Raw genomic sequence first — 57,671 nt, 5'->3', positions numbered from 1 at the left:
AAAATATCAATTGCCTCATTTCCTTCAGGTAAAGCTTCCAGAATCCAGAGTAAAGGTGCGCCATTACTCTTTTTAATTTCACATAATATAGGCAAAACCTGACCTTGATCTAGAGTACGCTCAGTAGGTTGAATAGGATATCCTAAAACAGCTAAAAATTGAGTCAACCATTGCTGTTGAATAGTCAGGCGTTCTGTAATATCTCGTTCTTTACTAAACTGACTGCGTAGGCGAAAATAATCTTTTGACAATTTTCCCAACTCTTCAGGTGGAGATTTCCCATCAACTTCAGCCGCCGCTTCTTTCCATCGTTGGGCAACATTCTTAATATCATCATTAAGTATTGCATCTAAATAATGATTAGAATAAAACTCATTTTCATTAGTAATTCCTGTTAATCTACTCATACTTTATGCCCCTGTAAAACAGCAATAATCTTGATATAAGGTACGGGTTCTGTGGTCATACTATCTTCCACCCATGACCAGTAATCTTTAAATATTTTATCAATACGTCGTTCTTCCTTCGATTTTCGTTCCTCTACTAATGGTGTACCATCACTAAACCTTAATACCAGTTGTTCATGATGTTGATTTTTGAGCTTTTCTAGGCGATTTAATTGTTCTTGCAATTCAACATCAATTCGTTTTTCAAATACCCTCCGTTCTTCCAACATTTTCTCTGTTGCTTGGTATACCGCTAACTCTCGTAAATTAAGTAGAGCTTCATCAATAGCTACCTTTCGATTAGGAATAGGCTCTTTACCCAATTCAGTCCGCTGTAAAGTTTCTTCAAATTCTTCAATATGTTTAAACTTTTGATTTTGAAAAATTACACTTACCCATTTATTTATCAAAGGTTGTCCGCGACGGTTAGGAATAATACCCCACATCACGAAAACTACCTCTCTCGATTGTAATTGATTTAATGCGATCGCAGGAGCTTGATGTCGTCCAAAAGCTGTGATTCCTCGATCGTTCAACCAACTAACCACCGGATGCAGTTCCCATAAATATTGTAAAGAAGACCAACTTTCCTCTGACTTACGTGCTTGTTCTAACTCTCGCATCACAACTTTTGGGTCTGCACCAAGGCGTAAGGGAGCATCTGGTGCAGGTTGAATTTCTCTAGGCAATCGCTCAAAACGTCGCCGCAATTCATGGGGCATTGTTAACTCAATTAATGATTCTTCTTTAACATGAGAAAATTGCAATGTATTTTCTTGGCTAACAGCTTCCAAAGCAGCTAATGTATAAGCAAAATCATCAGAGAATAAGCTAGGCATTCGGCACATAGCATCTTTCGCCTGCGGTTCTTTACTTACCTCTGGTTCTTCTTCAAACAAAGCAAAAAAATCAAACTCATCTTCATTATTAGATGTTGGCTGCAAACGCTCATCAAAACTTTCTGCGGTTTCCCCCTGTTCGATCGCTTCTATTGCTTTAGCAGTGACTTGCACTTCCTCATCAACATCAAACACCCCCATAAATACTGAAGGGTCGCCAATATTTTTTATAGCTTGTTCATCTTTATTAATCAAAACTCGAATAATGCGTTCTGCTTCATCCACATGAGGGTTAATTGAGCGAGTTAGTAAATAGCGAATCTGTGGTTGTCGTTCCTGCCCGTAACGGTCAATTCTACCATTCCGTTGTTGCAAAGCCATCAGCGACCAAGGAATATCAAAATGAATCAGACGATGAGACAGGAAATGCAAATTAATTCCTTCTGATGCTACATCAGTCGCAATTAACAAGCGAATCGGAGAACTTTCGTTACCAAATTGTTCGATAATTTCCATCAATTCAACATCTGGCATTCCCCCATCTAAAGTAGCGATCGCATTATCTTTAAGTTTCAAATCTTGTTTCAAATTTTCTTTAAGAAAACGCATTGTTTCCAGCCGCTCAGTGAAAATAACCATGCGGTCTTTTGGGTCATCTCCTCGCCAATTAAAACCACCATTCTCTGATTTACTAATTAATTTGAGCAATTGTTGATATTTAGAAAATGTGCTTGGGCTGATTTCTTCTAAAGCAGCTTCTAAATCTCTTAATTCAGCTAAATCAATGCTAAATCGCCCATCTTCTGCTTTTTCTACTCGCTTAATCCGGTTGCGAACAGTTTCCAAACAAGCCATTGGGCTTGATAACATAGCTTTCAGCAGAGTGGTTTTGAATAATTTCCCAGCCGATGTTTTGGCATCAATTTCAGACAGCGTTAAATTATCAAGAACTTCAAACGCTTTCTCTTCTTCAACTGAAGCATGACTCTCCACTGGTAAAATCAGCCGTTCTGGAAAATGTTTCGCTAGTTGTTCGATAACATCCTTTTTAAATCGGCGGACATATAAATCTCGAATATCTTCCTTCGTATAGTTTGACTCGTTTGCGATCGCTGTTGGGTCAAGCATATTCATCAAGCTAGCAAAGCTCTCAGGACGACCATCGTGGGGCGTTGCTGACAACATAATCAGCGCATCAGAACGAGTGGCGAGACGATCGGCTAACTTGGAACGTAATGAAGCCGTGCTACCGTGTCCCCGTTTGGCAACATTATGTGCCTCATCAATAACAATCACATCCCAGTAAGCTTGTTCGATGTAAGTCCGGTACTCGCGGTCTTGCTTGAGAGTATCAACTGAAATAATTGCCTTATCGTAATAGTGGAAAGGATTGTGGTTAGTCGGAATTCGAGAACGAATGCGCTGAATCCCCACCGAATCAAGACGGACTAGCGGAATAGTAAAGCGCATCCAAAGCTCTTTCTGAAACTGAGTCAACATACTCTTAGTAGTCACCACTAGAATCCGCTTCGCCCGTCCCCGGCGCATTAACTCAGCAATCAAAATGCCAGCCTCCAAGGTTTTTCCCAAACCAACGGCATCAGCAATTAACAAGCGCTGTCGCGGCATAGATAATGCCTTGAGAGTGGGATCTAGCTGGAAAGGCAATACATCCATCGCCGCCCGATGACCAATGTAGAGCTTGCTATCTGTCGGAGCAGTTTGCCGTAAGTGGGCTTCAATAAAAAGGAGCGATCGCTGATAACCAGAAGACTCATCCGGCACCAAGGTTGTATTCTTAGGGTCTAAAACCTGTAAATCTTCCTCTAACTCGTCAATAAACCGAGCCGCACGACCTTTGATAAAGTCACTAACACCCACAACTTCAATTACAGTTGCTCCATTCGGTGTTCGCGTGGTTGCTTGTACCAACCACTCTGCATCCCTTACAACAATTCTTGCTCCGGGAGCAAGTGTTCCTTTATCAGCCATTGCTCGTTGTTTTACTTTTATAATTTAGATTACCCTGAAACAGCTAGCCGATCGCTAATCCTTCCCTAAATTTTTAGTTTAGGAATTCAGTTTCTGGTATAATTACTCAGCACTTATAACCCTCTTTTATAACTACAGGGAAAATAAAAACTAGGCAGCCCCAAAACTGGGAACAGAAAAAGGTGTGATTAAAGAAGGGAAAGTATCCATTAGACATCTCCGAAAATCCCCAAATGCTCTCTATCGCTACTTTTTGAACCTCTAGCACTCCTGTGCCGGGTTCTCCCAAAGTAACGGATTCATAGGCTTTTTCAGTTACATTAATAATAATTAATGAATTTTATTTCTGATATTCAATCATTTTTCAAAAGTATTCTGGGCAATTCTTAGATGATAATACAATCGCTCCTATTCGCCATCTTATTAGTCCACATACTGTCAAGATTACTGCTTCATAATTTTGGCTCTTTAACCGAAATCTTTCGGAAGCAACTCGATAAATTTTTATCAGTCTTATTAAATGTTCGACTACAATCCTTTGTTTGGCTTTTAACCGATTTTCTTCTCGATGTTCAAGCGATATTTCTTGATTCCCCGGTTTCTTATATGGTGTATTAATTGCTGTTTCCCCTACATAAGCTTTATCCCCTCTGTATTTTTGATTATTCCCCAATTCCTCCCTTCTTTCTCTCCACAATTTTAGATCGCTTGTTGCTCCGGTATAACCCACAGCTACATCCACTATTTCTTTCCCGTTTGGCATGACAATGACTTGATTTTTAAAGGTATGTGTTTTTTTCTTTCCTGAGTAATATTTTTTTTGCTCTTCATTGTCTGTTGGTCTTTGCATGGGCTGTTCATAGCTATCTACTACTAACTCAAATTCCAGCAGAATTTTTTCTACCCACTCCCAATCACTCTCGTTTTTTTTTATTTGCTCAACTAAACTGGCTGGCAGTAATTCTCTCAAGATTTTTATCTTGTTATGGAAAATATCATTCGCTGTTGATTCACTCACTTCAAACTGTAACCCTAACATTTGAAATGTCGGCATCTGATGCAGATAAATTAGAGTTAGTAAGATTTGTTCCTCCACAGACAATTTCTGGTGACGACCCCCGCCTGCTTTAATCAACCTGATCTTAGCTTTTTCCTGTTCCTGCCGTCTTTCTTGCTCTAATAACTCCGCGGCTTGAATAAGTTTTATTAGCTGTTCGTATTCCATCCCTAATAGCCTTTTTGCTTGCTGGGGATTCTTGTCCAGATAGTCTCTTAATTTACTCATCTCTCCTTGGGGTAAAATTTAATTTTACCATCAAGTATCCCTCCCCATTTCTATTTTGGAGATGTCTATTAGCAGTCCTAGGTGTAACAGAGAGGGATTACTCCTTCTTCTATTAAATGCTCTGTTGCCTTCCCGATGAAAAAATTCTCGAATAAGTACAGCGACGCGCTCAAAAACCATAATCCATTCAAAATCATCGCTTTCATTACCTGTCCTGGGCTTACAGCTTCTTTTGTCCTTAATCCCACTTTTTTATTCACTTCTTCTACTAATTCCATCTCATCTATTACGCCTGCTACTATTCCTAAATGGTCTAAATTTACGATTTCTATTGCTTCTTGGGGTTTTTCGTCTTTTTATTGGTTCAGCTACTCCAATTATTATTTTAAATTAAAAATAGCCTAAATCATTACATGGCAATCATTTGGGCTATTTTATATTTCAATTTATTTGGAAATTCAATTGACTTAAATATCTGCGGAATGTGGGTTATTAATGTCACTACCAAGGTAAAAAGCTCGGATCGCTGCTTCAGGCATCACATTCTCTCTCGTTGTCAGCGTGCTCGCGTTTTTGTATGAGTAGTAGGTGCTTATTGCCTCCCCACCTACTACACACCTTCCAACCGCAGAAAATGAACTCGCCCTGAGCGCTCACCAGCAACGATTGTCACCCCATCCGGCGCAACGGCACAGGCTAGTAATGGACCATCGCAGCATAAACTAGCAATTACCTTACCACTTTTCAAATCCCAGACTTTGATAGTGTGGTCAGTGGAAGCTGAAACTACACGTTGACCATCGGAAGTTATAGCCACAGCGAGTACCGCATTGGTATGTCCACTGAGAGTCCGTAATTGTTTGCCTGTAGTCAAATCCCAAACTCTGAGAGTTTTATCATCTGAACCTGACACGACGTGTTGACCATCAGGAGTTATAGCGACGGTCAATACCGAGTTAGTATGCCCATTAAAAGTCAGCAGTTGTTCTCCTGTTTGTAAATTCCAAACTTTGAGAGTTTTATCCTGTGATGCTGAAACTGCCTGTTGACCATTAGGAGTTATAGCCACAGCTCGTACTGGGCTAAGATGCCCTATGAGAGTCCGCCCTTGCTTTCCTGTTTGTAAATCCCAGACTTTGAGAGTTTTATCCTGTGATGCTGAGACTACCTGTTGCCCATCGAGAGTAACAGCAACTGCCATTACCCAGTCAGTATGACCTTTGAAAGTCCGCAGTTGTTTTCCAGTGCGTAAATCCCAGAGTTTAAGAGTATTATCCTTTGAAGCTGAAATTGTGTATTTTCCATTATTACTGATGGCGACTGCCTGTACCCAGTGAGTATGTCCCTTGAGAATCCGCTGTAGTTTTCCGGTCTGTAAATTCCAGACTTTGAGCTTCTTATCCTTTGAAGCTGAAACTGCATGTTGACCATTAGGGGTGATAGCAACAGCTCGTACCCATTTAGTGTGTCCAGTGAAATTATTGAGTGCTTCTTCAGAATATAATCCCCAGAGTTTAAGAGTATTATCCTGTGAAGCTGAAACTACCTGTTGACCGTTGGGAGTAAGAGCAACGGCATGGACAAAGTTACTATGTCCAGTAAAAGTATTGATCACTTCTCCAGACTGTAAATCCCAGAGTTTAAGAGTGTAATCCTCTGAAGCTGAAACTGCCTGTTGACTGTTGGGAGTGATGGCTACTGCCTGAACTGATTTGGTATGACCTGTGAGAGTACGCAGCTCTTTTCCTGAGTGCAAATCCCAGAGTTTAAGAGTGCAATCCCATGAAGCAGAAACTATCTGTTGACCATCGGGAGTAATGGCGATGGAATTTACCGACCAACTATGCCCTGACAAACTCTTCACTTCCGACCCCGACCGCAAATCCCAGACTTTGAGAGTATGATCCTTTGAAGCAGAAACTACTTGTTGTCCATCAGGAGTAACAGCAACCGCTTTTACCGACCAAATGTGTCCCGATAGCGTTTTCAGTTCCACCCCCGACTGCAAATCCCAAACTTTCAGGGTGTAATCTTCTGAAGCTGAAACTGCCTTTCTTCCATTAGGGGTGATGGCAACTGCCCGTACTGTTTTGGTGTGTCCTATGAGAGTTCTTAGCTCATTACCAGTCTCTAAATCCCAAACTTTAAGGGTGTAATCTTCTGAAGCTGAAACTGCCTGTTTTCCATTGGGAGTGATGGCAACTGCCCGTACTGTTTTGGTGTGTCCTGTGAGAGTTCTCAGATCCCTACCAGTCTCCAAATCCCAGACTTTGAGGGTGCTATCACTAGAAGCGGAAACTACCTGTTTGCCATTAGGAGTGATGGCGACTGCCCATACCCAGCCAAAATGACCTCTGAGAGTACGCAGCAAAGCGCCTCCAGGTAATATCAGGCTAGAAGTTAATGGGCTAAGCCAAGGTACACCCTTCAACTGATTTGCCTGTTCTAGAATTGCCTGAATTTCTGGCACTTCAAAAGGCAGCAAACGCCCCAACAATTGTCCTGCGAGTTGTGTTTTGTCCTGATTTAGAATGTGTGCTGACAACCGAAGTGCCCCTTGAATCAATCTCAGAGTGTCCGTTTTCTCCCCATTGAGCAAGACATCAGCATTGAAAGCCAAATCATAATCTTCAATAAGCGCCTGTACCCCCAAAGCAAAAACCTTAGTCTCGATAAAATCAAAATCAGTCAGCCATTGGTGCAATTGCTCGAAACGACCAGCCTCAACCATGTGATACGGTAAGTGCTTCAAGGCATAGTCTCTATCTTCAGGCACCAGGCTATCTAACTGTTTCCCGATCTCTTTGGTTTCCACACCCCCGCTAAACTTATCAACAATTCGAGCTTTAATTTTCTTCAGAAAAGTCATCGCCGTATGCCTGAACAATATCTTTGCAATATAGAAAATCACAGAAGCTTTGGTGATAAACGCTATAGCGACTTTCGCCATCAACCTGCACTTCGCGCAAAAACTGCTTCCACTCGTTAAGTACCTGCTGCACCGTCACAGCCTTCTCACCAGATAACTCAGCAAGCATCCGGCGTGACACTGGTTCGCGGAGTTCAGCTAGGAAATACACGATCGCAACCTTGTGCATTGGCAGGGGTTCAGTCATCATCCCCATGTGCCGCCAGTGGTCTTCATAGTAAGCCTGCAACCCTTGGGGCAAACTCTCAATACTAAGATCTTTGTACTTGCCGTTCTTGATATCCGGCAGTACATATTTGAGATACATGAAATTGTTCTCGCTCTTGTTAGCAAGCTGGGTGATAAACTCCTCTAGCGTCAGCCCTTTCTCATCAATCCACGCCGTAAGCCGAGATGATTTATTGACCTCGCCTCGAATGTAAGTCTGGATGTCTTGTAAACTTTGCTCTTGATGTTGCATCAAGTCGAATCGATGCGGTGGCGTGTTAACAGTTAAGGGTAGAGTGCCAGGTCGCTGCGTCATCACGAAGTAGACACCCTTGTCCAACCTAGTAGGCAGGTAGAGGAGATTTGCACCAGTGTGGTCAGTCCATTCTACCTCATCCAGTGCGTCAATTGCAATTACCAACCGATCGCCTGTTTTAAGTTTGGCACTAACTTCACCCAGCAGTTGAGCGAAAAATTGACCGTCTCGCGTGGCGTCGGATGGTAGCGAGGAGTAGGGCAAATTGTAGCGGGAGATCAGTTGGGTGCAGACATTCTTGAGGAATCGTTCAACGCTGGTGATGCCTTGGTAACGAACATTGAAATGAGCCACACACCCAGTCTGCTGAACGTACTTGGCGAGAATTGCACTTTTGCCGATACCGGGTTCGCCTTCAATGATAAAGTAGCCGTTGGGCTGGCTGGTCAGAAACTTCTCTATTGCCTCAAACACAAATTCACGCCCGACAAACCCCTCAATCTTCTCCTCAATAAGCTTCTGCTGTTCCTTGTCTTCAGCCTGACTCTTCCCTTGCAGTAACGGTACCACTTCCTGAATCAGCGCTTCCACCTTTTTTGCCGCCTCCTCAGTAGAGATAGCAGTAAGCAGCAAGCGAATACTGTCCAGCGCTCGGTAAGTATAGTTAGCATCAAATATTTTCAGATCTTTCCAGCTTCTCAGTTTTGGATGCGCCCACTTCCGGCGAACCTTTGCTAACTCAAACACTAAGCTGATATCGTCACCACTCAGGGCTGGCTGCTCAAACGCCTCTTGCCGTTGGTTGATAATTACCTGAATCAGCGCTTGGGAATCCTCCAGGTTGATGCGATCGCTCTCAATGTGAAAATCTTTATCCGCCAGACATTCCTTAGCAACCTCTTCCCAGTCATCGCCATGAAACTTTTCCATCTGACTCTCGACAAAGGGCTGGAGTCCTTGGGCAAGAAAAATCAGTCCTCTGCCAACCTGCTCGTGATTCTTTAGCAGAATCTCCTCTTGTGTCTTATCAACTCGTTGTGTCTTATCAACTCGCTTCGGAGCGCTCTTAGTCATTGTTCTGCTCTCCCTAATCCCACAGTGAGCTATTAGATTCCATTTTCCCATAATCAGTCATGCTTTGCGTCAGGTGAGCGATCACTACATCGACCTGGCAGACATTGACGGTAAAATCACGGTGTTTACTTATCTAAGTGTGGTGTATTGCTGAAGGTTAACTGGAAACCCTATTAAAATCGTTGCTCATCCGGTTTTAAGCTGTAGTCGATGTTTGAAAGCCTTTCCCAGTCCACTGTCTTACCGCTGCCAAACCATAAGACTGATAAACAATGGCTAAGTAGGGAGGCTAAATTAAACGTAAAATAGACGCAGCTCAAAAGCTTGCTAGACCTAGATCACATCTTGTGTTTATTTATGCCCACCTACTTATTGTCGTGCGCGAATTATTCGCCACTGCTCAATATAGCATCTTGATTGCCAGCTATGCCATTGATCGAGGTAAAAAAGCACAGAAATTATTTCAAATTCTCGCCGAGCGAATGGATGCCCACCCTCATTTGCAGGTCAAACTATTTTTGAATGTACAACGACCTTATAAAAGTCGTATTTCTGACACAGATTTACTGAAGGAATTTGCTCAGGAGTTTCGGAATAATATTTGGCCGGGGCTACGGTTGCCAGAGGTTTTTTATGATCCGCGATCGGTTTTTCCAACCCGTGAATCGAGAGCCTGTCTCCATGCCAAGTGTGTTGTTGTGGATGAAGAACGTTTGTTTATTACTTCTGCTAATTTTACAGAAGCGGCACACGAACGCAATATTGAAGCAGGAGTTCTTCTCGTTGATCGAGTGGCTGCAAAAGCGATGCAAAAACAATTTGAGAGGTTAGTTGAAAAGGGTTTCTTTCAAAAAATTACTATATAGAGAATGTAAAAACTGGAGATTCATAAATCAATAATTTACACATAATTTTTTATAAATAATTAATCTTGTAACCCCTTATTTATTAACAACTAAATTACACAAAACCGTAATTTTTTTAGAATCAATTTTTAATAAATTTGCACAAGTGATAATTTCACTATCAGTAGGCATTTCTTCCTCAATCAGTTTATTGATCAGTAGAGTAATCGGTTGAAGACGAACCTCATCAACTTCACTATCGCTTTGATACGGTTTAACTCCAGGGCGCGTCTCAATTAATCCCCTAGTTACTAAGGCTTCATCAACCAAGAGCCTAATTTGGGCACCTTTAGAACGACGGCCTTCATCAGCCATCTGTTCTATTAGCTCATAGATATCATCAACTTCAACCGTAATTCGTTTTTTTTGTGCTGCCACAGCATTGTTTAGACAATCTCCAGCTATTCAGTGTAACTCTGTGTGTCTTTTTTCCCAAGTTTCACAATAATCACATTATTCACATATATCTCTAAATGTGATATTATGCTAATATAAGCAGAAAACAACCAGCCGTCTTCAGCTTCTTCGTAACTGGGAAGGCAAAAATAAAAAGCCCTCCGACACTCGGAGAGCCCTTTCAAATAAAAAATCATCTTTAATTTATCATGACTACCCTATCAATTGCTACTCTGGGCTTTGAACCTCGATTCCACTACGGGGAAATCCCCGAAGCCCTGCAAAACGAAGCCGAATCCCTCGTTTCCAACATCCGGTTGTGTTTACGAAAATTCAATACTCAAGCCCTAGACCTCGCCCGTCGCATCAGCCATCTACGAGAACAATTCACCGCCAAACAATTTCGAGCATGGCTGAGTCACTACTTCCCCGATGCCGAAGAGCAAATCCGTAACTGGCTGAAAATCGTAGAACTGGCCGATCGTTTGCCCGAACTTGTAGACAATATGATGGGCTGGGCTACCAGTGCGATCGCCCTTCTTGCCCGTGGCAACGATGAACTAGTTAAAACTGTTCTAACCTCCGGTCAAAAACTCACCCTGAAAGCGATTGAAACTTTACTCAAGCCTCAAAAAACCCCAGACACCCCCCAACCTTCTCAACTTCCCAAGAATGACCTAAAAATACCCCAACAGCCTTCTGAAACCGCCCTTCGTCTAGCTCGCCTCACCCTGCATAAAGTCCAACTTGAACAAGAACTCTCTGAAGCTGTCACAGGGGATGCCGAAGCCCAATTAATCCATAACATCAAACAAACCGAACAAGAAATCAAACATCTGTGCGCTCACCTTGACCCCCAAGCCATTGTTATCCCGCCACAACCTCAAAGCACTCCCACAGACGACCTTGAAGCTGCATTAGCCACCGAACGTCAAAAAAACGCTGAATTGATGCAAAAACTTGAACACCTAGAGCAAAAACTTTCCCAAACCTATTTGCAACAACTCGAACAATTGCAAACCCAACTTCTGCAAAAAGACGAACTCATTGCTCAACTGCAACAACCCACTTCCTCCCCCGACCACGAACCCACCGTATTCAAACCCAAGTTCGTCCCAGTTCCCTTAAGTGAATTAAAAGTGGGCGATCGCATCCGAGTTTATTCCCCAGAACACAAAGGCGTTGTTGATGACTTCATCCTCGAATTAGACACCTACAACCGCCCCAAAACCAAATGGCTTGGCGTACTTGACCAAAACGATGTTAAAGCCGGATGGACGTTCGAGCGCATGAGTGGTGTTGAACAAGCTCAAAGCCAACTCAGTCTTCTCAAAAGCGAAAATCAACATCTCAAACAACAACTTGCTCAACAACAACAGCACTTAGAAACGTTACTCAGTGAGCCGGGTCACGTCCGACTTAAACAAACTTCCACAACCGAGCAATTAGAAGCCCAACTTGAAGAACTCCTGCAATGGCGCGAAAGCCTTAATCAACAAATCCAGCCCCACCTGCAACCAGGTGTTCAAGTGCGAGTCAACTTTGACCCCAAAAACATCTTCACCGGGATGCAAGGAACCATCCACAAAGCATATCAACAGCGTCCCGGTTATTGGTGGGTCAGCATCATCCATCCTGTTAGCGGACAAACCTACCAAGAACTGTTTGAACCTTGCCAACTCCAACCTCTGGTTTAAGAGTGCGGAGTTGGGGGATTGTTAGTGAGTACCTGTATATTTAAGGCTAAAGAACAAGAAAAAAGAAAGAGTTAAAACTTATTAAATCGGCTATGTGATTGATTGAAAAATTTAATATCTTTTCAAAATCTGGACTTTTTAAATTCTTTTTTTGCTGGATTTTATTTTAATTTCCCCTAAATTTAACTTTTATCTTTTCAGCCTTAAATAATATCTTTCTCACCTCTAATTCCTCAGTTCTAAGTAGGTAGGATCTATAAAACGCCACTATGTAAACGATTGTAAACCGCTCTAACGCTCTCTAATGGCCGATCGAGGTTCTTTACATATTGTTAGCTTAATCCCGCCTACCTACTTAACTCAATCATCGACCGTCTACTTCTTGCCCTCCGCACTCTTTATAAAAACTATGCAGCCCCAATACTTTCCTAACAAGTCCCCATCAATTAAAACTGAAAAATTACGGCAAATTCGCACAATTCGTCAGTTGTTATCCGTTCCTCTCCACCCCACAGAATATTGTGCGCGTTGGGTTCCAATTCTCCACAATATTCAACCTCAAGAATGGGGGTACACAGCCGCTTGTGTTCGAGAACTCTGTCAAATTACCGGACGCAAAGAACGAATGATTTACAGATGGGTTGAAACGGATTTTAAATCTTGCCCAGAAAGTGTTCAATTAATGCTTAGACAACAAGACTTACTCCTACAAATTATTTATCACGGCAGGATTGTTCAGACTGTTACACAACCTAAACCTGAATAACTAGGTTAACTCCAATTCCATTGATTTTCAACCTCAACGCTCTGTCTCCTTAAAGCTAAGGAGATTTTTTTATGCCAATCTCTAACTCAATCTCTTTAGGACGCCTTCAAGATTAATAGCCACAGAGAAGCTTAATCTGAAATTATAAACTTGTTTAGGCGATCGCTTGCTCCTTCCCCCCATCTCCAACAATTGTTTAAAATTCCCCAACTCCTCTTAAACCTTCCTAAATTCCTCCCCCTATTTCTAATCTGCTGACTCAGCACTCAGCACTCAGCAAAACCCCCAATTAACAAACAGCCTTTCACCTCCAAGAACAACTTCTTGCTGACTCAGCAAATCTCGCCTCAATTGAATTAGAAAAATACCGTATTCATGACAGCAATAAATTGACAGTTATCGGCTTTCTTTAATAGGATGTTCACCAAGACCAATGGAAATTAGTTTGAACGGGGTTCTTTCTGACCTTAAATTCAATTTCTAAGATTTGAGAAATTAGAATTGACTCAGATTCACCCCTAAACAAACTTAAATCAGTCGAATGAGTGAAACTATCGAAATCTGTTTAGAAATCAAAGAAGCTCAAATTATTGACCCCAGAGTTGTCTTTGTTAACAACAGAGCCTATTACCCCGAACAAGTCATTTATGAGTCGAGCCTGTGGAATGTTAATCGTCCCCAATTCCGTAAAGTGTATCGCCTCTTAAAAGCGGTCATGCCTCAACTCAATGAAGGGGAATACGGAACCTTAATTTCAGAAGAAGGCAAAAAAATTCTCGATGCGTTTCGGATTATGTCCCTAACCCTGGGAGAGAAAAAAGCCCTTGATGAAGTCAGGTGGGGTCGATTTAATCCTGATGAATGGCTCGCTTATAGCCCCAATTTATTAGACCGAGTTCGCAATTTATCTAAACGTCAAAATCGAGGTTAAATATGACAAACACAACTAATGGAACTTCAACGGATTACAGCCAATATGGCATTGATTTAGAACAGTTAGGTCAATCGGTGACCTCCAAAGGACAAGCCGTGGGGAGTAATGTAATTTGTTATATCCTCAGTGAGTTGTGCCAAAAGTTTCGGATGAATTTGGAATTAGTTAATTCTGAACAATTGACCATTTGGCTGAATCAAATTATTGCAATTCGTGATAGTCGCAGTGAAGGACGGAAACAACTCCGAATTGAAGAAGCCATTGGATTGTGGATTGAAGAATTACAAAGTCAAGTGAATGCCAATACTACAACTCATTCTGTGTATGATTCTTCTGGTGCGGGGTTGTATGAACGTTGGGAGCAGAAAACCTCCCAAATTGCTCAAACGGTGGCTCCCAAAATTCAAGAAATGCTTGATGACAAGATTCTTTTAGAGGTTTTTGGGTTTGGGTCTACTGATAAGGGCAATGCCAAACTTGAGGATACGGTGTCAAAGTTTGTAGCGGCTTTCAATACCGCCGCCCAACAAGGCAAACAAGAGCGCCGTAACTTAGAATCTCCCACACAGCAAGCTCAATTGGGAGGGCAAGTGCTCAACTGCTTTCGGGCGCTTAAAAGCGCATCTTGACGCGAGTGAACATACCGATGCAATTCAAACGTTGTTGGAGGAACTGTTAAGCCTCCAACACACCCAGCTTTCTCAGCAACAAGATTTGCTGGGTATAGTAGCTGAACTCAAAAATACCCTTTCTTCCTTGTCTACTTCTACTCCATCTCAGGATATGAAACACCTCAAAAACCTCCTCAATCAACTACAACATTATTGGTCTCAGCCGACTTCTGTATATCCTGTCAGTATGACCTCGGCGTTGATGTTTGGGTTGTCTTAATGAATGAATACACTCGAAAACGGCAACAACGCGGACAACAGCAAGTTCGACAACTTTCGATAGCCGTTACTTTGATAACAACGTTGATGATTTTGGTTTTTCATGATTACAAAGTGGCGATTTCAACTTCCTTAAAATTGTTGATTAACCCCATTCGCTTTATAGTTTCAACCCAATGGCTGTTGATTATTGCTGTTAGTGTCATGTCAGCCAGTATCGGTTACATCCTGGGGCGACGACAGATTCAAGTTCAAACAAATCGAGTCCAGATTGAGCTAATTTGTACTCGGGTTTGGATTCAATTTTTGAGGAGAGATCCCAATGGGAATTTTTAATCGAATTTTAGAGGCTTGGAGCCGAATAAGAAGTGGAAACAACTCGGGTTATGGCTCTCATCAAATTGATAAATCCCAGGTACTTCAACCAACAGATACCACTGTTTTCTCGCCCACTAATCCAGGTAATTTTGCTTCGATTCGTTCGGTTCCTGTTTTAGATTCACCTCGCTATTTTTCTAAAGAGGAGAAAGTGGTTCTCAAACAAGTAGCGAAACAGAGAAAAGAATCTGCCAAACATACTCAAGAATCTTATCAAGCCCTTAAGCAAATTGATGATGCGGATACAACGGTTCATTTAGCTCATTATGCTTATAAAGGTCAACTTGCAGGTAATGAAGTTAAAAAATTAGGGGCTAATTCCAATTATGCTCAGAAATTACATAGACTTCGACCTCAATATGCTCAAATGTCTCTCAATATTGATCAAGCTAACAAACAAGCCGTTAACAAAATTGCTCAGTATCGTCAGCAAATCCAAAAATCCTGGGAGAATGAATAAGAGCGATGAATTGGAAACGAGCTTCACTTCCTTGCCAACTTTTAATCGGAGCTAATTTATTCCTGATGGGTATTAGCTTAACATTAATATTAGCGATCGCCAGTGAATTAAATACAGCAGGGTTAGCGATCGCTGTTTTTTTTTAATTGCATTTATCCTAGCTCAAATAGTCGGTTGGGTTGGAGATGATGCTTGGGTTAAGATACTGAAAATCGAACTAATGGAACTTTATGGAATTCTTATCTTTACGGGTTTATCTACTGTGATAGGGATTTTGCTCTGGCTGTTGAGTCGGTGGGTTCAAAACTAATTAAAAAAGGAAAGTCGTTTTTAAGTTTAATCTTGGGTTAGGATTTATGTTATTATGTTCCAACCTCGACAACTGAATTACCGCAGTCGCTTAATTAATCAAACGCTGGAATCCGCTTATAAAATTAGTGGTTTATATTTATTTTTGGGGAGTTTACTATTATTGATTCCTCCGTTTGTTTTACCGAGAAATACCACGGCTTTAAAAGTGCTGCAATTAGCGTTAACGGGCAGTGGTATTGTTTTGTCTGGGGTAAGTTTATCCCATGCCATTCGGATTAGTAAATTAGAACCCTTGGTACGGGCTGAGGAGCAACAGGAAGAGGAGGATTATCAACATCAATTGGCGGTGACTCGCTATTACCAAGAAACTCAACGGGAACGGGTGATGGAAGCGATGCTTGAACAGTCTTCTTATCCAACTGAATCTTTACAACCTGCGGCTTCTAACACTGTTACCTTACCCCCAAATAATCATCCTTTAGCACCTATAGGACAAGCTTTAATTGAAGCGTTACTGCATTACAATTTGCCTTGTGATTGGGTGGAGGGACATCGAGGGCCAACTACTCAACGGTTGGTACTCAAACCGGTGGTGAATGCTCAAGTGAAGGTGAAGGTGGTTGACCTGAAAAATCGAGAACGGGATCTTCAAATTGCTTTGGGTTTATCGCAACCGCCTTTAATTCATGCTTTGACGCAAGGGGTGGCGTTCGACCTGAATTTGAGTGAACAAGAACGACAGTTTTGCCCTCTGGAAAACTACATTTCTTATCAATTTTTACCCGATGAAGAACCTGTGCGGATGGCAATGGGGGTAAATTTATATGGGCAATTGGTAGAAATTGAATTAGCCAACCCGAATACTTGTCATGTTTTGGGGGGAGGGGCAACGGGTTCGGGGAAGTCGGAAGCACAGAAGGCGATGTTAGCCAGTTTGATTTTACGCTATCCTCCTGAACGGGTTCAGGTGTGTTTAATTGATGTTAAACGAGTCACGTTTGCTAAACAGGAATTTGATGCTTTGCCTTGGTTATGGCATCCGGTTTGTCGGGATACGGATAGTGCGTTGAATTTGTTGGAGAATTTAGATGCCGAGCAACAGAAACGATATGAACGGTTTGAGCAGGTGGGGGCGAATGATTTGGAGGATTATAACCCGAAGGTGGAGCCAAAGTTGCGGTTGCCGCGGGTTGTTTGTTTTATTGATGAAATTCAGTATTTGACGAAGGATAAAGAGGTAAAGGGGCAGTTTGAAGCTTTAGTGGAGGGGCTGGGTGCTTTAGCGAGGGCGGCGGGGATTCATTTGGTGTTGTTTACTCAGTACCCGAAGGCGGATGTGGTAAGTACGAAGATTAAGGTGAATATGGGGGTACGGTTGGGGTTGAGGTTGCAAAGTGCAAAGGCGGGAGCGGTGATTTTGGATGTGGAGGAATGGGGAAAGCTTTGTACGGGGTTATTAGGTAAGGGGGATTTGATTTTTTCGGATGGGGGGACAATGTTGCGTTTGCAAAGTTTGTATGTGCGCTCGATTCAGGAGTTGTTACCGTCTCAATTGAGAGGTGCAGTTTCTCCTTCTCTAAAGCCTGACAATCATAAACCCTTATCTTCAAATTCTCAAGCTGAAAATAGAGTTAGTTTTCCTCAAGCCCATTTTAAATCTCCTGCTTATTTTATCAATTGGTTGAAGCACACGCTGTATCCAGATTCGTCCGATTATACGGTTTATCAATTTTCAGATTCTATTGAAATTCAAGAGATTCTTCCCCAATTAGAACATCTGGATTCGGGTTTAATACCCAATGATTCAGGAATTTTTATTTTACATGATGCGGATTTGTTGGAGATTTTTGAATTTCATACTCGGCAGACTTTACCAACTGTGATTCCGAAAGGAGTTTGTGTTTCTCTATTTCGGTGTGCTGAGAATGAAATTGAGGTGTTTCTTCAACAGTTTGAGCAACAAATTTGGGGAAACTCAACTGAAAGTTTGCCTTCGGTCAGAGATGGGGAGTTGTCCAAAGGGTTGAGTGAGTTGACTCGTAAGGATTGGGCAATTTATAATTATGCAGTCAGGATATGTTTGAAGAATCAAGCAACTTCAATGGCAGATCGGGATTTTTTATCGGGACGGGTGGCGAGTAATTTAACGGATTTGTATGACAGTTGGCAGCGATTGGAAGCCAATGGATTAGGATTAATTGATGGCAAGAGTTTTATTCCTAATTTACCTTCGCCACCGAGGAAATAGTTTTTGCGCTTTATTTTTTTTTATTATTAACAAAATCTGTGAGAAAAGATAACGGATTACTCATCTCGGCAGCGAAGCCCAGAATGGCGCGGTCTCGATGCTCATAGAGTAATTCTCCTTGACTATTAAATAAGAAAGTGGCTCCTCGTTGGGTTAGATAAGCTGAATCGGGAACGTAACTTTTCCAGTGACTTAGCACTTCTCCCATATTTCGCAGTCGCAACGTGGCTAACTCAAAGGGACGCTGAAAACCACGACCTCCTGCTAGTTTGAATAATGAACCTTTGAGTGGGGGTAAAGGAGGAGCTTGAACAATTTCTTCATCCCCAATTAATTGAGGGGCTTTTTTATCACCCCGATAGCCCCGGAATACTTCCGCTAGAGTCCCTGGGCTACCAATTCCAGCACACATCAGCATTAAGTTGAGATAAGCGTTGACACCCGGCGATAAACCGGGGAGTTTGAGGGATAGACCTGGATAAAGATTCAGGGTTTGATGCAGGTCGGCGGTGGGGTCAACAAATAAACAATCTGGGGGAAATCCTGTATAGTCACAGAATCGCTGTCCTGAAGTGCGATCGCCAATTCCTACGGCCCGGATTGCGATTCCTTGCGCTTGAAGCTGTTTAGCCTCTCTTTTTAACCACCAAGCATACTCCAAGCTATCGAAATCTCCCAATTGGGGCCAGATTAGCACGAGTTGTCTGGGTGAGGATTCGCAACCGCTCAATAGAGAGGTTACGACTCCATCACTGACCCGTTGGCGTTGAGTTTGACTTAAGAGCGTATATGTCATTTCTGAGCAAATGTACACTTTAGAGGGGTTCTATAGATTAATTAGATTTTTCTATTATTCAATGCCTTTAGTCAATTTAATTGCAGATGTCCAAAATTAGCCGCATTATCCGATGAGAGGTCAACATGGTGGAAAATTTTCCACCATGTCCCTTCCGTTTGCCTTTTTTCCTTTTTTTGGAATAGGTGGGTTTAAGCGATGCCGACAGGCGGCGGCTACGCCATCGCAGTTCATTTTCTGGGATTATTGTGGGTTGGGAAGCTCTTCATCTCACCTAACTTCCGCGCTAACGCGCCGATTGAGGGTGAAGATTGTTTAAAAAAATATGACTGACACCTTAACAAAAGCTGAACAAATTGCTCGTCTTAATGATCAATTACGCTCTCAAAATTCACAAGTTGGGGCTATTCATTTGTCCCATAGTGTTGGGCTTCTACCTCCCCAACAGCAACAACAACTTCTCCAATTGCTGAAAGAATTTAACTCGTTTTCACCCGATAATAACCCTTACGGAGAACGAGATTTTGTGACTTTAGAATTAGATGGCGATCGCTACTTTTTCAAAATTGATTATTTTGAGAAATCCGCTTGGCTTAAAGGGGAAGAAATTGGCGCTAACAGTCCTGAAGATGTTAATACCACTTGGAGAGTTGGAACTTTAATGGAGAGCAACGAATACTAATTTCTGCAACAAACTGTGCTTAGAAAGCGGAAAGTTTTTGAAATGGAAAATTTTCCATTTCATCCCCATAACGGGGACTGAGAGGGACAAGTTGAGAGAAAATTTATGCCTGTCCCTCGCACAAGTCCGTTTTATGGAACCGTTGATGAAGCTTTAATCCACTGCGCTTACCATCAAGTTAAAAACTTCCTCCAAGCTGGGCCAGAACATTCTGAAAAATATGATGCCTTAGCTTATTTAGAACTTGCTTCAACCTTAGCGACGGCTCGAAAACATTTAGTGAATTCGATTTTTTGGCAAAAAGCCAGCTACGAAACTCGCCTTCAGATTTCTCTGCAATTAGATTGCCTAAGCGAACAAATTAAGAAGAATATTGAACAATTTGGAATCCACTGGAACCAGTATATTGAAACCTTAGATTACCAACCTGTAGACATCATTGAACTGCCAGATTATATCGAGCCGAATAATACTGAACAAGTGCAACGCTATCAATCTATTACATTAGGGGAGTTGAGCCACTCAATGTATAATCTTCAAGAATTGACCAAGACTTTCAGCCATCAGATTCTCTCCCGAACTATACAACAAAGCAAACCCACCCCAACCTATCAACAAAAGAATTTGTTTGAGTAATCCTAGCCAAACAATTCTTGAGGAGGAATCGCAAATTTTGAAACATCTACACCCGCCACCGGACGGGCATAAGTTGCTTGATTACGAATTGCTAAAATCTGTTCTTCATCTCGAATCAAAGCTGGTGTAAATTGATCACGTTGCTGTCGTAAATCTTCTAAAGTGATCTTTAATTGTTCCGGTTGTTTCCCTTGCTGATAGTTGCGATAGTAAATTTCCTCGGCACATTTTTTAACGGCATTGCCAATTTCAGCAGGGGTGCAAAGCCGATAATCCCGTAACAAAATTCGCCATTCCTCATCTGTCCAAGGAGATTGAGAAGAATTGCGAAACTCTAGGAAATACTTTTGCAAATGTAGGTTAAAAATGTCATACATTGCCCCTTCATGGGGTAAATCAACGAAGAAAATATCATCAAAGCGACGAATTAATTCTGGGGGTAACATCCCCAATCGATTAACCGTTGCTACCATGTAAATCGGCTGTTGTACTTCCTGCATCCAAGTCAATAGTTTCCCCGATAAGCGCCTTGAAACTCCACCATCCGTATTAGAATTCCAACCTGCAAACCCTTTATCAAAATCATCCCAGTACAAAATTGTTGGGCTTAAAGCTTGAGCCAATTCTAACAACTCGCGCAGTGCCAAATCTGGCTTTAGGGAACCAATAATTGCGCCCCAATCAGCAGCTAATAAAGGCACTCCCATCTTCTTGGCGGCTAACTTGGCACTCAAACTTTTTCCAGTGCCAGGTGGCCCCCAAAGAATCATTCCTTTGGGAAATCTAAGCCCATATTTCTCGGCTTCTGGATTGAGTAAAGAAGCAACTTTTGAGAGAAACTCGTCTAGCAATTCTAACCCTCCGGCTTGCACAACATCCGGTTCAGAAATTAACTCTAACCCTCGCCCTTGCAATTTGTTAACTTTGTAGTTGAGTACCCAATCAGCTAGGTCTTCAAAACTGTTAGTAAATGCTAGACTCTGTTGTAAAATTAACTCAATTTCTCCTTGTGCCAATCCTAGACAAGCTCGCACTAAACTTTCTTGAATAGCAGTATCTTTTTTTCCCAGCATCGAGAAAGTGTCATGGCAAAATGAAGCAACTTTTTGTTGCACCCAAATTCGATCCGCAATAGGAGCTTTCAGCACTGGAATTAAAGGTTGTAAATTAGCAGGTAAATTGATATTATTTTCCAATAAAACCCAGAACTGACGATGCTTATTTTCTGATAAGTGATAGTAAGCATTAACCAGTTGAAATTCACGCTGTTTATCCGTCAGATCTGCTCCTGATAACTCTAAAATTCCCTCAATAATAAAAATTCCTTCGGTTTGATTTTCTAATAAATCTAAAAGCGGATCGGAGTTGGCTTGTAAATTAGTATTCTCTAAGCGGCACCCGCCTTTATCTTGACAACTAACTTGCTGAAAACATCGGTAGCCACAATTCCAAAATAAAACAGGCAGTTGTAGATTTTGACCCCATTCATAGAAGTGAGTTAAAATCCTGACTCGATCCGTTGTACAGTATTCTAATCCCACTATCTTGATTCCTCGGTTTGCCAAGAAAAGCCAATTTTGAAAAGGATAGATCATAAAATATTAGGAAGTATTAAGCAGACTATTTCCTATTGAGCTTTCTTAATCGGTATTTCCCATCCCTCTCTTGCTCTATATAACTGATTTAGCTTTTATTCCTTAAGTTAGATGAATATTTTAACTCCATCATTTAATGATAAAATCAAAAAGAATTTTAATTAATTTTAAATTAACCATTAATAATAAATTGGGAAATTTGAAAGCGCCTAGCGGCGCAGATTGCCACGAAGTAATTAAATTAAATTGAACTTCATGGTAACTACAACGAATAAAAATAACTCTCGCACATCTAATGGCGCGGGAACTTTCAATGGAAAAACCAACGGTGTGACTCCTAAATCAAAAAGCACCGGATTACCTGTTCCTAGCAATGGGAATGGAATCCGTCGTTCGGCTGTTTCAGTTGAAGAACAAGCTAACGCACTGCTTGAGCGAGTCAGAACGACCATTGTTAAAAAGTTTGGCGTGAAGCTGCAACTTCGCGAAAAACGTCTTCAAACAAAAATCGGTCATGCCATTAAAGAAAAGATCGGTTTGGATATTGCTGCTCAATTGAAAAAACGTGGCAAAACCATGAACTGGCAACGTTGGAATAATGAAGTGTTCCCTACTTTGTTCGGACAACCGGATGCCCTGCGTCATGATATCGAAACTTTAGCTTTGGTTATGGCAAAACTGTACGATGTTTTCGAGTTAGATCCTCAAGAAGCCATTAAAAGCCTCGTTAAATTCAATCAAGAATCCCTTGCCAAACGCAATAGTTATCTTCAGCAAGAGCAATCTAACAATGATGATGATATTGATGATTTGGAAGATGATGATGATGAGGAACCAGAAGATTTGGAAGACGAAGAAGACGATGACTTTGAGGAAGAAGACGAAGATGATGAAGACGAAGATGATGAAGATGAAGATGATGAAGATGAGGAGGAGGAGGAAGATTTAGAATAACTAATTTTCTGCTCTGATTTGATTCATGAAGCGTACCTATCATTTCATATCCATTTGACTATTACTCTACCTTAAGGTAGGGTAATTTTTTTTAATGATAAATTTTAAATTAATTTTCAACAAATCGAAAATAGCGATCGCTATCATACAAAAAACTTTAATTTTAAAATTGAACATAAGAAGACAGCGATCGCTGCTTTGGGTGTGAACATTATTTGAATAGGAAGATCAAAATGATTGTAACTTCTAAAAATCGTAAGTTCCATTCCGCTAAAACCACAAAGTCTCAAAAAGCTTATACCAAAGCTTTAGACCAGTGCATTAGCTATAACGAAAAACTACGTTTGATGGTGCTAGAAGTTTTAAGAGAAGAATCTGGCCGTGAGCTTGCGAGTGCTGCCCGTTTTAATAACCACGATTTTGACTGGGAAACCCACAATGCTCAATTTCGTGAAGACTATGGCACAACTTCCTTAAAAGAACTGATGCAGGCTGCACAAGCTCTTTATGGCCTGAATGATGTTGATGCCATTCGAGAACGTCGAGCCAAACATCGGGGCATCCGCAACGAACGGATAGCTCGCCAAAACAAGGTCATTGCCCAAAATGCGTTAACACTGGATGACGGGATCGATGATCATGAAATTGAGATGGATTAAGCTCACACACCTACAACAATCTTTGATGGCTCCTTAATCACGCTAACTGCCTACTTCCCCACCATAGGGGAAGCTTTTTTTGCCCACCCACCCACCACCACTAAGGACATAGTGGATAATCCCGACAGGCATTGATGGAAAATTTTCCATTGGCTTTGTTACTTCTGTAGTACAAAAAAATACATTTGAGATTGAGTGGCTTTCTGTTGCGATACACAGTTCAAAAATCTACTTGAAACAGCGAGGAAAAAGTAGGGAACAAATGCACTATTTTCCCTTGGATTTCCTTTTGTAGCCCGTTGTAGTGCGGCTAATTAGGTATCATTTTTGACATTTTTCTGGCTAATCTAAACAAACAAGAGGAAATTTATGCACTGTTTTCCCTTCTGTTTTTCCCACAGTGGAACAGCAAGCCATGTCAAAATTCGGTACATCAATTTTAGTAAGTAAAACTACTCATTTTAGTAGGTTAGGATTTTGTTGTTCTGAGATTATGGGTTGCAATTGGATCGCCGCGAAAATAGTACGAACCTTCACTAACGACTTTAAGAAAAGACAACTTTAATCCAACATCCTGAAATAGCTGTTAGAGGACAAGTGTTCGCCTCATGGTTGCATTCTTCAGTTGATTCATTGACTGAATTCATAGCGATCGCTCGCTAATCCTTCCCATCGAGTTCTTTTCTGACCTGTTGCTCACCACAATTTGCCAAGACGTTCATCAAGACGCTACCGCGTTGTTTTATTTAGATCGCTATTTGAGATCAATTCCCTGCTGTTTAACCCAAAACCAACCGAACCAACCGACCTAGCTTCCTAAGCTGTTTTCCGGTTGGTTCTTTATTAACTAAGGAACTAACTTTCATGACGGCACAACTTAACACTGCCATCGAAACTAAAATTGCCCGTAGTTACACTGATGGCAACGGGCTCAAAATTGATGTGATTGAGATAGTTTATGCGGATGGGTTGGTTGAGCGACACCTTGGCTGGACTGAAGAAGACCTCGACAGCCAAACTGTTTTCTACATCCAAACTTCTAACGGTACCGTTCTCAAATCTACCTTAAAAACAACGGAAAATGATCAATTAATACTGGTTTATCGTGAGCTTTGGATGAAACGACATAGCCAAGAAACCACCCAAACTATTAATCCTGAAGAACAAGACGAAATCGAACTTATACGAGCAGCGGAACTCGCTAAATCTGACTTCGGGTTTGATTGCTAATTGGAGATACTGAGAACGATGAATCGCATTAACAAATTTAATTGTTCTCAGGTGGCAATGATTCAGCATCTGAGAACAGCTAAAACTCTTGATGCAAGATTGCTTTCACTCGACTTAAACCGAATCATTAAGCCAGAAGACATTATGATTGGTGCTGCTTTTTACAATGGCTTAGTGGCTTGGTTATTGCGAGATGGAGAGCAAGTTTGCATGGCTCAAAGCCAACTTGCACAATACCTTGAGGATTTAGCCGAACTTTAAAACACTTACGGGGGGAAACCAACCCCCCAACACTTCCAAATATCTATTTTGGCATGGCAAGATCCAAACAGTCGCTCTTGGTTTCCCATTGGTCGCTTAACTTTTGACCAAAGATATGGGTTTCAAGCCTCGCCTTTCTAGGGCGACTTTAATTGTGTTATGATAATTGCCGTAGGGTTTGTCTACGTCAAATGCTCGTTTTAGAGTTCAAGGCAAAAGGAAAAACAACTCAATATGCTGCGATAGATGATGCAATTCGCACAGCCCAATTTGTTCGCAACAAGTGCATTCGCTTCTGGATGGACAATCGAGGCGTAGGGCAGAAAGAACTGTATCGTCATAACACCGTATTGAGGGCTGAGTTTCCCTTTGTGAAAGCCTTAAATTCTCACGCTTGCCAAGTAGCGGTTGAAAGAGCTTATACCTCAATCGCTCGGTTCTATAGCAATTGCAAAAAGTCGGTTCCGGGCAAGAAAGGCTATCCACAGTTCAAGAAAAACTGTCGCTCAGTTGAGTATAAAGTGAGCGGATGGAAACTTTCCGAAACCCGCAAACAGATTACTTTCACCGACAGCAAGGGCATAGGTAAGTTAAAACTCAAAGGAACCTGGGATTTAAACTTCTACCAAATAGACCAGATCAAACGGGTGAGGATAGTTCGACGTGCAGATGGCTACTACGTTCAGTTTTTAGTTAATGCTGATCGGAAAGTAGAATCTAAACCTACAGGTAAAACGATAGGTTTAGATGTAGGACTGAAAGAGTTCTACACCGACAGCAATGGGCAGACTGAACCGAATCCGAGATTTTATCGAATCGGTGAGAAGCGTCTGAAATTTCGACAAAGACGGGTTTCACGCAAAAGCAAAGGCTCGGCTAACCGAAAGAAAGCCGTTAATCGACTTGGGCGAGTCCACCTGAAAATAAGTAGGCAACGTGAAGAACACGCCAAGAGACTGGCGCGTTGCGTGATTCAATCTAACGATTTGATCGCCTATGAAGACTTGAGGATTAAAAATTTAGTCAAAAATCATTGTCTGGCTAAGTCGATTAATGATGCGGGTTGGTATCTATTCAGGAAATGGTTAGAGTATTTTGGGATTAAATTCGGCAAGATCACTGTTTCAGTTAATCCGGCTTATACGTCTCAAGAATGCTCTAATTGTGGCGCCATCGTCAAAAAATCTCTATCGACAAGAACCCACCGTTGTCAGTGTGGATTTGAGGTAGATAGAGACTGGAACGCGGCTATCAACATCCTGAATTTAGCCTTGGGTACTACGGGTCACGTAGGAACCTGGATCTTAGATCCGAACGCTTCGGGAGATTCGACCTCTACTCAGGCTGGAGTCATCCTGTCTGAGCAAGTTGGGTCTGTGAACGAAGAATCCTCATGTCTTTAGACCGAGGAGTGTCAACCAATTACTTTATTAGCTCGTAGTGGTGGACAGAGGAAAACAGATACACTGACTGTTTTTCCTTGTCCCGTACCCGATGAAGAAGGGCGTTATCATCTTCACTTTTTCCCTGATGGAATGCAACATTTACCACCATCTTCAATTGAACGAATTAACTGCTTTGTTCCAGACGAGAAGTTATGGTTAGCCCATGAATTCCAAAATATTTATGATCAGATGGCTTTGACCCTCAACACAGAAGATCACCATATTGTCGGTTATTGTCCCCGATATTTGAATCCTGAAATTTTTGAACTCATTCGCAGGACTGCTTACGACGTGAATGTACAAGTAGAACGGATTAATCAACCTCCTACACCACGCCAGTTTCGATTGTTGTGCCATCTAACGGCAAAAGCGGATGATGGTTTTTCCCTTTTTTCCAGTAAAGTATATCAACCTCTCTAGGAAAAGTTAGTAGGATATTTGAAGAATTCAAGCCATTTTTACTGGCAAAAAATCTTAAAGGATTGTTAGGTTTACAGGTTGCGACTAAGATATTGTTTTCAACACATCCCAATTTCTTGTGACGATTGAGTTTCTATGTTCCCCTGTACCTCTAGGGTTAAGGATTCATGCGATCGCCAAAACTCAAAGTTCTATCTCCCTTGATTTATAAGCAAGTTGGGATTCAACAGTATTCAAATCATCTGCCATTTGAAGCCAAAATTCAACATCTTCAGATCGAATTCCTTGAGCTAGAACTAAATGCTCCCCATACACTCTCAGCAGTTCTCCTCTGCCAGATGCTCTCACAGAAGATACAGAAACCCCTTCAACATCTGTGACCATTAGCTGGTAAACCTCTGCAACGGAAATAATAGTAGAATCATCCGTTTCTTCTACCCCTTCATCTCCTAAGTTCAGTTTGTATTCAAATACCTTTTGGGCTATGGGTAAAATCAATTCAGCTTGTTTAACTTGTTCACGCTCTAAAGTGAACATTAACGGTTCAATAGTTGAGTTGAAATTATTCTGTAAAACTTGAACTTCACTCAATAGTTCTGGCACTTCCTGAGTAAGTTTTGTCTTTAACTTTTCTGCATCTAAATTAGATAAAGGATTTTGAACTTCACCCTCTAAATTGATCTTGAATACTAAGTGATGATCTACTTGAGAAACCACTCGAATTGATTCTCCTTCCTGCCACAATATTGTCCAATCTTCCATAAACTCTAACCGTTCTAATCCCTTGAATTGATGATGCTCTTTTAATAAAAGCTCCACCAATAATCTTTCCATTTCTAATCGTTGCTCTGCTGATCTGCCAACTTCAATCAAACCTTCTCCCTCTTTTGAATCTTTGGGATCATCCTCTAATCTAACTTGCTCGGAGTCTTCAGGACAGTCTGAGTCATTTATTCCCGACTCAATTAGTGTTTCGGAGTTAGTTTCTGGAGAAATTGGACTTACTCCTCCTGGCTGATAAACAGGTAGGAGAGAACTAAATCTTCTTTGTTTTCGAGGTTGAGTTAAAGACATATCTTGAAGGGTAGGACGAGCTACTTGGCGATCGCTTTGGGAAGATAACTCGATAAAATGGGCGGCATTTGTCTTAAGCAAACTAATCTGAGCATAAGCATATTTTTCTTTAGACAACGATATAGAAAAATCTAAAGCGGCTAGACAACCGTGATAGAAATCTTGAGTTTCAGTAGCAGGAACACAAGCTAATATATTTTCATCAAGTTCAGTAGATAGCCCTTGTTGTTGCAGTTGAGCAATAGACGCTGAAGATAATCGATGAATTGCCGTTGAAGGGTGTGGCTGTTGGCTGGGAGTATGATCTAGGTTGATAAAAGTTGCAATTCTAGCCTCTAAGTCTTTTAGAGTTTCTATCCCCTGCTCTTGATCGATCAGTTTAACACCCCAATCTAACCCAACCAGTAATCCTTGATAAAAATCTTGAGTTTCTCCAGCCAAATTAGAATCCGTTGCAATTTTTTCAAAAAAGGCTAGTCCAATTTGTTGAAGTTGGTAGATCGATTTTGAAGAAAATCGCTGCATCTGCCTTGTCAGCATAAATCTTATATTTCTCGATAATTGGCTCACCCTTCAACCTATCACGACAGCAATCTTTTCTAGTCCATCTTCAGGACTAAAGCTACCCGAGTTGAATTCAGAAATAGGGCAGATGGAATAATTGATTCTTTTCCCCTAGCTTAAAAGGAAAGAGCTATAGTGCTACGCATTACAGTTAGGACACTCCCAAATCCTAAAACCCTTTCGCAGCTTACTGTTCCCTGTTCCCTAGCGCGTAGCAGTACAACCCAAATCTCGCCTTTAGAATTTTCTGAATGGCTATAAATCTAAAAATTTCGATTCGCTTCAACATCTTCTCCCAGGATATGAGATATTATTAACAGTCACGGAGAATTTATTATATTTTTCCAGCAAAATATTCTGAAATATTCATCTTAAATCGATATGTGTATAATCCCAACTGTAGCTCTAAATTCCTTTTTAAATCGCAACATGAGCGTGCTAGTGGAGAATAGCCGATGACCCAGACAAAAGTGATTTCGCTGTTCAACCAAGCTGGCGGTGTGGGCAAAACAACAATTACGCTCAACTTAGGCTACCACCTGGCTCAACGAGGGAATAAAATTTTGCTCATCGATCTCGATCCGCAAGCGTCTTTAACCTTATTTATGGGCTTTGACCCTCAGAGCTTGGAAAAAACCGTATTTGATGCCATTGTGAATGAAGAACCCCTCTTCATCCACAAAGAAGTTCATCGCATGGATCTAGCTCCCACCAACATTAACCTGAGTGTGGCAGAAATCCAATTGGTGAATATGGACTTTCGAGAAGTTCGTCTGAAAGATGCGCTAGAACCTATTCGAGAGAACTATGATTTTATTTTGATTGACTGTCCGCCCAGCTTAGGATTATTAAGCTACATTAGCCTTGTTGCTGCCACCCATGTTTTAGTCCCCATTGAAACTCATTACAAAGCGTTTGAAGGAACCAACTTGCTCTTGCAAACCGTCGCCAGAGTCCGAAAAAAAGGAAACCGCTCTTTGCAGATTGCTGGATTTGTTCCCTCTCGCTATGCTGCCACCAACTCCCAGGATAAACGCACTTTAAACGCAATTCAGGAACAATTTTCCCCCGTGGGAACGGTCTATGAGCCGATTCCTCGCTTAACCGCTTTTGTTGATGCTTCTGAACAGCAGGTTCCCCTAGCTGTCTATGACGCTAGAAATGGAGCGGTAAAAATCTTAGATCGTTTAGCTGCCAAGATGGAGAAACTCAATGTCCAATAAAAGTAATCAGCCGTACAAAGGAAAAGCCAATTTAACAGTCTTGTTTGGTGATGACGAGACTGAGAGTTTACCTAACAGTTCAGTACCCTTTGATGCGATTCAGCTTCCGCCTACTCAACCTCGTCGCTATTTTGATTCTCAAGCGATGCAGTGTTTAGTTGAGTCTGTCAAAATTGATGGGATTCTTCAACCGCTATTAGTTCGCCCTTTACCCAATGGAAAGTATGAGTTAGTAGCGGGAGAAAGACGCTTAAGAGCGGCGAAAGAAGTGGGGTTGAAAGAAGTTCCTATTATCATCAGAGAACTGACAGAACAACAAGCTTTACAAATTGCTTTAGTTGAAAACCTGCAACGGGAAGATCTGAATCCAATTGAAGAAACAGAAGGGATTTTAGGGCTACTCGCTAATCGACTAGATTGTTCTGTACCAGAAGCTGAACGCCTTCTGTATCGAATGCAAAATCAAATGCTTCGAGATAATGATAACGTTATCATTCAACCTGAATCTGAAGTTGTCGTCCAAGTTTTTCAAGACTTAGGTAAGATGTCTTGGGAATCTTTTATTAGTAATCGGCTGCCTCTACTGAAGCTCCCTGAAGAAGTTTTAGGAAGTTTACGAGAAGGCAAAATTGAATATACTAAAGCTCGTGCGATCGCTAAAGTCAAAGATGAACAGGCACGAGTTACCTTACTAGAAACGGCAATTACAGAGAATTGGTCTCTGACTCAAATCAAAGCTCAAATTTCAACCTTAAAATCTGAATCTCAATCCGAAAAAAGCGAAGATTCTCTTCAAACCCGAATTAAAGTCGCACTCACCCAAGTCAATAAGTCAAAAGCTTGGAGCGATCCGAAAAAACAAAAGCGTCTCCAAAAACTTTTAGTAGACTTAGAATCCTTGTTGTCTAGCTAGGGAAAGAAATTGAAATCCACAACTGTCCTTAGATATAAACTGAGGCAAATTTAATATTTTTTAAAAAATGCTCCAGAATGAATGGGGCATTATTTATTTTTATGGTTTCTATTTAAAAAGCGGAAACAAAAGATAGGAACGAAACCAGATTATGGGTTCCTAGATGAACGGCTTTTTTTTAAAGTATCCGCTTTTTTAATAAATCAGCTTTAAGGTAGAACTTTCTTAATCTATGCCATTGCTAATTTAGGAATTAGATAGAAAAAAGCAACTTCGATATCAAGGAATCGACAAATTATGGTGTCAATTAAGATCCTCAAACCCAAGCTGCTTTCAGAGACGACTTCTTCCCAGGCTGCCATTGACCATTTCACTCGATTTCAGAAAAAGCTAAAAAGTTTAATTGACCTCTGGAGGCACTACCAGCCCAAGGATGCCCTTTCTACTTTAAGAAAACAAGATTTAGAGTGGCTCATTTCAATGGTAGAACACTATCGACTTCGTATTCATGCTTCATCTTACTCCCTGGAGTTTTGGCAAGGCTATCGACAGGGGAAAAAGAGTAGACGAACCATTCCGGCTTCTCACACTCCCTCCTTAGCCCCAATCTTAGAAAAAGCCCTAAAACCTAGTCAAAGCGATCGAATCTATGCACTTGGGGTGCGACTGGGATGGTGCTATGACCGATTAAAAAACTACTTACTGCGGATTACGAAAGAGCAAAAACTGAAGGCAGCGAAACAATTAAAAAATTCTCAACCGATTTTATCTGTCATTCAAGAAATTCAGGCAATGGACAATACAGACTCCCTGGTGAGTTTGGGAAGGTTGCCAGAAAGGAGATTGAATTCATGAAAGATAGACCCAGCCAAATTTTTGCAGCCGATCCGGAAACGGACACCTTATTGATTTTGGAAACGATTTTAACCGAGGAAGGATATTGTGTTAGCACCAGTTCAAATGGAAAAGAAGCGATCGCCGCTATCAACACCCACCCTCCCGATTTAATTCTATGGGATGTGATGATGCCAGATGCAGATGGTTATGAAGTCACTTACAAAATTCGTTCTACCCCTCAATTGCCCTTCATTCCCATTGTCCTTCTCGCATCAGATCCCTCCATTCCTTCTACGAATGGATTAGAATTGGGAGCCGATGATTTTCTCTGGAAACCCATTCAAGTTAACGAATTACTTGCCCGTGTCCGCAACCTGCTCTGTCTCAAGCATAGCCTAGATTCAATGCGAGAGATGGCTTTAGCCCGTGAAGATTTTGTTTCTCGCCTAACCCATGATTTGCGTAACCCTCTGATTGCTGCCCAACAAATGCTGACTTTACTAGGGCAAGGAAAATTTGGCACCTTACCCCCCACAGTAAAAGAGGCTCTTCATACCATCGCTCTTAGCAATGACAACCTAATTACCCTCGTCAATACCCTCCTAGAAGTGCATCGGTTTGAAGCGGGTTGCAAACCAATGGCTATCACAACTTTTGATCTTTACAAACTCATTAAGGAAGTCGTTAAAGAGCAAGAGGCGTTGGCACTCAGCAAAAACTTAAGCTTAATTTTTGAAATCCAACAAGGGTCATTCCGTATTCAAGGCGATCGCTTAGAACTACGCCGAGTTCTGACGAATTTAGTGAGTAATGCGATTAAGTTCACACAGCGCGGTCAAGTCAAGATCACTGTTGAGTACAATGCTCAAAGCGTTTCCATTCAGGTCGAAGATACAGGCCCTGGAATCACAGAATCAGAGCAAAATGCAATCTTTGAACGCTTTCGCACTGGAAATCAAAAAGGAGCCGGGAGTGGTTTGGGGTTACATCTGTCCCAACGTATTGCGCAAGCCCATTCGGGTCGTTTAGAAGTGACGTCACAACTGGGGGTTGGAAGTATTTTTACTTTGTGTCTCCCTCAGAACAAAAATTGCTAACCTTGAAGTTTCGCTTTCAAAATGTGCTTTTAATCTCAAGTTATTGTTAATGGAGAAAATTATGAATCGCGTGAGTATTGTGTTAATTGAAGATCATCACTTAACTCGGGTTGGAATTAAAGCAGCGTTGGAAGATTGTGAAGAAATCAGGTTTATCGCGGAAGCCAGCAATGGATTACAAGGAATCACAATATTGGAGAAAACGCTACCCGATGTTGCCATTATTGATTTAGGATTACCGGGATTAGTCGATGGGATTGAATTAACTAAACGGTTTAAGGAGTATGTGCAAACCTGTCAGCTTGATTCCTCTATCAGCCAACCTAAAGTTTTAATTTTAACCTCGCAAGCTCAAGAAGAATCCATTTTAGCCGCGTTTGCAGCCGGAGCAGATTCTTACTGTATGAAAGACCTGAAATTTGAAAAACTGTTAGAAGCAATACTGGAAACTCACCGAGGCGCGAACTGGATTGACCCGTCTATAGCACGGATTGTTTTAGCTCGACTTAATAATCCGTTTAAAGCAGTTGTTGGTTCAAGTGTTATTCCGACCGTATCGATTCATGGGTTAAAACCAGAGGATAACGAGTTATTACAATTTAATCCGCTAACTCGGCGAGAAAATGAAATTATTGAACTGATTGTCGAAGGGTATGGCAATGAAGAAATTGCCGAGCAATTATTTATATCAATGGGGACTGTGAAAACTCATGTTCGTAATATTCTCAATAAGTTAGCTTGTGATGATCGCACTCAAGCGGCTGTGCGCGCATTAAGAGCAGGTTTGGTTAGCTAGGATTGTAACAATATTTGTGTCCAGTTTCTGGTTCCATTTTTGGGATTGTAGCCGAACTAGCTCCCACTCTGTTTCTTCTTTAATGATGGAACCAGAACAAGTCAACGGCCGTTACTGCATTTAGCCGCCAATCGACAAGCGGAAGTGGAAAGTGCGATCGCTCAAATTCAGAACCTTTTTACCAAAGGATATCAACCCCAAAATTTTACTCCTATTATAAAGAAATACAAAGAAATACAACAATTACCTTAATAAAATCTTAAGAATCTTCAAATTTCAACTCAATAGAAGTTCAATAAAAACTGAATTAGTTATAATCTTACTTAAGCGATATGAGAAAGAATGTAGTTTTACAGATTTTGGGCAACAACGATGTGAGGGTGGATTCAAAGGAAGGAACCGAGCAACTCGGTCGCTGTTACACCTTAGAAGAGGTTCGATACATGGCGGAGGGCAATGACGAAGACTTAGGAAACGACTTAGATCGGATTGATTTTCCTTTAATTAGAAGCCTGTGGGAAAGTCGAGAACCTGATACTCTACTTCATTTTGTCATTCTTTTAACGAATCAGCAAGCTTGGATTGAACATCATCATATTTCTGGACAAGAATTGAGTGATTTAATTACTTCTGATGGATATTGGTGGCGAAATCTTTTACAATCTTGGTGTCAAAAACAGGGAATTTCCCATGATTTAATGATTTTAGATATTGATCCAAATTTAGATAATGGGGTTGCTAATTGGGATCAAATGGCAAAGTTTGTTGAAGAACAATTAAATCCTAAATTTGCCTTTAATTCCAAGGGTATTGTTTTCGAGAATACCTCGGATAGTGTCAAGATTAATGCTCAGAAATTAATCATACAACATAGTAGTGGAACACCTGCTTTAAGTAGTGCTTTATATTTATGGGGACTTGAACAGCAGTTAGCCAAAAATCCGATTGAATTTGTCTATATGTCTCGCCAAGATTCTCAACCCTATTTTCATACGGGAACTCATTGGCAATGGCGGTTAAAAGTACCCCAAATTGAACAGTTATTAGAAATTCAAGACTTTTCTGGGGTAAAAACTTTAATCCAAGATCATCCTGATAATAACTTAAAAATCAAACTCGATCAATTAGATCGGGCTGTTTCTTTTAACTTATCGGCAAAACGCCAAAAGCTATCGGCTGAAGATGATATTTTAGAACGGATTTCAATTGCGTTGTGGAGTGAAAAAGCCTTTCGAGAACGGGGTCAGTGGATGCAGTGGTATTTGAGAATAGCCGGGGCTTTTGAATTAGCGATCGCTTGTTTAATCGAATATAAAGGCGGAAATGCTTATCACTGGGAAAGAGATCATAAAACTCAAAAACCGATTCTAAAATATCAAGAAAAGAATCAAAATTCACCTATAGAATTCCGACTTGAGATTACGCCAAGGGTTAAGGACTTACTCACTCAAGGAAATGCTTCAATTGACAATAAATATTTGAAGCGAACCGTTAACTATTTTACCTCTAAAATCAATGATCCTGCTTGGGAAAGTTTTCAAGAGTTTTACTGTTCTAACTGGATTACCCTACAAAATCATACTCGAAAGAGTTTTCTTGAAATCAGAAATGAACTGTATCACAGCTTATTAGGGGATTTAATTGATCAAGTTTTAGATGAAAAAACCAAACAATTAAAAGGAGTAAATCACGCCGACCATCCGGCTCAAATTGCGATTAATTGGTTGAACTATATTGTCAAATTAGCCAATCTCACAACCCCTATTAATAGCAAAATCAAAGGATTTGAACAACTCGTTAATGATGTTAAACGGAGTCTCTAATGGAATTACAAGACTGGCTGAAACAACAACAACAATATTATGCAGCTTTGCCCTCCGATCAACCCACCTTAGCAACCCATCCTAGCTGCGGTACTTGGCAAACTTCAGAATATTTAAAAAATCAATTTTGGTGGGGTGGTGGGGCTTCTGTGGAAGCCTGCGAACAAATTCAACAACACAGTGATGCCACCCTAACTCAGATCGGCGTTTTGACCTTTGGCCCCGTGCAAAGCTTCCTCGCCGGAGGTCAACGCCTGCGGGACTGGGCCGTGGCTTCTTGGTTATGTCATTATCTGTGCGGGGTCGTTATTCACCACTGGGAGAAACAGGGGGGAAAGGTTTTAGTCCCCTTGCATCAGTCCTCCCCCTTGCTGAAATGGTTAAACGGCGAAACCCTTACCGATGAAAGCTTCTGGCAAGCCGAACTCCCTAATATTATTACTGGCTTATTTCCCGACGAGCCCCAATGGTGGGAAAACTGCCAAGACATTTTTTATAACGAATGGCAAAGGTTTTTAACCGCCTTAGAAACCGCTTCGATCCGTCATAACTCCCGGTTAAACGGTTTAGGATGGCAAGTTATTCAAGCAGATAACCTTAGTTTTTGGTCAGTTTATGGCGAGTCTACTGCCCTGCGGCGGGATCACATTGTTGAAGATATGGAACAGTTGTATCAGGCTGTTGAGGCTCAAAAATTAGGCCGACAATGGCAGGGGAACTGGTGGGGAGGACGCACGAGCCCTAGTTCGGGGAGTTTATCGATCTGGCATCCGGGTTTACAACCTGTGGAAGCGGGGGGAACTTGGGGACTACCGGATCAGGTATTAACCCAATGGTGGGAAGGGATAGCCGAAAAAAGCTCCTTAGCGGGGTTATTTTCAGAAAGCGATCGCTTGAATAGCCTGGAAATGGTCAAACGCTTGGCTTCCGTCCCTGAAATTATCGTTCCCACCTTAACAACATTATGGGGACAAGAACCACCCCGTTGTCCTTGGGATCGGTTTCCTGATCGCACGGCGGCGGCCGCGGCTTGGGTGGCTGATGTTGTGGATGCGGAGCAGTGGAATACTGAAGTTGAGGCTCTGAGTGAATATTATCAGTCTGGATCAGTTTTTAACTCTTGGGGTATTCCCCAAATGGATCGCCAGTCTCCCCCCTATGCTCATCCGAGAGTTTTAGAACGTCGCAATATTGATGCTGACGAGGTGGAAGGTTGGGAAAATGATCTTCCCAAGGGTTGGGAAAGTCCGGTGGAATGGACAGTAGGATGGCGCGGCGATGGGGATAATATGGGCAAATGGCTGTCGGGTAAACAATATGAGACGCTGAAATTACCCTGGTCTAACTGGCATCCCAACCCCTCAACTATTGAACAATATCAACTCGGCTTTTCACCGCCTAACCTTCCCGATGTGTTCCGTCAGATGGAACTCCCCCATACTTTAGATCTATCGGTATTGTTTGGATATTGGAACCGAGTGTTATACGACCTGACGCAAAACCACCATAACGCACGGGTGATTTTTGCCGGGGGGGATGACTTCTTATTATTAGGGCCAATAACCGATGCGATCGCCCTAACCTCCCAACTTCATCACCTTTGGGCCGGACAAGCGACGCCCCTAACTCAACCCCTTGATCCGTCTGTGGCGGGTTGGGTGTCTTATCAAAATCAAATTTATCCTATCCCTGGCCCGAATATGACCTTTAGTTTAGGGGTGGTTATTGCCCAACGGCGTATCCCTCAGTCTTTATGGCATCGGGGGTTAAATGAAGCCTACAAACAGGCCAAGCATCTCGGCAAGGATCGGGTTTGTGTGCGGGTTTTGTTTAATAGTGGTCAAAGTTTGGACTGGGTTTGTCCTTGGGTGTTGTGGCATTTGTTAATGGCCGTTGAACCCGTTGGGGAGGACAAAACCGATCTTAATTGTTGGGAAAAGTTGTTGTTCTATTTGGAGAGTACCCGCCTGGAAGAATATTCTCCCTCAACGGTTCGTTCCCTCATTGATACCCTGTGGGCGAGTGTGAATTTACCCCTGAGTTGGCAACAGATCGACCTTCTCACCACCGGAAAAACGAGAGCGCTTCAAACAGAGTTAGGAAGTTGGCAATGGTGGAAAAGCTGGATCGCCCTCCGGGGTTTCTTGGCCCGTCAACAGCGAGAACGAAATAACTGGCTTTCTCGTGTTCTGACCTAACCCCCCAACCCCCTTCCCTACGAGGGCAGGGGGAGCAGTTTAGACCTTTTAAACATTTAACACTAAGAATTCTTCCCCCCTCTCCATGCAGGGGGTTTTCATTTTCCCAAATGCGATCGCTATCTTCAAAAAAAATTATCAATTTTTCCGATCAAATTCTCTCTAATTTTCATCAGATAAGTGGGAAATATTAAGAATGAACAATTTTCATATTTATTAACAGCAAAAGATAGCCATTGTCTTGATTAATAAGACTTTATGACTATTTATTATTAAATATTTTGAATGTTTTTTTAGAAAAATAGTTTTAAAAACTTAATTAATTCAGGCGATCGCTAAAATCTTTTCCCAATTATTTCCCAACCATGACTGTCCCTCTTTTATTGAGCTAAAACCCAAACTTCTGTATATATTCAAAATTAATGTTACTAATAACGAGAATTTTCCGGCTACGTCTATGCCTTTTATTCTTGATTTATCTTCATTAAAATTCACATCTTTGACCCAATGTACTTGATTTTCAATTAACCAATGTGCTTTAATTTTTTCTGCAAATGTTTTCGCACTTAATTTCTGACTACTAATATAATATAAAGTCTCATTATATTCTTGATCACCCCGAAAACCCGTTCTTTCTACCTGAATAAAACTTTGAAGATGAGGATAATTTTTATGGTTGACATTTTGGCTATCAAATACTGATACTTTTCTGCTAATATTTCGCCCATGACTGACATCTTTTTCTTCATATACCGTTAAAGGTTTTTCGATTTCTGCTAAAATCTTGATCCGATTGTGCAATTTAATTTGATTCCCTTTTACCGTAATTAAATAATTATTTTTGCTCTCAATTATTGCCTGAGTTGTTTCCTTACTACAATGGAGAGCATCGAGGGTAAATACTTTATTTAATAACCCGCATTTTTCTATCATAGACAGAACTTTAGCGTTTTCAGAACTTTGTTTACTTTCAAAACTTTCCGATTTAATTACTAACTTTGTTTCTTGACTAAACCAAGATACCATAATTAACATATTTTGTTTCTGATTTTCATAGTTAGTCAGGGTGTTTTTTAAAGATTTTCCATCGATCGCAATCCAATCAACGCCTTCTTGTTGCCAATAATATTCCTGGACTATTGACTGAAAAACCAACTGAATTTCTATTGAATTTATTCCGAGCATTACTCGTCTTATGGTACTATAAGACGGCAATTTTTTAGTGTTAGTTTCTAATAATTTAATTAGCTTATTTTCTTCATTTTTTCTAAAATTATCTATTTGCTTATAAGTAACATTGCCAGTTAGCAGTGCTAAAACAATGATAGTCAACACTACCCATAATTCATGTCTTTTACCACGATTTTTCCGAAAATCCTTGACTAACTTCAGTTGTTCGATTATACTGTTTAACATAGTTTTTTAAAATCAAATAAAAGTGATCTTTCTTTGATTTTACCAAAAAAAGATCACTTTTATTTTCTTTTTTACCCCCGACAATGAAAACACCCTGCTCTCCATGCGGTCGAGGGGCTGGGGGAGAGGTCATTCCCAGCTATTCCCTATTCCCTTTTTAAAGGAGATGAAACGATGACCGGATGGTACAAAATTATTCCCAGTGGCCCGATCACCATCGGCAATTTAACACCCGTCGGACAAAATAGCGGTCAAGTCGGTTGTCGCTGGCCCCCGAATGGGCATCAGTTGGCGGCTTGTTTAAATTTACCCAGTCAGAGTCAACTCTGGGGGCCGTTTTGGGAATATAACCCTAATCTCTATGTTCCCTTACCCTTGCCCGTTTATAGCCTCGATCTCAATATCACTGCCGGGAACTTACCCCGAAACCTGTATCGAATGCAGTGGACAAATACCGAGCAATGGCAGGTGCAACCGGAACACCAAGGCAAGGAAATAGAAGTCATCGGAGGCAAATATTTAATTCCGGGTAACACTTTACAGCAATTTTGGCAAGAGCAAAAGTGGATTTTTAAGTCGGGTACAGCCCCCGATAACACGCTTCAGCCTTTACCTTGGCAGTCCCTTACCCTCAGCCATAACCGTCGCCAAGACTTTCAAGTGGTGGAGGAGGGTGGATTTTTTGCGGAACAAACGACCTTAATGGCCCCCGGATGGTCAATTTTAGTCAAAATTATCGGCGACTATCAACCCCCCGACTGGGGAATATTGGGGGCGGGAACCCCCGTTAATATTAGCCCTGTTCAGGAAAAGAACACTTGGCAATGGTTAACGGCCTCCTGTCCCCAACCCCAAGGGGGAATTTTACTCACGGCCGCTTTATGGCAACAGCCCGGACGGAAGATTTCTGTCCCCAAACCCCCAGGGGTCAAGGCTTACGCGGCGGAAATGGGGGTTCCTTGGCAGTCGTGGAAGAAGGTACGCGATCGCAAAGACCCTAACCGTCGGGTTTCGGTATTGACGCCGGGGGAATGGATGACGCCTGCGGGGGCGGTGTATTTATGGGAGGGAACGCCTCCGCTATTGGAGTCCGGGCCATATCCTGATGCCTTTCATCGGGATGCCTTGGGTTATGGACATTTATGGTTATTTTAAGGAGGGCATCATGAGTACAGAATGGTTAATTTGTCAAGAACCTGTGCATATTGGCGGCGCGGATAGTAGCAGCCGAGGGAATAATAACCCCATTTTTCGGTTGAGCGATCGCACTCCGGCTATTCCGGGGAGTTCCCTGCGAGGTGCATTGCGCGAACACGCGGAACACACCCACGGCAATTTTGTTAATCATTGGTTTGGGGGTCAGGATAACGCTATTTCCCCAGGGGCGATCGCATTAGGGTGGGGCTGGCCCGTTTGGTGGCCCGTTCATGTCTTGGGTTATGGCAACTGGTGGGTGAGTTGTTTACAGTGGTTAAACCGTTTTCAACAATTATCTCAACAGTCGCCCTTGAATTTAGATCGGACAAAGGTTTTTATCACGGATAAAACATTACAAAATCAAACGGTTTATCTGCGGTGGTTGAAGTTAGAAAAGGTACAATATCGCAACCCGAATGAAGGGCAAAAATTGCCTGTTCCCAGTTCTATTCCGAGCGATCGCTTAATTATTGTTCCTGACACCAGTATTAATTTATTAGTTGATATGGGGTTAGTCCGTCAACCCCGTGTTAGTTTGCATGATGAACCGGACGAAAAGGGCAATTTAGTTAAAAATTTGTTTGGGGTGGAAGGGTTTCCTCCGGGGGCAGTTTTTTTAACATCTTGGACTACACGGGGTCAGGTTAAAAATGTCGAGGAATGGGAAAAGTTTCTCCACGATGAACATTATTTAGGCGGGTTATGGAGTGTGGGTTTTGGTCGAATTTTAATTGAAAAGATTTAAGGAGTAAATATCATGACGGTGACATCCTATGAGTTAGATCGAGAGGTGTTTAAACTGCTGAATGCAAAAGCAGATTCTTTTGATGACTGGCAAAATAAAGCTAGTGGAATTAGTGACTATGTGGCAAGTTGGGGCGTTGAAAGGTTTTGGGCGATGTCTCGTTCTCCGATTTTATTAGGTGGCAAAGTGTCCAAGAACCCAGAAGTTGAGAAGAATGAACCCAGTTATTTTGCCTGGGGTGTGGCGCGAGTGGTGTTGTGTAATATTGTCGGATCTCATCTGAATATTAAGGCGGATATGACAACGGAACAATTTCAAGAACGGTTCAGAAGTTTGAATTTTAATCAGCAGGTTTTATTAACGGATTTGTTAATAGAAATTTCTGATACGATTCAATTCTGGACAATGCGAATTAAGGACGTGAAAGACTCTAAATTGCCTGTTTAATTTGGGTTTAATTAAAATTAATTAAGAGGCAAAAATGATAAAAATTTGCCTCTTTTTTTTGGCTTCCATTAGCAAAAATTTTATTCAATTTCTTCCTAATGGAAGTCGCTACTCATAATTGGGATGAGAAAAAACAAGAGCAAATGCTCAAATTGTTTCAACACCTTTTCTTCCTAATGGAAGTCGCTACGTTCTCAAGCGGTATCATTATCTAAATAACGATTTTGAAATGTTTCAACACCTTTTCTTCCTAACAGAAGTCGCTACTCACGAAGGGTTTTATGATCCTGATATCTCAAAATACTTTGAGTTTCAACACCTTTTCTTCCTAACAGAAGTCGCTACATTGATTGATATTGGTAAAAACTGTAGTCGATTAGCTACGGTGTTTCAACACCTTTTCTTCCTAACAGAAGTCGCTACTGTGGTAAACAAACGAGTTGACGAAAACGAAGATTTAGATTATGTTTCAACACCTTTTCTTCCTAACAGAAGTCGCTACTCGCTACCTTTAATCAGAACCGTCCTGATAAAGTAGAATCATTCAGTTTCAACACCTTTTCTTCCTAACAGAAGTCGCTACAGCATCAGGAACGATTTATGGATTTTTTGGATTTTGCCTTTTGTTTCAACACCTTTTCTTCCTAATGGAAGTCGCTACATAGTGAGTTTGCTTGGGCAATCGCCCATATTCTAAAAGTAGAGTTTCAACACCTTTTCTTCCTAATGGAAGTCGCTACTGGTACAACCACTATCCTTGGAACCATCGGATTAAAACAAGGGTTTCAACACCTTTTCTTCCTAATGGAAGTCGCTACACCCTAAAGCTATTACCGTCAAAGGGGTACAGGATGTTATGTTTCAACACCTTTTCTTCCTAATGGAAGTCGCTACAAGATTCGGAATGCTTCACATATTCCCTGCTTGAACCAGTTTCAACACCTTTTCTTCCTAACAGAAGTCGCTACTAAGAAAATAAATGCCTAATTATTTAGCTAATAGAGCATTTGTGTTTCAACACCTTTTCTTCCTAACAGAAGTCGCTACTTAATTCAATTGAATGAAAGCACTTCTCATATGCTCACATTTGGTTTCAACACCTTTTCTTCCTAACAGAAGTCGCTACACTGAGTTATATCAACCAGTGTTTAATAGTCGTGTTGGGTTTCAACACCTTTTCTTCCTAACAGAAGTCGCTACACTGAAACCCAAAACAACACAAACCCGACCCGTTACAATCCCGTTTCAACACCTTTTCTTCCTAACAGAAGTCGCTACCCTGGTGGTTCAATCTGCAACGTGCATAACGGTCGGTTAGGGTTTCAACACCTTTTCTTCCTAACAGAAGTCGCTACATATCTGATGCTTCGATCCTGCAAAAGCGGATTATTCAGTTTCAACACCTTTTCTTCCTAACAGAAGTCGCTACTAGAGCTATGTTCTATGCACTTGCTCCTATACTTCATTGTTTCAACACCTTTTCTTCCTAACAGAAGTCGCTACCAATTGACCATGCCTCTGTGGATGTGATTATCAAACAAGATGGTAAGGAGTTTCAACACCTTTTCTTCCTAACAGAAGTCGCTACGAGGTAAGACATGGGAATGTACAAAAGATGATACAGGGTCATGTTTCAACACCTTTTCTTCCTAACAGAAGTCGCTACAAAGCATTAGCTGAAGGCGCTGGCTTTGATCATCGTTGTTTCAACACCTTTTCTTCCTAACAGAAGTCGCTACCCCTCTATTGTACAACCCCGACGCAGCAATCTATCCAGACGCCGTTTGCGAGGCTCAGAAAAATCATCCCCTCAAACCCCAATTTCCCCAACATCCAAACCGCCACAACCCTTACCCAGAGCAGCAGCGAGGCTCTCAACAGCAGAATCGACATTACAGCCATTTTCCCTCAGCCTCGCAAAACTCAACTATAAATTTTTCTAAACTCCAACTCAGGTAAACTTTTCTCCACATTCGGATCAAAAACCGTCACCAAACAAAAACCCGAATGTTCCCGCACCGCATACCCCGAAGGTCGGCGCTCAGAACTCCCACACCAAACCGGACGGTTAGCCGCCTGAGTGCTACACACCCCATGCACCAAGTCTTCCCAGGCGTCCGCTTCCCCCCGCCAAATACTGCAAATGCGTCCCGGTTGCGGGGTTTTAGTCGGTGGGAAACCCCAAACTTTCCCCAGTTGACGCACCTGCTGATCAATACTGTGGCTAAGTTGCTTTAAATAGGAAGCCGGATCACTCGTAAACCCAGAGTCAGACGCCAACTGCGTCACCGTAAATTCACTCCCCCGAAACCCACCAAAACGGTCTAAACGATGGGGAGGACGTCGCCAACCGGGGCCAAGTCCCCCTAAACGACTCGCTAAATTTAATAAATCCCCCACTAATTGATGATATTCGGAGTTACAATCAACATTAATAATCCAAGTTTCATGGGCAGTTTTAGCCGGAATATTCGCATAACCATCTCCCCCTGAATTTTTTTGAACTCGATACAGATAACTCGTTAACCGCAATTTAGCTAAAGTTCCCAACCCTCCAAACAATTTTTCGGTTAAAAGTTCAGCCTGTTTCCGTGGTAAAAAATCTAAAGCAAAGCGGATAAAATAACCCCTTAAAGTCGCTCGTAAAACTTGCGGGCTCCAGCGATATTGTCCGGTTTGTTCTCTATTGTGCGGTCGCACACAAGGTTTCATTCCGGTTAAATGCAATTCCCATTTTCCCGTCGGAACACTAGCCGCCAACCGTCCAAAACCCGAAGCCGTCCCCCGTCCTATTCCTCGTTGTTCTAACATTTCCTTGAGGCGAGTTTCTAACCAAGTTTTTTCCGCAGGTTTAGGGGGATTTTTTAATAAAACTTGTAAGCGAAAGCGATCGGGTTGAGGATGGGGAGGTTTAGGAGAAACTTGCCATTGTAAACTCAAGTCCTTACTAGGCTGATCAAAAATTTGCCATTGCTGTTGAGCATACAGAGGAAAGGCTTTTAAATCCTTTAATAAAATACTTTCAAACCGGATTTTCCGAGGTTGCCAACCTTTTAAATCGGCTTCTAAAAGTGTTAACCAAAATTGTTGTTCTTCCGTTGGAATTTCTGACCAAATGGTTCTAATATATTTTAACATAGAACCCCGTACACTAGAACCCGGAATATAGGGAACGCCGCCAATTTGTGCGGGTAAAATTCCTCCTTCTGGAAAACTCCCCCCACCGACTTGAATGGGACTCAGAATCTGTAACTTATCTAATTTTACCGTAAAATTTTTACCCGCCTCTGGGTAAATTGTTCCATTCCAGGCGTCTCGGACTTCCGGTATATCAACTTGATTTGTTTCCGGTATCCATCCTTTTTCTTTTCCCTCTTTAAGCTCGTACCATTTAGGTAATTCCGTCGGTAATGATGGGGACATATTTTTACCTCATATAATTCTAATTTTCATGTCTTAGAGATTCAGTGTCAAGACTATTTATCCCTAATAGAAGTCGGTACATTTGTGTTGACACAAATAGGTTGTCCAAAGATTACACTATTTCAACACTTTTTCTTCCTAATAGAAGTCGATACCTTAAATAATCTTATCGCAGAATATGGATTTGATCCGTTAATTGTCAATCCTTAAACCTACGTTTTTCTATTGGCTCCACCCAAATCGTACAAAACCCCGAAGTAGCTGGTCTACCCGCAACTTCCAAAGTCACCCCCAAGCGCTCAACATCTTTTTTACACTCTAAATCAGTCAAACTATCCGAATTCCACCTCATCAAATTCCGAGCAAACTTCCCCTCACCGCTAGTCGCCCACCGCAAAGCCTCCGCCTGTTCCTGAGTCAGATGAACCGCTTCCCCCGGCGCAAACCCCCCTTGTGACCAAAGCACACCCATCCATCCCATCAAAGCACCGACACCCAACGTCGTCAATAAGATACCCGCCGCCACTATCAACGAACGGGCAGAAGTCGCTACTTTTGTTAATTCCGTCTGACGTACCAGAGAATTCACCGCCTCAGCAATTTGCCCTTCTTGCTTCTCAACGGCTACTCGTTCATAAGTTGCCAGTGTCTTATTAATCCGCCCTACCCAACGGTCAAATGCTAACTCAAAATCCTCTGGTTTCGGGCTTTCTTGAATCAATACTTCCAATCGCCCCGTTGCTAATAAAATCAAAAATATCGGGTCAGTTGGCTCAATTTTCCCCTTAAAAGCCAATTCCAAAACCTTACGCCGATATTCCTCGGATTGACCTTCCAGAGCAATATCCAGTAACGATTTAGTATCAACAGCACCATAACTCACGGTAACATCCCCGTCGTTTCAAACGCCTCGTAAGCTGATAACATAAACGACTTAATTCGTTGCCGTCCCAATACCCCAAATTCTTGACTATTCCGAGCTAATTCAAACGTAATTCCCCTCGCATCAATGGCATTTCTTTCTCGTGAATAAAACTTAGGGAAATCAATGACTTTAACATCATATTTTTTAATCACATTTTGGACTTCTTCCATTTCTTCTACAGAACTCCAATCGTCCTCTAACCCAAAATTACGAACTAAAACATGAGCTATCTTTTTGTCAAAATGTTGTACTGATTTCAAAAATAACTGCACACTATCGTAACCTCCTGTACAAACAAACCACTTACAAAATGTAATTTGGGATTGTTTGCCTAACTCAATTAAGTTATTTTTTTCAATCCAACTCGTCACCACCGGATAAACCTGAGCCGGTAAATTGACAATAATGCTATTGTCAAAAGCCCACTCAAAAATTTTGTCCGCTTCATAAAATTTCTTCTCATCTTCACTAAATAAAGCTTCCCGACAAACACTTTCGTAAATTCGAGAGACATCGGGGTTAGATCTGTCCGCATCTACGGCTAAAAAAGGATATTTCTTATCCATAAAATACTGGATTAAAACCCTTGCAAATAAACTCTTACCTACACCGCCTTTTTCTCCATCAATCAAATGAATTTTAGTAGGGTATTTCTCAACAGTCTCCAATCCATTTTCGCCTAAATGACTTGGGGATTTTATTGTTACTGTCATTGATACTTCTCCTGATGTTTCAGCTTGTTCAGTTGTAGGGTCTATCTGTTCTAATTGAGCTTTGGTTCTTCTACTCCGACCTGCCATTTTGCTACTCCATTACTTGATTTTATAGAAATAAAAATGGGTTTTACTTCTAATCAACTCCTTACTTTTTTAGCTTCTAATCATGAAAAACCTGAATCATTAAACTCATCGCCTCCTACTAATTCTAATAAATTATCAGTTGTCAATTCATTAGAGTGAATCAAACCAGAATCCCAAGTCGCTTTTATTCCATCTTCTCGGTAAAGATGTGGCAAATTGGAAGAATAATCAATACCCGCTTGGTCACACAAAAACAAAGCGTGCTTCTCCAAGGCATACACGGCTTTTCTAAACATTCGTTCCAACACAACTGAATTAATTTCCCCTGTTCGTTGATAAGCTAATGGTAGCCAGTAAGCTCGCAATGACTGGAGAATCATTTCTCTGATGGGCAAAATTTCATTCTGTTTAAGGTAAGTGAGTAACACGCCATCAGTTGTATTTTTTAAAGGTTGATATCGCCAAACGAAATCTATCTTTTCTTGTTTAGCCATGAGCCTTAACCTCCTGCTTTTGGGAACCTTCTGACAAAGACTCAAGGGATTTATAGGACTTAGAATTGAACTGTTTCTTCAAAACCGTTTTAAAGTAGACAAACATTCCATAAACATCACTGAGGCGATCGCCCAGTCCTTTTTTATCCAAAACAACTGGAATAGAAATATCCGCATTCCAAATAATCGGGAGACGATCGTAGTATTCGTTTAACTCTTTTTTGAAATAAGCGGCCGTTCCTCCACAAAACACCAACTCATCACAATCCGGGGGTAAATTTTCATCTAACCAACTGGTTAAACTTCGGACATATTCGGGACGAGCTTCCTTGATAGCTAGGAGCATTTGCTGCACTTCCTCCGCCCGCCCTTCCCGAGACGTGCTGCGGGCTAATCGCATTAAAGGTGCCGCCTTAAATTCACTCCCTGCGGTAACAATTGCTGGGGTTAATCGCTCCGCAGTTTGTCCCGATGTTTTAACCAAGACTTTCTCGACCATCCGAATAAAGCCCAAATCACTCATTTTTCCAGGGGCCACATCTCCCCGTTGAGCAACTAGCAGACTCGCGTTGCGGTAGCCCAGCATAGCGATCGCACAAACCCGTTCTTTAATTCCAGAACCCGCTTTCTTGTTGTGCATTAAATAAATGCCACCTCCTTCGGGTTTGCAATTAAACACCAATAACTCCACACTCATGCGACCCGTCGGAGTTTGATAATCTGCTAATGCTTCGCGCAGTACCCGCTCAAACCGACTTCGATCTTCATATTCTCCAGGGGGTAACAACGCGGCGATCGCCACTGTAAAATTCCCAGGTAGTTTTTGTTTTTCCTTAATCACCCACAAAGCCGCCAAAGTTTTATGTAAAGCCCGCTCATACTTGAGTTCCGATAGCCCCGCATTCGCATGAAACCTTTGTTTAGCCAAATAGCCAACGGCTCTGTAATCATTCCTGAAAGCAACCCAAGCGGTGTTTTGAGGATCGGCTGACCCTAACTGGTCTCTGGTATAACCCAAAATTGACTCTCGTGGAACAGATACTACTTCCGGTTCCATGCACAGAAGCCGAACTTGTCGGTCTTTTCCCGCAAAGATAATCTTGGTGAGCGACCCTCCATAATCAAATGCCACTGTAATATCAGGCTCTGTGAGATTTGTAGAGGTTTTAGTCATATCAAAAGTTTTCCCCACAAGTAGATTGACAGGACATTACAGCATCCTTACTACTTGTTATCCCTTTTGCGCCCTCTCCCTCCCTCAACCAATTGTCCGAATCTCTAAAGCCGCAAAATAGAACTTATGGCGTAGAATTTTCCCAAACGTTGGACTGCTGCGGGATCAAGCGTCTATACAAACCGCAAAAGCACCAAGAAGTAGAAACCGGAATTGTTTGTAGCAATCGCAAGAATACCTTAATTGTAGGAATGGAAAATTTTCCATTGAGATTAAAGCTGGCTACGAAGTCCTTCAAAGCAAGCTTCTATCTCATCCCAAGTTGGATAATTTCCATAGCAAAGCCTACTGCATTGCTGTTCATATTCTCTCTTGAGAGTTTGGCGCAGGCTTCCCGTTGGGAATAGAGCCAAGCTGTTTGAAAATTTCATCGCTTCGGGTGGCTTGTAATCTGGAAAGTATTCTCGACTAATACAATCACAGTCTTCTTTAAGCTGGCTGTATTCCTCGTTTTCAAGTAGTTTCTGCACTTCAGGCTGCTTGGCTAAACAAAACAGGTCATAGTAATGTCTAGCATATGCCCCAATTAATTGCCCCTGTTCCTGACTCTTGATGACCTTTGAGTGGATCGTAAATAACTTCTCGACAAAGGTGCGCCGAAAATCCAGCAATAGCATGGGAAAAGGTGATTCATCTTCTGTATCTAGACTTTGCCCGATGTGGTTTAGAAACTCAGCTATATATGAGGAGAGCAGGACAGTTTGAGTGGGGTAAGTGCCACTGCGGGTTCCCATTTCTAGGAAAATGCGATTGGCGATTGCCTCAATGCCCGAGAATTGTTGAGTATAGATAAAATAACTATTGCGATAAACCCCCCGCTTTCTTCTTCCCAACGTTGGTTCGACTGTCAAACCTAGATGATCTTCCACAGCAGCTTCTATCGCCTCCAGTTCTCGATCAACCCTATTGGCACCTAGAGGAGGAACAAAAGCTTGTCGGTTCAAAAACAAGTCGATATCTTCTGAAAACCGCTCAATTAATTTCCATCCCTTCAAAAGGCTGGTTCCGCCTTTGAAAATCACTTGACTTGGCCATCGAGTTGCTACAATTCTTAGAGCTTCAGTAACATAATAATCTTTCTCAATAAATTGCTCGGTTAGCCCTAGGTGAGCAAAATGTCCTCTAGCTGCTATCACAGCATCATGAAAATCAGGGTGTTCAAATAGTTTCACGGTTTGCTTGCCACTCCTTGGCATAGCGCAGGTTGCTTAACTTCCCAAAATTAAATCGAGAAACTGGATTTAAGCTATTTCGCAGTTTTTCGAGTTCTTGTGGACTTTTCCTTAGTTCTTGACCAATTGCTCCGAGCATGGCTCGAACTCGCGGAGGCTCTGCATCTGCTACGGATACTAATCGTTCAAAGCGATCGCCATCTCGAAAATAATCCAGTAACCGTCGCTTCGTTTCTGCTGGGGACAACTCGCTCAAATTCCCCCTATATCTTAAGAAATCAAGCAGCGCAGCATCAGTGGCTTCCAAGTTATTCCACGTTTGAGGTCGGCGAGTATAAAGTCGGACACGAGAGCCAATCAGGGTGCGAGGGACACTATTGGCAGAAGTCGCAAACTCACCTTGGATTGAATTTTGAGTTGTAAATCCCAGTAAATTAGCAGCACTTAATCCCGCCGGATGCAAATTCTGTTTAGTTAGTAGCTTTTGGATTTCATGTTGAGAAGGACGACTACGACCGAATCGAGTCGGGCGAGAACGGTAATAAAGCCCTTTGCTGACTCGTTCCAAAACTCCATCTGCTACCAGTCTACAGAGAGCTTTGCTAACTGCTGCTGATGGCAGATTAGAGAAATCCGAGTGTCGCCAATAGCTTTCTCCTCCTTCTTCAATTTGTCTACGAATTAACGCTGCGGTATTAACTCGGCTCCTTTTCATTCTCTAAACCTGGATACGCACTAATTCCATTATTCAACCTTTTCAATAGTTGTCAAGTTTTTTTACAAGAAAACTTGACACAAATGAGAATTTTCCTGCAAATATGGGATTTCCAGACTTCACAGATTTGTTGAGCCAGCTATTAAGTTGCAACCGAAAAAAATAAATCAACCGATTGGCTGATTTACGAGTTAGCAAAGGATGACCGTAAGATAGAGCGTTTTCCTTCTTAAAAACCAATAAGCTAAACATGACTAACTTTAGCCACCTGAAACCAAAAATCATAAATCAACAATTAAAAAGCCAGTGGCAATAGGAATAAATAAGCTCTTAAGTAGTTTCCTTGAGCTACTAAAATTTATCCATTACATATATTATTTTAACAAATGATTGGCAAACAAATCATCGGTAAAAACTTCACCAAACTGCTCAATTACCTCTTTTCTAAAGAAGGTGCTTCTTTGATTGGAAGCAATATGATGGGAAAAACACCACAAGAATTAGCTGTGGAGTTTCGCTCTTTTCTCCATTTGAACAATCGAGTGCAAAAACCGGTTTATCATGCAGCTTTAAGTGTTCCCAAGAGTGAAGCTTTATCCGATGCTCAATGGCTTGATATTGGTTTAGATTATCTCAAAGGAATGGGATTTGATCAAAATCAATTTGCAATTATTCGCCATACAGATTGTGATCATGATCATATTCATATTGCGGCGAGTCGGATTAAATTAAATATTAAAGGCAATTGTGTCTCTGATAGTTGGAACTATCGACGCAGTGAGAAATTAATTGAACAATTAGAAGAAAAATATGGGTTAACACCCACTGTCCGCAGTTGGGAAAAAGAACGTCGTTCTCCCACCACAGGCGAATGTAGACAATTAGCTAGAACTGGAGAAACTAGCACTAGAGAGCAACTACAAACCGTTCTTGATCAAGCTACAATTGACCAACCTGAAATGATGGTTTTAGTTGATCGGCTGACCCAGCAAGGAATTAGTGTTAGAATTAAACCGACACCCCGCCAAGAATTAGGGATTAGTTATAAGTTGGGTGATGTTGCTTTTAGTGGCACTCATTTAGGGAAATCTTACACCTTCAAAGGACTTCAAAAATATCGAGGAGTTAGATATTATTCTAACTTAAACTCAGAAGAAATTGAAGAAATCTTTAGTGGTTTAGATAATAGCCAAAATTCTCAATTTGTTGAGTTAAATAATACATCTTTTAATGATTTATTTAACCCACAAACTAACCCAGATAATTTAGCCTTATCAAATTGGACTGATGAGAATCTAGTCAATCAACCTGTAGAGGATCTCGATAATAGCAACTTTAACTTAATACAATCAGACTCTATTGATGATCCTTCAATTCAACTTACTGAAACAATTCAACCTACTGAAACTTTAGAAAATCATCAGCAGAATTTAACATCACCTTGGCAACTTTTACGAGAAAGATTGATAGAAAATAGCAGTTTACCGTCTGAATTGATAGATTTGTTACACGACAAGGGATGGATTAATGCAGATGAACACAACCGTGCTGTATTTACCCTCCGCACATTGGCTGGAGAGGACAGGGGAACTTGTACTTTAGAGTCTAATGGAAAATTTTCCATTAATCCTGATCTGAAAATGCCGTTGGCTAAGACTGAGGATGACGAAACAGGCATTTTCTGGATAGCCACTCAACATAATATTGAACGAGCTATTATTACCAGTGATCCGATAGAAACCTTGTCTGCGATCGCTTTAGATCCTGATTTTAATATTAGACCGACCTTGTACTTAAGCATTGATGATCCATCTTCATTACCAATAGATTTTTTAAGGGATATTCCCACTATAATCGTTGGTTTAAAAGGGGATGAATTCGGCGAGCAAGTCTCTCAACAAATTATTGAGATTCTCCCGCAAGCTCAACGAATTAATCCAGGTATGGGAGGCTGGAATCAGCTTTTAATCAATTCAGAATCAGAAATAAACAATTCATTACCTGAAACTGATCAAACTCGAAATTTAGTACAGCAAGAATTAGAACAATGGACTCAGGGTATTAACTTAAACTAATAAGCAATAAACTATTTTTATTGTTTAAATAATTTTTGTCTACCCGAGACTCAGCTTAAATAAGACTATCTCTGATAATCAATCGTTAAAAATATTCTTTTAGACAGAGTACATTAACAACATCTTTTTATCTAAAAAATATTGTCTGAAAACATAAAAAATAGCAATAGTTCTCATTGATGGCAGAAATTGTGTCCGCTTTCAAAGATTTATAGTATATTGGAAAAAAGAATTAACTATTCGTCAAAACTTATGGCCAGTTCTACTAGGGTTTCATCTGAACTCAATGTCATTCTTGACCTATTCAAGATGCCAACCGGAAAGTCTAACTCACAACGGTTCGGTGGCTGTATGGTCAATCGGCTGGGTCGATTCTGCAATCAAAACAAAACCGTGTAACTGCTCGAACAGCTACACGGTCATTTTTAACTATTTCAGAAAAAAGCCCAACCTAAAACCTAATCTCTAACAAGCTGTATTAGTTTCGACGCTTCTCCAGCAAGTTAACCGAAGGCAAAGGTGTGGGACGTTCATCACCCTTGAAGGGTGCATTAAAAAACCTTAACTATGATTCTATACCCTAACCCCCCTAAACCGCAACAAAACTCTACAAAAAAAAATTATCCCTATCTAATTCATCAACGGGATAAAGCATTCGCCTCCCTCAACACGACAACCGGAGGTGAAGGCTAATGGCTAAAGCTTACTACGTCAATCGCCTCAATCCCTGTCCCGTCTGTGGAAAAGATCACGGATGTCAGATTTTGTCCGATGTCGCTGTCCTCTGTTTGCGAACCGATAAAAATAATGTCCCATCTGGCTGGGTTTGGAAAAAGGAACTCACAGGAGGTATGGGTTCCCTGGTCGTCGCTGTCACGTCCCAAACCGAACAAGAGCGCCAACAACAACGAGAACAATGGCAACGACAACGAGAAGAACGAAAAAAACAGCAGAGGAAGCGCCAAGCAACCGCTTTAACCGATGAACAACGAGACAAAGAAGCTCGAAAACTCCTCAAACAACTGGGATTAAGTACCCGTCACCGTCAATCTTTACTCAATCGAGGATTAACAGATGCAGATATTGAAGCAATTGGCTTTAAATCTGTCACTGGCTATCAACATTTAATGATTCCTGTTAATCCTAATTTTCCAGGTATCAGTATCGATGGACTAACCTTACAAATTAAAAATGATGGATTTCTCATTCCTTTATTCAGTTTTAAGGGATTAATTATTGGGTTTCAACTCGCATCTGATAATCGAGAAGATGGCAAATATAAACACCTTGTCCGGCCTCATTTAAAAAATGGAGAACTGCCGTTACAGTTCTATCAAACCAGTTCCAGAAACTTAGACCTTATTGAGGGAACGTTAAAACCCTTAATCGCTTCACGGCGACATCACTTAACCGTAGTCGGTGCGGGGGGAGTGAATTGGCATCATTCTCCTGAACAATTCCAAGCGATTCTTGAAGAAATTCAACCGGAAAGAATCGTCTTAAATTCTGATGCCGGTTCTCTCCTCAATCCCCAAGTTTTGAGGCAATATCGAGAACTTAATCAGTTTATCAAACGATTAGGATATACCCTTGAAATTAGAGATTGGGGTCAAGGAAAGCAACTTAAATCTCAAGGGTTAGATATCGATGAAATTGATATTCAAACCTTTAATCAAGCTACCCTGATTTCCTTTGAAACTTGGGCAGGAATTCCCGAAGCGGGAGATTCTCATTCTTTAACTCTTTCTCAAACAGAATGGTTTGAACAGTTCAAGCTTCCACAACTCCAAGAGGAATTAACCCAAACCTTAAAACAGTTTTATAGCCACCATCTCCGTAAGGGTAAAAAACTTGATCAAACAACAGAATTTGCAGCTAGTTCAATCCCAAAAACGACCTCAATTCCAACTCTCCAATCAACGGCAATTGTTCTTTGGAAACCTCCGCTTCTAACTTCCATGCCTTATATTCCAGGACAACTCCCAATAGTTGAGGAATGGCAACAATTAGGACATCCTCAATTTATCATTCAACAAGGAGAACGATTAACTTTTTATCAAGAAGCGTATGAAAGAGGATATAAATATCTTAAAGATTCAACTCCTGCTGGACATGGTAAATCTCATGATGCTGGATTAATTAACTTAGAAACCTTTGGAATTGATCCAGATCAAACTGAGAATAAAACTCGTATTTTCTACTTATCTCCTGACCATCGAAACCCCACCAATGCTACCATTGAAGGCAACTATATTGACCTCGAATCGCGCCATAATGGTTTAGTTTATGATTTCAGTCGGCGTACTCCGTTGGGCAAGCCTTACATCATTCGAGCTACAAGTTTAGATCAAAAAAATGGAACCATTACTATCCCTTCTAATTGTCCTGAAAATGACACCTTTTTAACGGTTTCTGAACTTGGATTACCTGTTTTTGGAGGGAAAGACTCACCCATTTGTCAATCTTGCCCACTACTGAGTCAGGGCTGTCCTTTTCTACTCAATCGTAGGGAGACTTTAAGCTATGAACCTTTAATTAGAGCCGATATTAATTCGATTCCGACTCCTTCAAAAGATGACATTTTAATTGTTGAAGAATCCGATAAAAATATTAAAAATGCTCATCAAATCACTATTAAAGTTGATGAGATTATCAAAACAGCATCTAAATTGCAACTTCGAGATGATGAACGCATTTTCAAGGCATTACGTCCCCTTTTAATGGCAGTTTATCAAGCGTTAGAAGAAGTTGATCAAGAAAAATATAAATGGGGTATTTATCATCATCAAGTAATGGAATTAATGCCATCTATTGATGAGTTAAACCAAAAAATCTGGGAACTTTATGCTGATGATTGGTTGAAAGCAGATAATGTTTGGGGTACTCCTATCTGGGATTATGAAATGATTAATGGTGAAGTTACTGCGATTAAAATTAGTGGAACCAATTGGATCGCCCCTTCCCTCAAGGATTTGAAAAAAGAATGTTATAAGATTTTTGAGAATTATGAAAAATACCTTAATTCTCTTGACACCCCTCAACAAAAACAAGCTGCAATTAAAGCAAATATTATTCCATCTTGGCTACCTATTTTAATCGATTGCGTAACGGGAAATAAAAGAATTAATTTGAGAATTAATAATGGTAAATTAATGATAACTAAATTGGCTAAACGCCATCGTAATATTATTAAAAATGCAGGGTTTTCGATTGCGTTAGATGCAACTCAATCTAAAGAAGATTACGCCTTCAGTTTAGGGATTAATCCGAATGAAATTTTAGAAGTAAGAGAGGTTCAACGTTGCACACCTAACTTGCATATTCATCTAATTAAAGGCTTAGGAAATTGTGGAAAGCAGCGACGAGACACCCAACAGCAACGGATTAGAATTGGCATTGAAGCGATCGCAAAAATTCACAAAGAACAAGGTCACAATATCGGATTAATTGACCATAAATCCGCCATCGATCATTATCAAGACTTAACAGATGATTTGAAATTGGGGTACTGGCATCGGGATACCAGGGGTTCAAACCAATTCCTCAATACTCAAAGCCTGATTAGTATTGGTAGACCTGTCCCTAATTTAGGGGGAATTGGGGCTGAATATCAGATTTTAGGGGGATGGGTTAACTGTCCTGAAAAATTAATCGGGCAATATGGCCAATGGGTCAACCGCAAAATCACCTCAGAACTCATTCAAGACGTTAGCCGACTTCGCGCCCACCTCCGTCCCAATGAACAACTTCACAGTTACTTAGTTGCAGACTTCGATCAGCATACCATCAGTCAAATCCGGTTAGCCTTCCCCGGCGCAACCGTCACCGTTGAGAAGATTGATGATTATGCCCCTGAAGCGGCTTCTAAAGGCGCTCAAACCGAAAGGGGAATTATTGAAGCACTCTGGCATTCCATTCAAAGCGGCACTGTCGCCACTATCGACGAAATCGCGTCCCTACTCGGAATTACTAAAAGTGGGATCACCAATAACCTTAAAGACCGATTGGGTATAGGGTTCAGGCTCCTGAAAAAAAGTTTACTTTTGTTATTAGAAAGTATTAATAGCAAAAGTCAACTTTCTGATTTGCCCGATGATGCCCGATGGATTGCTGAAACTTATCTCCCCCTCGTTGTCCAATCTCTCGAAAGTGGAGAAATTACACCATCGGATTTGGTTGTTGAAGTCGTCACTTGGGCGCAAAGTTATGGCCGAAGGACATTCAGGCGTATTTTAGCGATGGCTTCTGTCCCAACCCTTTGTAAGTTATTGGGTGCTGTGATGTGTCTGTTGCCCAATTCCATCAAAACTGAAATTCAAAACTATCTTTACAGTCACTCCTTTATAGAAACCCGCCTGAGCGAAGCCATACCGTAAGGCTATTGGCGCATCTGTATTCAGTTACTAAAGACTATTAACTGTTGGTAAACAATAAGTTTTGACCTAGGCAGCAAACGCTGCATAAGATTAAGAATTTGCCGATTCAAGTGATTGATTTTTCAACTAATACAAGGTTTTAATATGAGTGAATCAGAACGGAAAAGCTGTATTAAGTTTTTACACACTATCGGGTTTAATCTGGGTTCTAAAATTTGGATTCGAGCTTCATGGAATTATCCAGATATTCCCGCACCCTATCGTTGGAAAACTTATCTACGAGGAAACAAAAAATTTTATTGCCAATATATTTTCTGTGGTGAGATCACTAATTTTGGATTTGCTTTAACTCGATGCTGTTATGGGGGACGAGATCAAAAAGGAAATACAATCTGGCAACCCACAACTAAAATTTATGAAGATGGATTCAAACTAGCACAAAATTTGTCTAAAATTGGAGCTACGGTTTGTTTTTATCCGAATCAACCAACGGTTGGGATTAGCAATGCTCATGTCATTAACTGTCACTCCATCTTTTATGAAATTGATAATTTATCAATTTTTTATCAACAAGAAGCCATTGAAAATCTTAAGCAAAGAACGGGTTTAACTCCATCAGCAGTTGTCTACACAGGCGGAAAATCACTCCATGTTTATTTTAGAGCGAGTGAACCATTAACTCCGAAACAATGGTTACTGTTAAACCGCAAATTAACGATTATTCAAGGTTCAGATCCGGCAATCTGTAACTTAGCACGGGCAATGAGATTACCTGGATTATATCGTTGTAAAATGGTTAATGGAACGTTAAGTTCTCCGGTTCCTATTACACTTGAGCAATGTCTGGGTAATCAATACAGCCCCAAATTAATCAATAAATTGCTAAATTCTACCGGTTTATTCCCTTACGGTTTAGAAGAACCACGATGGCAAAAATGGGTTCAATTCTTCCACAAACAGCAAGCAGGAGATCCGGTAAATCCAGAGGAGGTGCTTAAGAATAAAATTGAGAATAAATCAGTTATTGATTCTAGGGTTAATAGATGCAAATACACCCGAATAAAAGATTCTTATAAAAGCATAAGTAAAACTCCAAAACTTCTAAAATTAGGCACTCAATTATCAATTCCTCTCTTGATCTGTTTAACTCAAGATAATCGAACTCTGATCACCCAAGGCGGTTATCTAGGAAATCGTAATAGTGGGGGTTATAAATTAGCTAGAAACTTGCTGGGAACTGCTAGTTTATTAGATGAACAAGGAATAAATTATTTCCCGACTCCTTACAAATTGTTTAAGCAGTATAGCAATCGTTGTAATCCTTCGGTTGATGATGACGAACGAGAGAGAATTTGGAAAAGTGCCTGTTCTAAACCCGCTTATCCTAGCCGTGATTATTATTCGATTCTAGGCAGTATTAGACAATGGTTAGCCT

Annotated in this window: 47 protein-coding genes, 1 pseudogene and 1 CRISPR repeat array (2 of these 49 cut by a window edge); of the genes and pseudogenes, 30 read left to right on the top strand and 18 right to left on the bottom strand. The window is 41.2% G+C overall.

The window, feature by feature from the left end:
• The 6 genes and pseudogenes from PL9631_RS27275 to PL9631_RS03305 all read right to left on the bottom strand — a co-directional run.
• On the bottom strand, nucleotides 1-407 hold the start of the coding sequence (locus PL9631_RS27275) for a hypothetical protein (RefSeq protein WP_197046249.1). Its footprint begins 958 nt before the window's first position; the window shows 407 of its 1,365 coding nt (coding positions 1-407); its start codon is at nucleotides 405-407; the stop codon falls past the left edge of the window.
• Nucleotides 404-3,277, bottom strand: coding sequence for a DEAD/DEAH box helicase (locus PL9631_RS03325; protein WP_083616922.1), 2,874 nt, complete (start codon nucleotides 3,275-3,277; stop codon nucleotides 404-406). The genes PL9631_RS27275 and PL9631_RS03325 overlap by 4 nt, the downstream gene beginning before the upstream one ends.
• Before the next feature lie 364 nt (nucleotides 3,278-3,641).
• A complete protein-coding gene (locus PL9631_RS03320; RefSeq protein WP_083616920.1) occupies nucleotides 3,642-4,562 on the bottom strand; it encodes a transposase family protein in 921 nt (306 codons plus the stop codon).
• Nucleotides 4,563-4,660: 98 nt separating this feature from the next.
• Nucleotides 4,661-4,894: pseudogene (locus tag PL9631_RS03315) on the bottom strand (DUF4277 domain-containing protein); the annotation flags it as partial.
• 278 nt (nucleotides 4,895-5,172) lie between these two features.
• The gene (locus PL9631_RS03310) at nucleotides 5,173-7,512 is read right to left on the bottom strand and encodes a beta-propeller domain-containing protein (RefSeq protein WP_231516627.1); all 2,340 of its coding nucleotides are present in this window, start codon (nucleotides 7,510-7,512) and stop codon (nucleotides 5,173-5,175) included.
• Nucleotides 7,409-9,028 (bottom strand): Swt1 family HEPN domain-containing protein, encoded by a 1,620-nt coding sequence (locus PL9631_RS03305; protein WP_156090436.1) that lies wholly within the window; start codon nucleotides 9,026-9,028, stop codon nucleotides 7,409-7,411. The genes PL9631_RS03310 and PL9631_RS03305 overlap by 104 nt, the downstream gene beginning before the upstream one ends.
• Nucleotides 9,029-9,375: 347 nt before the next feature.
• Here PL9631_RS03305 and drmC point away from each other — a divergent pair, with 347 nt between their 5' ends.
• On the top strand, nucleotides 9,376-9,894 hold the full coding sequence (gene drmC / locus PL9631_RS03300) for a DISARM system phospholipase D-like protein DrmC (RefSeq protein WP_197046248.1): 519 nt from the start codon (nucleotides 9,376-9,378) through the stop codon (nucleotides 9,892-9,894).
• A 75-nt stretch (nucleotides 9,895-9,969) separates the two neighbouring features.
• On the opposite strand, the gene PL9631_RS03295 is transcribed toward drmC, so the two are convergent.
• The gene (locus PL9631_RS03295; RefSeq protein ID WP_083616912.1) at nucleotides 9,970-10,311 is read right to left on the bottom strand and encodes a hypothetical protein; all 342 of its coding nucleotides are present in this window, start codon (nucleotides 10,309-10,311) and stop codon (nucleotides 9,970-9,972) included.
• A 227-nt stretch (nucleotides 10,312-10,538) separates the two neighbouring features.
• On the opposite strand from PL9631_RS03295, the gene PL9631_RS03290 reads away from it, so the two are divergent.
• From PL9631_RS03290 to PL9631_RS03255, 8 genes are all read left to right on the top strand, one after another.
• Nucleotides 10,539-12,026: a hypothetical protein gene (locus tag PL9631_RS03290; RefSeq protein ID WP_083616908.1), complete on the top strand. Its 1,488-nt coding sequence runs from the start codon at nucleotides 10,539-10,541 to the stop codon at nucleotides 12,024-12,026.
• 409 nt (nucleotides 12,027-12,435) lie between these two features.
• Nucleotides 12,436-12,792: a hypothetical protein gene (locus PL9631_RS03285; protein WP_083616906.1), complete on the top strand. Its 357-nt coding sequence runs from the start codon at nucleotides 12,436-12,438 to the stop codon at nucleotides 12,790-12,792.
• Nucleotides 12,793-13,333: 541 nt separating this feature from the next.
• Entirely contained in the window at nucleotides 13,334-13,723 is a 390-nt protein-coding gene (locus PL9631_RS03280; protein WP_083616904.1) for a hypothetical protein, read from the top strand.
• A gap of 2 nt (nucleotides 13,724-13,725) precedes the next feature.
• Nucleotides 13,726-14,355, top strand: a complete 630-nt coding sequence (locus PL9631_RS03275) for a hypothetical protein (RefSeq protein WP_083616902.1) — start codon at nucleotides 13,726-13,728, stop codon at nucleotides 14,353-14,355.
• Nucleotides 14,356-14,616: 261 nt separating this feature from the next.
• Nucleotides 14,617-14,952: a hypothetical protein gene (locus PL9631_RS03270; RefSeq protein ID WP_083616900.1), complete on the top strand. Its 336-nt coding sequence runs from the start codon at nucleotides 14,617-14,619 to the stop codon at nucleotides 14,950-14,952.
• Entirely contained in the window at nucleotides 14,939-15,454 is a 516-nt protein-coding gene (locus PL9631_RS03265; protein ID WP_083616898.1) for a hypothetical protein, read from the top strand. Before PL9631_RS03270 ends, PL9631_RS03265 begins: the two co-directional genes overlap by 14 nt.
• A 5-nt stretch (nucleotides 15,455-15,459) precedes the next feature.
• Complete coding sequence (locus PL9631_RS03260) at nucleotides 15,460-15,600, top strand: hypothetical protein (protein ID WP_156090435.1); 141 nt, start codon at nucleotides 15,460-15,462, stop codon at nucleotides 15,598-15,600.
• 218 nt (nucleotides 15,601-15,818) lie between these two features.
• Nucleotides 15,819-18,014, top strand: coding sequence for an FtsK/SpoIIIE domain-containing protein (locus PL9631_RS03255; protein ID WP_083616896.1), 2,196 nt, complete (start codon nucleotides 15,819-15,821; stop codon nucleotides 18,012-18,014).
• Between the two features lie 10 nt (nucleotides 18,015-18,024).
• Here PL9631_RS03255 and PL9631_RS03250 read toward each other — a convergent pair whose 3' ends face one another.
• Entirely contained in the window at nucleotides 18,025-18,810 is a 786-nt protein-coding gene (locus PL9631_RS03250; protein ID WP_083616894.1) for a peroxiredoxin-like family protein, read from the bottom strand.
• 325 nt (nucleotides 18,811-19,135) lie between these two features.
• Between PL9631_RS03250 and PL9631_RS03245 the strand changes: the two genes are divergently transcribed.
• Both PL9631_RS03245 and PL9631_RS03240 read left to right on the top strand, forming a co-directional pair.
• A complete protein-coding gene (locus tag PL9631_RS03245) occupies nucleotides 19,136-19,492 on the top strand; it encodes a DUF3768 domain-containing protein (protein WP_083616892.1) in 357 nt (118 codons plus the stop codon).
• A 105-nt stretch (nucleotides 19,493-19,597) separates the two neighbouring features.
• Complete coding sequence (locus tag PL9631_RS03240; RefSeq protein WP_083616890.1) at nucleotides 19,598-20,128, top strand: hypothetical protein; 531 nt, start codon at nucleotides 19,598-19,600, stop codon at nucleotides 20,126-20,128.
• A gap of 2 nt (nucleotides 20,129-20,130) precedes the next feature.
• Here the strand turns inward: PL9631_RS03240 and PL9631_RS03235 are convergent, their stop codons facing one another.
• On the bottom strand, nucleotides 20,131-21,723 hold the full coding sequence (locus PL9631_RS03235; RefSeq protein WP_083616888.1) for an AAA family ATPase: 1,593 nt from the start codon (nucleotides 21,721-21,723) through the stop codon (nucleotides 20,131-20,133).
• 255 nt (nucleotides 21,724-21,978) lie between these two features.
• Between PL9631_RS03235 and PL9631_RS03230 the strand changes: the two genes are divergently transcribed.
• The 6 genes from PL9631_RS03230 (at nucleotide 21,979) to PL9631_RS03205 (ending at nucleotide 26,692) form a co-directional block, all read left to right on the top strand.
• Complete coding sequence (locus tag PL9631_RS03230; RefSeq protein WP_156090434.1) at nucleotides 21,979-22,677, top strand: hypothetical protein; 699 nt, start codon at nucleotides 21,979-21,981, stop codon at nucleotides 22,675-22,677.
• 233 nt (nucleotides 22,678-22,910) lie between these two features.
• Nucleotides 22,911-23,336 carry an aminoacyl-histidine dipeptidase gene (locus PL9631_RS03225; RefSeq protein ID WP_083616886.1) on the top strand — a complete coding sequence of 142 codons (426 nt, stop codon included), beginning with the start codon at nucleotides 22,911-22,913 and terminating at the stop codon, nucleotides 23,334-23,336.
• An 864-nt stretch (nucleotides 23,337-24,200) separates the two neighbouring features.
• Nucleotides 24,201-24,566: a hypothetical protein gene (locus tag PL9631_RS03220; RefSeq protein WP_083616884.1), complete on the top strand. Its 366-nt coding sequence runs from the start codon at nucleotides 24,201-24,203 to the stop codon at nucleotides 24,564-24,566.
• Between the two features lie 18 nt (nucleotides 24,567-24,584).
• A complete protein-coding gene (locus tag PL9631_RS03215) occupies nucleotides 24,585-24,827 on the top strand; it encodes a hypothetical protein (protein WP_083616882.1) in 243 nt (80 codons plus the stop codon).
• Nucleotides 24,828-25,018: 191 nt separating this feature from the next.
• Nucleotides 25,019-26,230, top strand: a complete 1,212-nt coding sequence (locus tag PL9631_RS03210; RefSeq protein WP_083616880.1) for an RNA-guided endonuclease InsQ/TnpB family protein — start codon at nucleotides 25,019-25,021, stop codon at nucleotides 26,228-26,230.
• A 132-nt stretch (nucleotides 26,231-26,362) separates the two neighbouring features.
• A complete protein-coding gene (locus PL9631_RS03205) occupies nucleotides 26,363-26,692 on the top strand; it encodes a hypothetical protein (RefSeq protein WP_083616878.1) in 330 nt (109 codons plus the stop codon).
• 183 nt (nucleotides 26,693-26,875) lie between these two features.
• On the opposite strand, the gene PL9631_RS03200 is transcribed toward PL9631_RS03205, so the two are convergent.
• A complete protein-coding gene (locus tag PL9631_RS03200) occupies nucleotides 26,876-28,306 on the bottom strand; it encodes a hypothetical protein (RefSeq protein WP_156090433.1) in 1,431 nt (476 codons plus the stop codon).
• Between the two features lie 479 nt (nucleotides 28,307-28,785).
• Here PL9631_RS03200 and PL9631_RS03195 point away from each other — a divergent pair, with 479 nt between their 5' ends.
• From PL9631_RS03195 to PL9631_RS03165, 7 genes are all read left to right on the top strand, one after another.
• On the top strand, nucleotides 28,786-29,553 hold the full coding sequence (locus tag PL9631_RS03195; protein ID WP_079680027.1) for a ParA family protein: 768 nt from the start codon (nucleotides 28,786-28,788) through the stop codon (nucleotides 29,551-29,553).
• Nucleotides 29,543-30,466 carry a ParB/RepB/Spo0J family partition protein gene (locus PL9631_RS03190; RefSeq protein WP_083616874.1) on the top strand — a complete coding sequence of 308 codons (924 nt, stop codon included), beginning with the start codon at nucleotides 29,543-29,545 and terminating at the stop codon, nucleotides 30,464-30,466. Before PL9631_RS03195 ends, PL9631_RS03190 begins: the two co-directional genes overlap by 11 nt.
• A gap of 297 nt (nucleotides 30,467-30,763) precedes the next feature.
• A complete protein-coding gene (locus PL9631_RS03185; RefSeq protein ID WP_083616872.1) occupies nucleotides 30,764-31,321 on the top strand; it encodes a hypothetical protein in 558 nt (185 codons plus the stop codon).
• Nucleotides 31,318-32,400 (top strand): ATP-binding response regulator, encoded by a 1,083-nt coding sequence (locus PL9631_RS03180; protein WP_083616870.1) that lies wholly within the window; start codon nucleotides 31,318-31,320, stop codon nucleotides 32,398-32,400. Before PL9631_RS03185 ends, PL9631_RS03180 begins: the two co-directional genes overlap by 4 nt.
• A 61-nt stretch (nucleotides 32,401-32,461) precedes the next feature.
• Nucleotides 32,462-33,196: a LuxR C-terminal-related transcriptional regulator gene (locus PL9631_RS03175; protein WP_083616868.1), complete on the top strand. Its 735-nt coding sequence runs from the start codon at nucleotides 32,462-32,464 to the stop codon at nucleotides 33,194-33,196.
• Nucleotides 33,197-33,528: 332 nt separating this feature from the next.
• On the top strand, nucleotides 33,529-35,019 hold the full coding sequence (locus PL9631_RS03170; protein ID WP_083616866.1) for a hypothetical protein: 1,491 nt from the start codon (nucleotides 33,529-33,531) through the stop codon (nucleotides 35,017-35,019).
• Nucleotides 35,019-37,217 (top strand): Cas10/Cmr2 second palm domain-containing protein, encoded by a 2,199-nt coding sequence (locus PL9631_RS03165; RefSeq protein ID WP_083616864.1) that lies wholly within the window; start codon nucleotides 35,019-35,021, stop codon nucleotides 37,215-37,217. Before PL9631_RS03170 ends, PL9631_RS03165 begins: the two co-directional genes overlap by 1 nt.
• Before the next feature lie 324 nt (nucleotides 37,218-37,541).
• Here the strand turns inward: PL9631_RS03165 and PL9631_RS03160 are convergent, their stop codons facing one another.
• The gene (locus tag PL9631_RS03160) at nucleotides 37,542-38,633 is read right to left on the bottom strand and encodes an ISAs1 family transposase (protein ID WP_083616174.1); all 1,092 of its coding nucleotides are present in this window, start codon (nucleotides 38,631-38,633) and stop codon (nucleotides 37,542-37,544) included.
• A gap of 174 nt (nucleotides 38,634-38,807) precedes the next feature.
• Between PL9631_RS03160 and PL9631_RS03155 the strand changes: the two genes are divergently transcribed.
• From PL9631_RS03155 to PL9631_RS03145, 3 genes are read left to right on the top strand one after another with little or no spacing between them, the layout of a single operon-like run.
• A complete protein-coding gene (locus tag PL9631_RS03155; protein ID WP_083616862.1) occupies nucleotides 38,808-39,788 on the top strand; it encodes a hypothetical protein in 981 nt (326 codons plus the stop codon).
• Nucleotides 39,789-39,798: 10 nt separating this feature from the next.
• The gene (locus PL9631_RS03150; RefSeq protein ID WP_083616969.1) at nucleotides 39,799-40,575 is read left to right on the top strand and encodes an RAMP superfamily CRISPR-associated protein; all 777 of its coding nucleotides are present in this window, start codon (nucleotides 39,799-39,801) and stop codon (nucleotides 40,573-40,575) included.
• A 12-nt stretch (nucleotides 40,576-40,587) separates the two neighbouring features.
• Nucleotides 40,588-41,022, top strand: a complete 435-nt coding sequence (locus PL9631_RS03145; RefSeq protein ID WP_083616860.1) for a hypothetical protein — start codon at nucleotides 40,588-40,590, stop codon at nucleotides 41,020-41,022.
• A 154-nt stretch (nucleotides 41,023-41,176) separates the two neighbouring features.
• A CRISPR array of direct repeats spans nucleotides 41,177-42,761; the repeat unit is 36 nt; unit sequence GTTTCAACACCTTTTCTTCCTAACAGAAGTCGCTAC.
• A 184-nt stretch (nucleotides 42,762-42,945) separates the two neighbouring features.
• On the opposite strand, the gene PL9631_RS03140 is transcribed toward PL9631_RS03145, so the two are convergent.
• From PL9631_RS03140 to PL9631_RS03110, 7 genes are all read right to left on the bottom strand, one after another.
• Complete coding sequence (locus PL9631_RS03140; protein WP_083616858.1) at nucleotides 42,946-44,445, bottom strand: RAMP superfamily CRISPR-associated protein; 1,500 nt, start codon at nucleotides 44,443-44,445, stop codon at nucleotides 42,946-42,948.
• Between the two features lie 199 nt (nucleotides 44,446-44,644).
• Nucleotides 44,645-45,328 carry a DUF6753 family protein gene (locus PL9631_RS03135; RefSeq protein ID WP_083616856.1) on the bottom strand — a complete coding sequence of 228 codons (684 nt, stop codon included), beginning with the start codon at nucleotides 45,326-45,328 and terminating at the stop codon, nucleotides 44,645-44,647.
• Nucleotides 45,325-46,170 (bottom strand): P-loop NTPase family protein, encoded by an 846-nt coding sequence (locus tag PL9631_RS03130; RefSeq protein ID WP_156090432.1) that lies wholly within the window; start codon nucleotides 46,168-46,170, stop codon nucleotides 45,325-45,327. The genes PL9631_RS03135 and PL9631_RS03130 overlap by 4 nt, the downstream gene beginning before the upstream one ends.
• Nucleotides 46,171-46,250: 80 nt before the next feature.
• A complete protein-coding gene (locus PL9631_RS03125) occupies nucleotides 46,251-46,664 on the bottom strand; it encodes a hypothetical protein (RefSeq protein WP_083616854.1) in 414 nt (137 codons plus the stop codon).
• The gene (locus tag PL9631_RS03120; protein WP_083616852.1) at nucleotides 46,657-47,838 is read right to left on the bottom strand and encodes a ParM/StbA family protein; all 1,182 of its coding nucleotides are present in this window, start codon (nucleotides 47,836-47,838) and stop codon (nucleotides 46,657-46,659) included. The genes PL9631_RS03125 and PL9631_RS03120 overlap by 8 nt, the downstream gene beginning before the upstream one ends.
• Before the next feature lie 272 nt (nucleotides 47,839-48,110).
• Nucleotides 48,111-49,070: a nucleotidyl transferase AbiEii/AbiGii toxin family protein gene (locus PL9631_RS03115; RefSeq protein WP_083616850.1), complete on the bottom strand. Its 960-nt coding sequence runs from the start codon at nucleotides 49,068-49,070 to the stop codon at nucleotides 48,111-48,113.
• The gene (locus PL9631_RS03110) at nucleotides 49,057-49,785 is read right to left on the bottom strand and encodes a DUF6088 family protein (RefSeq protein ID WP_083616848.1); all 729 of its coding nucleotides are present in this window, start codon (nucleotides 49,783-49,785) and stop codon (nucleotides 49,057-49,059) included. The genes PL9631_RS03115 and PL9631_RS03110 overlap by 14 nt, the downstream gene beginning before the upstream one ends.
• Nucleotides 49,786-50,171: 386 nt before the next feature.
• On the opposite strand from PL9631_RS03110, the gene PL9631_RS03105 reads away from it, so the two are divergent.
• The 3 genes from PL9631_RS03105 to PL9631_RS03095 form a co-directional block, all read left to right on the top strand.
• Nucleotides 50,172-51,860: a relaxase/mobilization nuclease domain-containing protein gene (locus PL9631_RS03105; protein ID WP_083616846.1), complete on the top strand. Its 1,689-nt coding sequence runs from the start codon at nucleotides 50,172-50,174 to the stop codon at nucleotides 51,858-51,860.
• A 692-nt stretch (nucleotides 51,861-52,552) separates the two neighbouring features.
• Nucleotides 52,553-56,236 (top strand): hypothetical protein, encoded by a 3,684-nt coding sequence (locus PL9631_RS03100; protein ID WP_083616845.1) that lies wholly within the window; start codon nucleotides 52,553-52,555, stop codon nucleotides 56,234-56,236.
• A 144-nt stretch (nucleotides 56,237-56,380) separates the two neighbouring features.
• Nucleotides 56,381-57,671 carry the 5' portion of a hypothetical protein gene (locus PL9631_RS03095; RefSeq protein ID WP_083616843.1) on the top strand. The gene runs 2 nt beyond the window's last position, so only the first 1,291 of its 1,293 coding nucleotides appear in the window; its start codon is at nucleotides 56,381-56,383; the stop codon is cut by the window's right edge — 1 of its three bases falls inside, at nucleotide 57,671.

Origin of the sequence: Planktothrix paucivesiculata PCC 9631 (assembly GCF_900009265.2) — a bacterium.
In the GTDB taxonomy this organism is placed as follows: Bacteria; Cyanobacteriota; Cyanobacteriia; order Cyanobacteriales; family Microcoleaceae; genus Planktothrix; species Planktothrix paucivesiculata.
This window is presented reverse-complemented; position numbering and strand designations above follow the sequence as displayed.

What these genes read in the sequence shown, in the direction of transcription:
- PL9631_RS03325 (WP_083616922.1), bottom strand. Translation starts at nt 3,277, where the DNA reads ATGGCTGATAAAGGAACACTTGCTCCCGGAGCAAGAATTGTTGTAAGG.
- PL9631_RS03320 (WP_083616920.1), bottom strand. Translation starts at nt 4,562, where the DNA reads ATGAGTAAATTAAGAGACTATCTGGACAAGAATCCCCAGCAAGCAAAA.
- PL9631_RS03310 (WP_231516627.1), bottom strand. Translation starts at nt 7,512, where the DNA reads ATGGCGAAAGTCGCTATAGCGTTTATCACCAAAGCTTCTGTGATTTTC.
- PL9631_RS03305 (WP_156090436.1), bottom strand. Translation starts at nt 9,028, where the DNA reads ATGACTAAGAGCGCTCCGAAGCGAGTTGATAAGACACAACGAGTTGAT.
- PL9631_RS03290 (WP_083616908.1), top strand. Translation starts at nt 10,539, where the DNA reads ATGACTACCCTATCAATTGCTACTCTGGGCTTTGAACCTCGATTCCAC.
- PL9631_RS03285 (WP_083616906.1), top strand. Translation starts at nt 12,436, where the DNA reads ATGCAGCCCCAATACTTTCCTAACAAGTCCCCATCAATTAAAACTGAA.
- PL9631_RS03280 (WP_083616904.1), top strand. Translation starts at nt 13,334, where the DNA reads ATGAGTGAAACTATCGAAATCTGTTTAGAAATCAAAGAAGCTCAAATT.
- PL9631_RS03275 (WP_083616902.1), top strand. Translation starts at nt 13,726, where the DNA reads ATGACAAACACAACTAATGGAACTTCAACGGATTACAGCCAATATGGC.
- PL9631_RS03270 (WP_083616900.1), top strand. Translation starts at nt 14,617, where the DNA reads ATGAATGAATACACTCGAAAACGGCAACAACGCGGACAACAGCAAGTT.
- PL9631_RS03265 (WP_083616898.1), top strand. Translation starts at nt 14,939, where the DNA reads ATGGGAATTTTTAATCGAATTTTAGAGGCTTGGAGCCGAATAAGAAGT.
- PL9631_RS03260 (WP_156090435.1), top strand. Translation starts at nt 15,460, where the DNA reads ATGAATTGGAAACGAGCTTCACTTCCTTGCCAACTTTTAATCGGAGCT.
- PL9631_RS03255 (WP_083616896.1), top strand. Translation starts at nt 15,819, where the DNA reads ATGTTCCAACCTCGACAACTGAATTACCGCAGTCGCTTAATTAATCAA.
- PL9631_RS03250 (WP_083616894.1), bottom strand. Translation starts at nt 18,810, where the DNA reads ATGACATATACGCTCTTAAGTCAAACTCAACGCCAACGGGTCAGTGAT.
- PL9631_RS03245 (WP_083616892.1), top strand. Translation starts at nt 19,136, where the DNA reads ATGACTGACACCTTAACAAAAGCTGAACAAATTGCTCGTCTTAATGAT.
- PL9631_RS03240 (WP_083616890.1), top strand. Translation starts at nt 19,598, where the DNA reads ATGCCTGTCCCTCGCACAAGTCCGTTTTATGGAACCGTTGATGAAGCT.
- PL9631_RS03235 (WP_083616888.1), bottom strand. Translation starts at nt 21,723, where the DNA reads ATGATCTATCCTTTTCAAAATTGGCTTTTCTTGGCAAACCGAGGAATC.
- PL9631_RS03230 (WP_156090434.1), top strand. Translation starts at nt 21,979, where the DNA reads ATGGTAACTACAACGAATAAAAATAACTCTCGCACATCTAATGGCGCG.
- PL9631_RS03225 (WP_083616886.1), top strand. Translation starts at nt 22,911, where the DNA reads ATGATTGTAACTTCTAAAAATCGTAAGTTCCATTCCGCTAAAACCACA.
- PL9631_RS03220 (WP_083616884.1), top strand. Translation starts at nt 24,201, where the DNA reads ATGACGGCACAACTTAACACTGCCATCGAAACTAAAATTGCCCGTAGT.
- PL9631_RS03215 (WP_083616882.1), top strand. Translation starts at nt 24,585, where the DNA reads ATGAATCGCATTAACAAATTTAATTGTTCTCAGGTGGCAATGATTCAG.
- PL9631_RS03210 (WP_083616880.1), top strand. Translation starts at nt 25,019, where the DNA reads ATGCTCGTTTTAGAGTTCAAGGCAAAAGGAAAAACAACTCAATATGCT.
- PL9631_RS03205 (WP_083616878.1), top strand. Translation starts at nt 26,363, where the DNA reads ATGCAACATTTACCACCATCTTCAATTGAACGAATTAACTGCTTTGTT.
- PL9631_RS03200 (WP_156090433.1), bottom strand. Translation starts at nt 28,306, where the DNA reads ATGCTGACAAGGCAGATGCAGCGATTTTCTTCAAAATCGATCTACCAA.
- PL9631_RS03195 (WP_079680027.1), top strand. Translation starts at nt 28,786, where the DNA reads ATGACCCAGACAAAAGTGATTTCGCTGTTCAACCAAGCTGGCGGTGTG.
- PL9631_RS03190 (WP_083616874.1), top strand. Translation starts at nt 29,543, where the DNA reads ATGTCCAATAAAAGTAATCAGCCGTACAAAGGAAAAGCCAATTTAACA.
- PL9631_RS03185 (WP_083616872.1), top strand. Translation starts at nt 30,764, where the DNA reads ATGGTGTCAATTAAGATCCTCAAACCCAAGCTGCTTTCAGAGACGACT.
- PL9631_RS03180 (WP_083616870.1), top strand. Translation starts at nt 31,318, where the DNA reads ATGAAAGATAGACCCAGCCAAATTTTTGCAGCCGATCCGGAAACGGAC.
- PL9631_RS03175 (WP_083616868.1), top strand. Translation starts at nt 32,462, where the DNA reads ATGAATCGCGTGAGTATTGTGTTAATTGAAGATCATCACTTAACTCGG.
- PL9631_RS03170 (WP_083616866.1), top strand. Translation starts at nt 33,529, where the DNA reads ATGAGAAAGAATGTAGTTTTACAGATTTTGGGCAACAACGATGTGAGG.
- PL9631_RS03165 (WP_083616864.1), top strand. Translation starts at nt 35,019, where the DNA reads ATGGAATTACAAGACTGGCTGAAACAACAACAACAATATTATGCAGCT.
- PL9631_RS03160 (WP_083616174.1), bottom strand. Translation starts at nt 38,633, where the DNA reads ATGTTAAACAGTATAATCGAACAACTGAAGTTAGTCAAGGATTTTCGG.
- PL9631_RS03155 (WP_083616862.1), top strand. Translation starts at nt 38,808, where the DNA reads ATGACCGGATGGTACAAAATTATTCCCAGTGGCCCGATCACCATCGGC.
- PL9631_RS03150 (WP_083616969.1), top strand. Translation starts at nt 39,799, where the DNA reads ATGAGTACAGAATGGTTAATTTGTCAAGAACCTGTGCATATTGGCGGC.
- PL9631_RS03145 (WP_083616860.1), top strand. Translation starts at nt 40,588, where the DNA reads ATGACGGTGACATCCTATGAGTTAGATCGAGAGGTGTTTAAACTGCTG.
- PL9631_RS03140 (WP_083616858.1), bottom strand. Translation starts at nt 44,445, where the DNA reads ATGTCCCCATCATTACCGACGGAATTACCTAAATGGTACGAGCTTAAA.
- PL9631_RS03130 (WP_156090432.1), bottom strand. Translation starts at nt 46,170, where the DNA reads ATGGCAGGTCGGAGTAGAAGAACCAAAGCTCAATTAGAACAGATAGAC.
- PL9631_RS03125 (WP_083616854.1), bottom strand. Translation starts at nt 46,664, where the DNA reads ATGGCTAAACAAGAAAAGATAGATTTCGTTTGGCGATATCAACCTTTA.
- PL9631_RS03120 (WP_083616852.1), bottom strand. Translation starts at nt 47,838, where the DNA reads ATGACTAAAACCTCTACAAATCTCACAGAGCCTGATATTACAGTGGCA.
- PL9631_RS03110 (WP_083616848.1), bottom strand. Translation starts at nt 49,785, where the DNA reads ATGAAAAGGAGCCGAGTTAATACCGCAGCGTTAATTCGTAGACAAATT.
- PL9631_RS03105 (WP_083616846.1), top strand. Translation starts at nt 50,172, where the DNA reads ATGATTGGCAAACAAATCATCGGTAAAAACTTCACCAAACTGCTCAAT.
- PL9631_RS03100 (WP_083616845.1), top strand. Translation starts at nt 52,553, where the DNA reads ATGGCTAAAGCTTACTACGTCAATCGCCTCAATCCCTGTCCCGTCTGT.